Origin of the sequence: Candidatus Pelagibacter sp., assembly GCF_052049935.1 — a bacterium.
In the GTDB taxonomy this organism is placed as follows: Bacteria; Pseudomonadota; Alphaproteobacteria; order Pelagibacterales; family Pelagibacteraceae; genus Pelagibacter.
Window position 1 is genome coordinate 1 of the sequence record NZ_JBNGZA010000005.1, and the last position, 57,671, is coordinate 57,671.

General features: G+C 28.7%; 57 protein-coding genes (1 of these 57 running past the window's edge). 37 read left to right on the forward strand and 20 right to left on the reverse strand.

From position 1 onward, the window contains the following. The first annotated feature begins 53 nt into the window (after positions 1 to 53). From hemE to ACTT90_RS03295, 10 genes are all read left to right on the forward strand, one after another. Positions 54 to 1,055, forward strand: coding sequence for a uroporphyrinogen decarboxylase (gene hemE, locus ACTT90_RS03250; RefSeq protein ID WP_440937414.1), 1,002 nt, complete (start codon positions 54 to 56; stop codon positions 1,053 to 1,055). After that, the gene (hemH, locus tag ACTT90_RS03255; RefSeq protein ID WP_440937415.1) at positions 1,056 to 2,090 is read left to right on the forward strand and encodes a ferrochelatase; all 1,035 of its coding nucleotides are present in this window, start codon (positions 1,056 to 1,058) and stop codon (positions 2,088 to 2,090) included. It abuts the gene before it with no gap. Further along, the gene (gene hemJ / locus ACTT90_RS03260; protein ID WP_440937416.1) at positions 2,083 to 2,514 is read left to right on the forward strand and encodes a protoporphyrinogen oxidase HemJ; all 432 of its coding nucleotides are present in this window, start codon (positions 2,083 to 2,085) and stop codon (positions 2,512 to 2,514) included. Before hemH ends, hemJ begins: the two co-directional genes overlap by 8 nt. A 63-nt stretch (positions 2,515 to 2,577) precedes the next feature. After that, positions 2,578 to 3,846 (forward strand): transcription termination factor Rho, encoded by a 1,269-nt coding sequence (gene rho / locus ACTT90_RS03265; RefSeq protein ID WP_440937417.1) that lies wholly within the window; start codon positions 2,578 to 2,580, stop codon positions 3,844 to 3,846. Between the two features lie 18 nt (positions 3,847 to 3,864). After that, on the forward strand, positions 3,865 to 5,520 hold the full coding sequence (locus ACTT90_RS03270) for an O-linked N-acetylglucosamine transferase, SPINDLY family protein (protein ID WP_440937418.1): 1,656 nt from the start codon (positions 3,865 to 3,867) through the stop codon (positions 5,518 to 5,520). Between the two features lie 6 nt (positions 5,521 to 5,526). Next, a complete protein-coding gene (gene mnmE / locus ACTT90_RS03275; RefSeq protein WP_440937419.1) occupies positions 5,527 to 6,858 on the forward strand; it encodes a tRNA uridine-5-carboxymethylaminomethyl(34) synthesis GTPase MnmE in 1,332 nt (443 codons plus the stop codon). Positions 6,859 to 6,921: 63 nt separating this feature from the next. Then, a complete protein-coding gene (gene mnmG / locus ACTT90_RS03280) occupies positions 6,922 to 8,793 on the forward strand; it encodes a tRNA uridine-5-carboxymethylaminomethyl(34) synthesis enzyme MnmG (protein WP_440937420.1) in 1,872 nt (623 codons plus the stop codon). Then, positions 8,793 to 9,434 carry a 16S rRNA (guanine(527)-N(7))-methyltransferase RsmG gene (locus ACTT90_RS03285; protein WP_440937421.1) on the forward strand — a complete coding sequence of 214 codons (642 nt, stop codon included), beginning with the start codon at positions 8,793 to 8,795 and terminating at the stop codon, positions 9,432 to 9,434. Before mnmG ends, ACTT90_RS03285 begins: the two co-directional genes overlap by 1 nt. Beyond that, entirely contained in the window at positions 9,431 to 10,225 is a 795-nt protein-coding gene (locus ACTT90_RS03290) for a ParA family protein (RefSeq protein WP_440937422.1), read from the forward strand. The genes ACTT90_RS03285 and ACTT90_RS03290 overlap by 4 nt, the downstream gene beginning before the upstream one ends. Further along, entirely contained in the window at positions 10,225 to 11,061 is an 837-nt protein-coding gene (locus ACTT90_RS03295) for a ParB/RepB/Spo0J family partition protein (protein ID WP_440937423.1), read from the forward strand. Before ACTT90_RS03290 ends, ACTT90_RS03295 begins: the two co-directional genes overlap by 1 nt. On the opposite strand, the gene holA is transcribed toward ACTT90_RS03295, so the two are convergent. From holA to ACTT90_RS03315, 4 genes are read right to left on the reverse strand one after another with little or no spacing between them, the layout of a single operon-like run. Beyond that, positions 11,058 to 12,038, reverse strand: a complete 981-nt coding sequence (holA, locus tag ACTT90_RS03300) for a DNA polymerase III subunit delta (RefSeq protein WP_440937424.1) — start codon at positions 12,036 to 12,038, stop codon at positions 11,058 to 11,060. The genes ACTT90_RS03295 and holA overlap by 4 nt on opposite strands. Next, positions 12,031 to 12,492, reverse strand: a complete 462-nt coding sequence (locus ACTT90_RS03305) for a hypothetical protein (RefSeq protein WP_440937425.1) — start codon at positions 12,490 to 12,492, stop codon at positions 12,031 to 12,033. The genes holA and ACTT90_RS03305 overlap by 8 nt, the downstream gene beginning before the upstream one ends. Position 12,493: 1 nt before the next feature. Further along, positions 12,494 to 15,043 (reverse strand): leucine--tRNA ligase, encoded by a 2,550-nt coding sequence (gene leuS, locus ACTT90_RS03310; RefSeq protein WP_440937426.1) that lies wholly within the window; start codon positions 15,041 to 15,043, stop codon positions 12,494 to 12,496. Between the two features lie 22 nt (positions 15,044 to 15,065). Beyond that, the gene (locus ACTT90_RS03315) at positions 15,066 to 15,644 is read right to left on the reverse strand and encodes a DUF3576 domain-containing protein (RefSeq protein ID WP_440937427.1); all 579 of its coding nucleotides are present in this window, start codon (positions 15,642 to 15,644) and stop codon (positions 15,066 to 15,068) included. A gap of 211 nt (positions 15,645 to 15,855) precedes the next feature. On the opposite strand from ACTT90_RS03315, the gene ACTT90_RS03320 reads away from it, so the two are divergent. Further along, a complete protein-coding gene (locus tag ACTT90_RS03320; RefSeq protein WP_440937428.1) occupies positions 15,856 to 16,863 on the forward strand; it encodes a porin in 1,008 nt (335 codons plus the stop codon). A 53-nt stretch (positions 16,864 to 16,916) separates the two neighbouring features. On the opposite strand, the gene ACTT90_RS03325 is transcribed toward ACTT90_RS03320, so the two are convergent. Further along, entirely contained in the window at positions 16,917 to 18,452 is a 1,536-nt protein-coding gene (locus ACTT90_RS03325; RefSeq protein ID WP_440937429.1) for a tetratricopeptide repeat-containing sulfotransferase family protein, read from the reverse strand. Next, positions 18,436 to 18,984, reverse strand: a complete 549-nt coding sequence (locus ACTT90_RS03330; RefSeq protein ID WP_440937430.1) for a thiamine phosphate synthase — start codon at positions 18,982 to 18,984, stop codon at positions 18,436 to 18,438. Before ACTT90_RS03330 ends, ACTT90_RS03325 begins: the two co-directional genes overlap by 17 nt. On the opposite strand from ACTT90_RS03330, the gene ACTT90_RS03335 reads away from it, so the two are divergent. Beyond that, positions 18,979 to 19,623: a YggS family pyridoxal phosphate-dependent enzyme gene (locus tag ACTT90_RS03335; protein WP_440937431.1), complete on the forward strand. Its 645-nt coding sequence runs from the start codon at positions 18,979 to 18,981 to the stop codon at positions 19,621 to 19,623. The two genes, ACTT90_RS03330 and ACTT90_RS03335, sit on opposite strands and share 6 nt — an antisense overlap. Positions 19,624 to 19,626: 3 nt before the next feature. On the opposite strand, the gene ACTT90_RS03340 is transcribed toward ACTT90_RS03335, so the two are convergent. Continuing rightward, the gene (locus tag ACTT90_RS03340; RefSeq protein WP_440937432.1) at positions 19,627 to 20,118 is read right to left on the reverse strand and encodes a L,D-transpeptidase family protein; all 492 of its coding nucleotides are present in this window, start codon (positions 20,116 to 20,118) and stop codon (positions 19,627 to 19,629) included. Positions 20,119 to 20,121: 3 nt separating this feature from the next. Here ACTT90_RS03340 and ACTT90_RS03345 point away from each other — a divergent pair, with 3 nt between their 5' ends. Next, a complete protein-coding gene (locus ACTT90_RS03345; RefSeq protein WP_440937433.1) occupies positions 20,122 to 20,667 on the forward strand; it encodes a response regulator transcription factor in 546 nt (181 codons plus the stop codon). A 96-nt stretch (positions 20,668 to 20,763) separates the two neighbouring features. On the opposite strand, the gene ACTT90_RS03350 is transcribed toward ACTT90_RS03345, so the two are convergent. The 6 genes from ACTT90_RS03350 to ACTT90_RS03375 form a co-directional block, all read right to left on the reverse strand. Further along, positions 20,764 to 21,690: an adenosine kinase gene (locus ACTT90_RS03350; protein WP_440937434.1), complete on the reverse strand. Its 927-nt coding sequence runs from the start codon at positions 21,688 to 21,690 to the stop codon at positions 20,764 to 20,766. Continuing rightward, a complete protein-coding gene (gene nth, locus ACTT90_RS03355; RefSeq protein ID WP_440937435.1) occupies positions 21,690 to 22,343 on the reverse strand; it encodes an endonuclease III in 654 nt (217 codons plus the stop codon). The genes ACTT90_RS03350 and nth overlap by 1 nt, the downstream gene beginning before the upstream one ends. Continuing rightward, positions 22,343 to 23,119 carry a 4-hydroxy-tetrahydrodipicolinate reductase gene (gene dapB, locus ACTT90_RS03360; protein WP_440937436.1) on the reverse strand — a complete coding sequence of 259 codons (777 nt, stop codon included), beginning with the start codon at positions 23,117 to 23,119 and terminating at the stop codon, positions 22,343 to 22,345. Before dapB ends, nth begins: the two co-directional genes overlap by 1 nt. Before the next feature lie 42 nt (positions 23,120 to 23,161). Beyond that, positions 23,162 to 24,298, reverse strand: coding sequence for a molecular chaperone DnaJ (dnaJ, locus tag ACTT90_RS03365; protein WP_440937437.1), 1,137 nt, complete (start codon positions 24,296 to 24,298; stop codon positions 23,162 to 23,164). Between the two features lie 28 nt (positions 24,299 to 24,326). Further along, the gene (gene dnaK, locus ACTT90_RS03370) at positions 24,327 to 26,252 is read right to left on the reverse strand and encodes a molecular chaperone DnaK (protein WP_440937438.1); all 1,926 of its coding nucleotides are present in this window, start codon (positions 26,250 to 26,252) and stop codon (positions 24,327 to 24,329) included. 61 nt (positions 26,253 to 26,313) lie between these two features. Beyond that, positions 26,314 to 26,940, reverse strand: a complete 627-nt coding sequence (locus tag ACTT90_RS03375; RefSeq protein WP_440937439.1) for a nucleotide exchange factor GrpE — start codon at positions 26,938 to 26,940, stop codon at positions 26,314 to 26,316. 36 nt (positions 26,941 to 26,976) lie between these two features. Between ACTT90_RS03375 and rdgB the strand changes: the two genes are divergently transcribed. After that, positions 26,977 to 27,579, forward strand: a complete 603-nt coding sequence (gene rdgB, locus ACTT90_RS03380; RefSeq protein ID WP_440937440.1) for an RdgB/HAM1 family non-canonical purine NTP pyrophosphatase — start codon at positions 26,977 to 26,979, stop codon at positions 27,577 to 27,579. On the opposite strand, the gene ACTT90_RS03385 is transcribed toward rdgB, so the two are convergent. Continuing rightward, positions 27,563 to 28,723, reverse strand: a complete 1,161-nt coding sequence (locus ACTT90_RS03385) for an ABC transporter substrate-binding protein (RefSeq protein ID WP_440937441.1) — start codon at positions 28,721 to 28,723, stop codon at positions 27,563 to 27,565. The genes rdgB and ACTT90_RS03385 overlap by 17 nt on opposite strands. Before the next feature lie 31 nt (positions 28,724 to 28,754). On the opposite strand from ACTT90_RS03385, the gene rsmI reads away from it, so the two are divergent. Beyond that, positions 28,755 to 29,618 (forward strand): 16S rRNA (cytidine(1402)-2'-O)-methyltransferase, encoded by an 864-nt coding sequence (gene rsmI, locus ACTT90_RS03390; protein ID WP_440937442.1) that lies wholly within the window; start codon positions 28,755 to 28,757, stop codon positions 29,616 to 29,618. Further along, complete coding sequence (locus tag ACTT90_RS03395) at positions 29,608 to 30,198, forward strand: BON domain-containing protein (RefSeq protein ID WP_440937443.1); 591 nt, start codon at positions 29,608 to 29,610, stop codon at positions 30,196 to 30,198. The genes rsmI and ACTT90_RS03395 overlap by 11 nt, the downstream gene beginning before the upstream one ends. On the opposite strand, the gene ACTT90_RS03400 is transcribed toward ACTT90_RS03395, so the two are convergent. Beyond that, positions 30,195 to 32,486, reverse strand: a complete 2,292-nt coding sequence (locus ACTT90_RS03400; protein ID WP_440937444.1) for an NADP-dependent malic enzyme — start codon at positions 32,484 to 32,486, stop codon at positions 30,195 to 30,197. The genes ACTT90_RS03395 and ACTT90_RS03400 overlap by 4 nt on opposite strands. Positions 32,487 to 32,536: 50 nt before the next feature. Here ACTT90_RS03400 and murJ point away from each other — a divergent pair, with 50 nt between their 5' ends. Genes murJ through ACTT90_RS03420 form a run of 4 tightly spaced genes read left to right on the forward strand, consistent with a single transcriptional unit; the run spans position 32,537 to position 36,779 of the window. Continuing rightward, positions 32,537 to 34,066: a murein biosynthesis integral membrane protein MurJ gene (gene murJ / locus ACTT90_RS03405; RefSeq protein ID WP_440937445.1), complete on the forward strand. Its 1,530-nt coding sequence runs from the start codon at positions 32,537 to 32,539 to the stop codon at positions 34,064 to 34,066. Positions 34,067 to 34,072: 6 nt separating this feature from the next. Further along, complete coding sequence (trpS, locus tag ACTT90_RS03410; protein WP_440937446.1) at positions 34,073 to 35,077, forward strand: tryptophan--tRNA ligase; 1,005 nt, start codon at positions 34,073 to 34,075, stop codon at positions 35,075 to 35,077. A gap of 50 nt (positions 35,078 to 35,127) precedes the next feature. After that, the gene (locus ACTT90_RS03415; protein WP_440937447.1) at positions 35,128 to 35,670 is read left to right on the forward strand and encodes a NifU family protein; all 543 of its coding nucleotides are present in this window, start codon (positions 35,128 to 35,130) and stop codon (positions 35,668 to 35,670) included. After that, positions 35,667 to 36,779 (forward strand): glucosaminidase domain-containing protein, encoded by a 1,113-nt coding sequence (locus tag ACTT90_RS03420; protein WP_440937448.1) that lies wholly within the window; start codon positions 35,667 to 35,669, stop codon positions 36,777 to 36,779. Before ACTT90_RS03415 ends, ACTT90_RS03420 begins: the two co-directional genes overlap by 4 nt. On the opposite strand, the gene ACTT90_RS03425 is transcribed toward ACTT90_RS03420, so the two are convergent. After that, positions 36,776 to 37,834, reverse strand: coding sequence for a polysaccharide deacetylase family protein (locus ACTT90_RS03425; RefSeq protein ID WP_440937449.1), 1,059 nt, complete (start codon positions 37,832 to 37,834; stop codon positions 36,776 to 36,778). The genes ACTT90_RS03420 and ACTT90_RS03425 overlap by 4 nt on opposite strands. On the opposite strand from ACTT90_RS03425, the gene ACTT90_RS03430 reads away from it, so the two are divergent. From ACTT90_RS03430 to ACTT90_RS03490, 13 genes are all read left to right on the forward strand, one after another. Next, a complete protein-coding gene (locus ACTT90_RS03430) occupies positions 37,827 to 38,168 on the forward strand; it encodes a peptidase M22 (RefSeq protein ID WP_440937450.1) in 342 nt (113 codons plus the stop codon). The genes ACTT90_RS03425 and ACTT90_RS03430 overlap by 8 nt on opposite strands. Positions 38,169 to 38,176: 8 nt before the next feature. After that, positions 38,177 to 38,593 (forward strand): Fur family transcriptional regulator, encoded by a 417-nt coding sequence (locus ACTT90_RS03435; RefSeq protein WP_440937451.1) that lies wholly within the window; start codon positions 38,177 to 38,179, stop codon positions 38,591 to 38,593. Beyond that, positions 38,590 to 39,918, forward strand: coding sequence for a tRNA (N6-isopentenyl adenosine(37)-C2)-methylthiotransferase MiaB (miaB, locus tag ACTT90_RS03440; RefSeq protein WP_440937452.1), 1,329 nt, complete (start codon positions 38,590 to 38,592; stop codon positions 39,916 to 39,918). Before ACTT90_RS03435 ends, miaB begins: the two co-directional genes overlap by 4 nt. Position 39,919: 1 nt before the next feature. Then, on the forward strand, positions 39,920 to 40,921 hold the full coding sequence (locus ACTT90_RS03445) for a PhoH family protein (protein ID WP_440937453.1): 1,002 nt from the start codon (positions 39,920 to 39,922) through the stop codon (positions 40,919 to 40,921). Then, positions 40,908 to 41,369 carry an rRNA maturation RNase YbeY gene (ybeY, locus tag ACTT90_RS03450; RefSeq protein ID WP_440937454.1) on the forward strand — a complete coding sequence of 154 codons (462 nt, stop codon included), beginning with the start codon at positions 40,908 to 40,910 and terminating at the stop codon, positions 41,367 to 41,369. Before ACTT90_RS03445 ends, ybeY begins: the two co-directional genes overlap by 14 nt. A gap of 1 nt (position 41,370) precedes the next feature. Then, positions 41,371 to 42,918 carry an apolipoprotein N-acyltransferase gene (lnt, locus tag ACTT90_RS03455; RefSeq protein ID WP_440937455.1) on the forward strand — a complete coding sequence of 516 codons (1,548 nt, stop codon included), beginning with the start codon at positions 41,371 to 41,373 and terminating at the stop codon, positions 42,916 to 42,918. Then, positions 42,911 to 44,080: a methionine adenosyltransferase gene (gene metK, locus ACTT90_RS03460; protein WP_440937456.1), complete on the forward strand. Its 1,170-nt coding sequence runs from the start codon at positions 42,911 to 42,913 to the stop codon at positions 44,078 to 44,080. The genes lnt and metK overlap by 8 nt, the downstream gene beginning before the upstream one ends. A 98-nt stretch (positions 44,081 to 44,178) precedes the next feature. Then, the gene (gene nusA / locus ACTT90_RS03465) at positions 44,179 to 45,732 is read left to right on the forward strand and encodes a transcription termination factor NusA (protein WP_440937457.1); all 1,554 of its coding nucleotides are present in this window, start codon (positions 44,179 to 44,181) and stop codon (positions 45,730 to 45,732) included. 9 nt (positions 45,733 to 45,741) lie between these two features. After that, positions 45,742 to 47,958, forward strand: a complete 2,217-nt coding sequence (infB, locus tag ACTT90_RS03470) for a translation initiation factor IF-2 (RefSeq protein WP_440937458.1) — start codon at positions 45,742 to 45,744, stop codon at positions 47,956 to 47,958. Then, positions 47,958 to 48,326: a 30S ribosome-binding factor RbfA gene (gene rbfA / locus ACTT90_RS03475; RefSeq protein ID WP_440937459.1), complete on the forward strand. Its 369-nt coding sequence runs from the start codon at positions 47,958 to 47,960 to the stop codon at positions 48,324 to 48,326. Before infB ends, rbfA begins: the two co-directional genes overlap by 1 nt. A gap of 7 nt (positions 48,327 to 48,333) precedes the next feature. After that, positions 48,334 to 48,582, forward strand: a complete 249-nt coding sequence (gene rpsO, locus ACTT90_RS03480; RefSeq protein WP_440937460.1) for a 30S ribosomal protein S15 — start codon at positions 48,334 to 48,336, stop codon at positions 48,580 to 48,582. A gap of 51 nt (positions 48,583 to 48,633) precedes the next feature. Further along, entirely contained in the window at positions 48,634 to 50,706 is a 2,073-nt protein-coding gene (pnp, locus tag ACTT90_RS03485; protein ID WP_440937461.1) for a polyribonucleotide nucleotidyltransferase, read from the forward strand. 74 nt (positions 50,707 to 50,780) lie between these two features. Beyond that, positions 50,781 to 51,602 carry a phytanoyl-CoA dioxygenase family protein gene (locus ACTT90_RS03490; RefSeq protein ID WP_440937462.1) on the forward strand — a complete coding sequence of 274 codons (822 nt, stop codon included), beginning with the start codon at positions 50,781 to 50,783 and terminating at the stop codon, positions 51,600 to 51,602. A 1-nt stretch (position 51,603) separates the two neighbouring features. Here ACTT90_RS03490 and ACTT90_RS03495 read toward each other — a convergent pair whose 3' ends face one another. From ACTT90_RS03495 to fabA, 4 genes are read right to left on the reverse strand one after another with little or no spacing between them, the layout of a single operon-like run. After that, positions 51,604 to 52,239 carry a hypothetical protein gene (locus ACTT90_RS03495; RefSeq protein WP_440937463.1) on the reverse strand — a complete coding sequence of 212 codons (636 nt, stop codon included), beginning with the start codon at positions 52,237 to 52,239 and terminating at the stop codon, positions 51,604 to 51,606. 30 nt (positions 52,240 to 52,269) lie between these two features. Continuing rightward, positions 52,270 to 53,055, reverse strand: a complete 786-nt coding sequence (locus tag ACTT90_RS03500; RefSeq protein WP_440937508.1) for an enoyl-ACP reductase FabI — start codon at positions 53,053 to 53,055, stop codon at positions 52,270 to 52,272. After that, positions 53,055 to 54,269, reverse strand: coding sequence for a beta-ketoacyl-ACP synthase I (gene fabB, locus ACTT90_RS03505; RefSeq protein WP_440937464.1), 1,215 nt, complete (start codon positions 54,267 to 54,269; stop codon positions 53,055 to 53,057). Before fabB ends, ACTT90_RS03500 begins: the two co-directional genes overlap by 1 nt. Then, positions 54,266 to 54,769: a bifunctional 3-hydroxydecanoyl-ACP dehydratase/trans-2-decenoyl-ACP isomerase gene (gene fabA, locus ACTT90_RS03510; protein ID WP_440937465.1), complete on the reverse strand. Its 504-nt coding sequence runs from the start codon at positions 54,767 to 54,769 to the stop codon at positions 54,266 to 54,268. The genes fabB and fabA overlap by 4 nt, the downstream gene beginning before the upstream one ends. Before the next feature lie 74 nt (positions 54,770 to 54,843). Between fabA and ACTT90_RS03515 the strand changes: the two genes are divergently transcribed. The 4 genes from ACTT90_RS03515 to ACTT90_RS03530 all read left to right on the forward strand — a co-directional run. After that, complete coding sequence (locus ACTT90_RS03515) at positions 54,844 to 55,272, forward strand: Fur family transcriptional regulator (RefSeq protein ID WP_440937466.1); 429 nt, start codon at positions 54,844 to 54,846, stop codon at positions 55,270 to 55,272. A 106-nt stretch (positions 55,273 to 55,378) separates the two neighbouring features. Continuing rightward, the gene (locus ACTT90_RS03520; RefSeq protein WP_014953887.1) at positions 55,379 to 55,795 is read left to right on the forward strand and encodes a rubrerythrin family protein; all 417 of its coding nucleotides are present in this window, start codon (positions 55,379 to 55,381) and stop codon (positions 55,793 to 55,795) included. A gap of 156 nt (positions 55,796 to 55,951) precedes the next feature. Further along, entirely contained in the window at positions 55,952 to 57,283 is a 1,332-nt protein-coding gene (locus ACTT90_RS03525; RefSeq protein WP_440937467.1) for a (Fe-S)-binding protein, read from the forward strand. A gap of 2 nt (positions 57,284 to 57,285) precedes the next feature. Then, positions 57,286 to 57,671 carry the 5' portion of a DUF3501 family protein gene (locus tag ACTT90_RS03530; RefSeq protein ID WP_440937468.1) on the forward strand. It continues 208 nt past the right edge of the window, so only the first 386 of its 594 coding nucleotides appear in the window; its start codon is at positions 57,286 to 57,288; the stop codon falls past the right edge of the window.

Sequence of the window (57,671 nt, forward strand, 5' to 3'; positions counted from 1 at the left end):
CCATTATTCACAATACTTACTAATAATACTATCTAAATATATATAATTATTAAATGACACCTATTCATAAAGTAATTAAAGAAAATAAGACTAATATTAATCCTATATGGATCATGAGGCAAGCTGGTAGGTATTTACCAGAATTTAGAGAAATTAGAAAATTAAATCCAGATTTTATCAAATTATGTCTTAATGCCGATTTATCTTCAGAAATAACTTTACAACCTTTAAAAAGATTTGACCTAGACGCAGCTATAATTTTTTCTGACATATTAATGTTACCTTATGGATTAAATCAAAAGGTAGAATTTAAAAAAGATTTTGGCCCATTATTAGGAGAATTAGATTTAAAAGCTGCTTCAAAATTAGATGAAGTTGATTTTGTAGAAAGGGTCTATCCAGTTTATAAAGCAATAAATCAAGTAAGTAAAAATAGTTTAACAGACAAAAAAAGCACTATAGGGTTTATTGGTGCTCCTTGGACTTTATTAGTCTATATGTTAAATAAACAATCACCAAAATTAAAATTAAAAAATAATTTTTTTAATGATGATTTTTTAATAAACAGAATTTTATTTCTAATTGAAAGATTTTTAAAACTACATATTAAAAATCAAATAGATAATGGCGCAGAAACAATTCAAATTTTTGATAGCTGGGCAGGCTTATTGGAAGAAAAAGATTTACCTAACTATGTATATATACCTACCCTAAGTTTGGTGGATTATGTAAAAAGTTTAAATGTTCCGGTAATTTGCTTTCCTAGAGGTATTAAAAATTATAAAAATTATTGTGATATAGTTAAACCAGATGCGGTTTGTATAGATTATGAAGTTGACCCTGTAGAAATTGTGAAAAATATAAAAATACCGGTTCAAGGCGGCATGGATCCTAAAGTACTATTAACAGACAAGGATAACTTAAAAAAGGAAGCCAAAAGATATTTGGATATTTTTAAAGATCATCCATATATTTTTAATTTGGGCCATGGTATTTTGCCGGAAACAAAACCTGAAATGATGGATTATTTAGTAAAATTTGTAAAAGATTATTAAATGAAAAAAGCTGTAATTTTATTTAATTTAGGTGGACCAGATAAGCTAGAAAACGTGGAGCCATTTCTTTTTAATCTGTTCTATGATCCTGCAATATTAAATTTACCAAAATTTTTAAGATATCCTTTAGCAAAATTAATATCTAATAGAAGAGCACCAACAGCAAAAAAAATATACGAAGAACTTGGCGGTGCATCACCTATTTTAAAATTAACTATAGACCAATCCAATTCATTAGAAAACAAATTAAATAATGAAGATCAAAATAATGAATACAAATGTTTTATTGTTATGAGGTGTTGGCATCCTAGAGCTGAAAATGTTATTCATGAAGTTAAAAATTTTAATCCTGGCGAAGTAATATTATTACCTTTATATCCTCAATACTCAGCAGCAACATCAGGATCGTCAATAAAAGAATGGCATGATGTGTGTAAGAAAAATGATTATACAGTTAAAACATCAACAATTTGTTGTTATCCAACCGAAACCAATTTTATTGATGCACATATATACGAAATTCATAAGAAAATTAAAGATCTAACAAATTATAAGTTAATTTTTTCTGCTCATGGCCTACCAGAAAAAAATATTAAAAATGGTGATCCATACCAATGGCAGGTTGAACAATCAGTTAATGAAATTGTAAACAAAATGAATATAGAAAATTTAGATTGGATCTTAAGTTATCAAAGTAGAGTTGGACCATTAAAATGGATTGGACCATCAACAGAGGATGTAATTATAGAGACTTCAAAAGATGGAAAAAAAATTGTTTTGGTGCCAATTGCTTTTGTCTCTGAACATTCAGAAACTCTAGTAGAACTAGATATAGAATATAAAGAACTAGCAGACAAAAATGGATGTGTTGAATATGTGAGGGTTCCTGCTTTAGGTATTAATGCTAATTTTATATCTTCTTTATCCAACTTAGTAATCAACAAAGAAGATAATAGATTAACAGAAAACCTGTTTCCCCCAAAAACACAATGTCCTAATAATTTTAAAAAATGTCCTTGTTTAAATCATGAATAGTTATTTGTTATTTAAAAGCATACATCTCATAGCAGTAATTTCTTGGATGGCCGGTTTATTATATCTTCCTAGAATTTTTGTTTATCATTCTGAAAATAATAATGAAATTGTTACTTCGGTATTTAAAACTATGGAGCGTAAACTGTTTTATTATATTATGACGCCAGCCATGGTTTTAAGCTGGTTGTTTGGGTTGTTGTTAATATCTAAAGTTGGATTTGATCAATTAGGAGCTTTGTGGTTACAATTAAAGCTCATATTTGTTGTAATTCTTACATTTTATCATTTTTACTTAGGGGCTTTATTAAATAAATTTAAATTTGACGAGAACAATAAGTCATCTAAATTTTATAGATATATAAACGAAATTCCCACTTTGCTTTTAATTTTAATCATATTTGTTGTTATTTTTAAGCCAATCTAAGGTTGAAATTTAATTTGGAAGCATTATATTAACTGTACCCTATCTTATTAAAATCATTAAACCATGAATATTCAAGAATTAAAATTAAAGACATCTGAACAATTAATCACACAGGCTGAGGAACTTGGTATTGAGAATGCAAGTACACTTAGAAGGCAAGAAATATTATTCGCAATACTTAAAAAGGTTGCTGAAAAAGAGGAAATTACCGGCGCTGGTGTTTTACAATTGTTACAAGACGGTTTTGGCTTTTTGAGAGCAATGGAGTCAAATTATTTGCCTGGTCCAGATGATATATATGTGAGTCCAAGTCAAATAAAAAAGTTTGGCTTACGAACTGGTGATACAGTCGAGGGCCCTGTCAGAGCACCCAAAGAAGGTGAAAGATACTTTGCCCTTCTACAAGTAAGCAAAATAAATTTTGAAGAACCAGAAAAATCTAGACACAAAATAGCTTTTGATAATTTAACACCACTATATCCTAATAAACAATTAGTTATGGAGATTGAGACAACCAAACCTGATAAGAAACAAGACTTAACACCCAGATTGATAGACCTTGTAAGTCCAATTGGTAAGGGACAAAGATCAATAATAATTTCTCCCCCCAAAGCAGGAAAAACAATAATGCTTCAAAGTATAGCAAATTCAATCGCAAAAAATTATCCAGAGTGTTATTTGATTGTTTTGTTAATTGATGAAAGACCTGAAGAAGTAACAGATATGCAAAGAACAGTAAAAGGAGAAGTTATAAGCTCAACTTTTGATGAACCTGCACAAAGGCACGTTGCAGTAGCAGAAATGGTAATTGAAAAAGCTAAAAGATTAACCGAGCACAAAAAAGATGTTGTTATCTTATTAGATTCAATCACAAGATTAGGCAGAGCCTACAACGCTGTTATACCAAGTTCAGGTAAGGTTTTAACAGGTGGTGTTGATGCTAATGCACTTCAAAGACCAAAAAGGTTCTTTGGTGCAGCTAGAAATATTGAAGAAGGTGGTTCATTAACAATTATATCTACTGCTTTAATTGATACTGGTAGTAGAATGGATGAGGTAATATTTGAAGAATTTAAAGGAACTGGTAATAGCGAAACTGTTCTAGATCGAAAAATTGCAGATAAAAGAATTTATCCAGCAATTGATATCACCAAATCTGGAACAAGAAGAGAGGAGCTTCTATTTGATAAAAGTGATCTTCAAAAAATGAATGTTTTAAGAAGGATAATAGCCCCAATGGGTACAATGGATGCAATTGAATTTATTAATTCAAAATTAAAAGACACCAAGAATAATGCTGAATTTTTTAATTCTATGAATAAACCAGCATAAAATTATCATCAATAAAAGATGATTGATGAAAAAATCAAAGTTGATTTAGTTAAAAGTTTTACTGAAAAAAAATATAAAAGAGTAATAAATATAATCGAAGATGAAATCCATGCTGATGATTTGTCTTCACAAATATTAAATATATTAGGGGCCGCTAAATTACTCGATAGCGATAAGACTGGTATAAATATAATTTTAGATTGTTTTAAAAAAGCATACGATAAAGAAAAAACCACCAAACAAGCTCTTGAAGCTTTGATAAATTTTATTCAGCTTACTATAACCCACAATAAAGCAAAATTATCTCTACCTCTAATTGAGGAAGCACTCAATCATTTTAAATATGAAAAAAAACTCATGTTTCAAATATTTAGAATTTATTTAAAACTTAATAACGTTGAAAAAGCTATATTTTTTTTAAAATCATTAATAAAAAATAATGATGCAGATAAAGAAATTATTTGTACTTACATGTACCTAAATTTAATGGAGAATAGTTGGACTCAAGAAGATTATTTTAAATTTTCAAAAAATTTATCCAACATTTTAATAGATCATAAAAAAGATAATTTTGTTGAATTAACTAAATCAAAACAAAAACCAATAAAAATTGGTTTTATTAGTGCTGATATTATTAAAAAACACTCAGTAACTTATTTCTTGAAATCTATACTTATTAATAAAGATGATGAACAATTTGAGACAATCTTTATATCAAATGTAGATCCAAAAAAAGAAGATGATACCACTCGAGAATTTGAAATTCTATTTGATGATAGAATTGATATTTTTTCTAAAAATGATCTTGATGCAACAAATATTATAAGGGCTAAAAAAATTGATATTGTAATCGATTTAATGTCAATAACATCAGATAATAGAATTGAGTTATTAAAAAATAGAGTAGCACCAATTCAAATATCCTGGATGGGATTTTGTAATACAAGTGGAATAAAAGAAATTGATTATATCTTGTCGGATAAAAATTTAATCTTAGAAAACGAGGTAAATTTATACTCTGAGAAAGTGATTTATCTAAATAAAATCTGGAATTGTCATTCTGGAATAAATTCTAAAAGATTTAAGGTTGATCCACCTTCTTTAAAAAATGGATTTATAACCTTTGGATCATTTAATAATTTTTTAAAATTAAGTAATAAGAACATCGAAATTTGGGCAGAAATTTTGAAAAAAGTTAAAAATTCAAAATTAATCTTAAAATCTACTAGACACAAAGAAGTAGAAATAATTCAGAATAAATTTGAATCATATGGCATAAAAAATGAAATAATTTTTGAAAGTATTAGAAATTTTGACGATCATTTAAAATTATATGATGAGATTGATATAGCTTTAGACACATTTCCTTATACTGGTGTGACAACAACCTTTGAAGCAATATGGAAAGGTGTACCAGTTTTAACTTTAAATGGTAATAATTTCACTTCACGATGTGGCAAATCAATTAATAAGAACTTAGGAGCAGATTGGTTAGTAGCAACAAATTATAAAGATTATATCGAAAAAGCCTGTTTTCTTTCTACAGACAAAAACAAACTTTTAGAATTAAGAAATTTTATATTTGAAAATTCGTTAAAAAGCCCATTGTTTGACGTAAAAAGTTTTAGAGAGAATTTTTACCAGACTCTATTAAATATTTATAATAAGATTTAATAAATAATGACTATCTATGCTCTATCAACGCCCTCGGGCACATCGGGAATAAGTGTAATACGAATATCTGGACCTCAAACAAAAAAAGTTTTGACTTCATTAATAGAAGGTAGGTTCCCAAGCCCACGCAAAGCAACATTAAAAAAAATCTATGGAATAGATAAAGAAATTATTGATGAAGGAATGATACTTTGGTTTCCAAAACCAAATAGTTATACTGGTGAAGATATAGCAGAAATACATTTGCATGGGAGTAAAGCTGTCATAAACTCTATGTTATTTAATCTCTCAAAGAATAAAGATTGTAGATTGGCAGAACCTGGTGAGTTTACTAAATTAGCTTTTGAAAATGGAAAGATTAACCTAATCAAAGTTGAAGCGATATCTGATTTGATATCTTCTGAAACAGAACTACAAAGAAAACAAGCAATAAAATTTTTAGCTGGGGATGTTGAAAAAATCTATTTAGAACTTAGAAGTAGACTTTTAAAAGTTTTATCAAACATTGAAGCCCAAATAGATTTTCCAGATGAAGATCTTCCAGAAGATATTCTGAAAAACATAAAAAAAGAAACAGAAGAAATAATCGTCAAAATATCAAAAATTTTAAATGATAATCAAGTTGGAGAAAAAATACGTGATGGGTTTAAAATTGTAATAATTGGTCCTCCAAATTCCGGAAAATCAAGTTTACTAAATTATTTCTCAAAACGTGAAGCAGCTATTGTTTCTGAAATTGAAGGCACCACAAGGGATATTATAGAAGTAAATCTCAATTTAGACGGTTATCCAGTTAAAATATTTGATTCAGCTGGAATTAGAGAAACAACTAACCCAATTGAGAAGAAAGGTATAAATTTGGCCTTAGAACACGCAAAAAACTCCGATCTTAAGATTATTTTGTTAGATGCTAAAAACCCCAATTTTAAAGGTTTTTTTGATGATATTTACGATGACAAGAGTTTGGTAATTCTAAATAAGTCAGACTTGATCTCTGCCGATCTTTCAAAAATTAATTTAAAAATTGATGATTATTCACTCATTTCTATAAAGCACAATGATGGGCTAGATCAAATTTTAAAAAAAATTAAAGTTTTTTTAAAAAATAATTATTTTAATGAGAACAATATTTTAATTTCTCGTGAACGTCATAGATATAATCTTGAGAAGTGTTTAGAACAATTGAAATTATTTTTAGAGAAAAAATCTGCAAATGATTTTGATAAAGCTGCTGAAGATTTGAGGTTAGCAACAAGATATCTTGGTAAAATAGTTGGTGATGTAGACGTAGAAGAAATTCTTGGAAAAATATTTAACGATTTTTGTATAGGCAAGTAAACTCAATTATTTCATTAGTTTTATAGACTTGTAAATATTAATTTGGCCTATAAGTTTATCTCAATGAAAAAAGAATTATTCTATGATGTTGTTGTAATTGGAGGTGGACATGCTGGATGTGAAGCCGCCGCCGCTTCTTCAAGATTGGGCATAAACACAGCTTTGGTTACAAATGATTTTAATTCAATTGGTGAGATGTCATGTAACCCAGCAATAGGTGGTTTGGGAAAAGGTCATTTGGTTAGAGAGATTGATGCTCTCGATGGATTAATGGGGGTTGTAGCAGACAAGTCTGGAATTCAGTTTCGATTGTTAAATAGTAGTAGAGGTCCAGCCGTTAGAGGACCCAGAACTCAAAGCGATAGGTATCTTTATAAAAAAAATATGCAAGAAATACTTGCAAACTACTGTAATTTAAAGATTTTTTCTGATCCTGTAAATGAATTTATTTTTACTAAAAACTCTATAAGTGGTATAATTACTAAATCTGGTTTAATTATTAAAAGTTCTAAAACTATTCTTACAACAGGAACTTTTTTGAACGGATTGATACACATTGGTGACAAAAAAATTCCAGCGGGTAGATTTAATGAAAAACCTACTACGGGGCTAAGCGAACAATTAAAAAATTATGAATTTAAATTAGGAAGATTAAAAACTGGAACACCTCCTAGACTCGACTCTAGAACAATCAATTATAAAAATCTGGAAGAACAGTTTGCAGATAAAGATCCTTATTTTTTTTCTTTCTTAACAAAAAAAAATTTGAATAAACAAGTTAGTTGCAGGATGACTTATACAAACGAAATTGTTCATAAAATAATAAAACAAAATTTAAAAAAGAGCGCTATGTATTCTGGTTCCATTCAGGGAGTTGGTCCTAGATATTGTCCTTCTGTAGAAGATAAAATTGTAAAATTTGAAGACAAAACAAGACATCAAATATATCTTGAGCCAGAAGGATTAAATGATTATACGATTTACCCTAATGGTATTTCTACTTCACTACCTGAAAATGTTCAACAAGAAATATGTAATAATATCATAGGTTTAGAAAATGTTAAAATAATTCGACCTGGATATGCTATAGAATATGACTATGTCGACCCTAGAGAACTTCTATTAACTTTAGAAACAAAAAAAATTAAAAATTTATACCTGGCTGGTCAAATTAATGGAACCACTGGTTATGAAGAAGCAGCTGGACAAGGTCTTATTGCAGGTATTAATGCTGCATTATCTGTTAAAAAGGAAGAGCCTTTCGTCCTAGATAGGTCAGAAGCTTACATTGGAGTAATGATTGATGATTTAGTTACCAAGGGCGTATCCGAACCTTACAGAATGTTTACCTCCAGGGCCGAGTATCGTTTAACTTTAAGAGCTGATAATGCAGATATCAGACTTACAAGAAAAGGGACAGCAATCGGATTAATTTCACTTAATCGAAAAAATATTTTTGAAGATAAACTTTTCAAAATTAATGACACAAAAGTATCCATGAAAAATTTTAAAATTTCTCCATCAAAAGCTGAAAAATTTGGAGTTAAAATCGCTAAAGATGGTGTTCTAAGAACTGCTGAAGAGGTTTTGTCTAGAAATTCTATTAAAATGTCTAAAATTAGGGAAATTTGGCCAAAAATTCCATTTTTTAGCAAAGAAGTAGATGAACAAATTGAAATAAATTGCCATTATAAAGGTTATTTAAAAAAACAAGATTCTGATATATTGGCATTTAAAAGAGATGAAAATCTAATTATTCCAGAAAGTTTAAATTACGAGAAACTTTCAGGTTTATCTAATGAAATAAGGTCAAAATTCAAAAAAATTAAACCAAAAACTTTAGGTCAAGCATTACGTATCGATGGTGTCACCCCGGCCGCTGCTTATATTCTATTGTCACATGTTAAAAGAAAGTCTATTAAGCGAATTGCTTAATGGATAATATTAATTCTCAGGATTATTTAAAAAAATACAACATTAATGTTTCACGTGAAACTTGTAATGATCTTGAATTATTTGTTGAACTTATTATTCAGGAGAATAGTTTAATAAACTTAATAAGTAGAAAAAATATAAATAAGCATTATATCATGGAACGACATATAATAGATTCGTTGCAAATACTTGATTTTATTGACTTTAATAATGAAAAAATAGTAGATTTAGGTTCAGGATCAGGATTTCCTGGCATAGTTACTGCTATTGTTGCTAAGCATAAAAACACATCTCTAAATGTAGAATTGCTCGAAAAAAGTTTTCATAAAAGTAAATTTTTAAAAAAAGTCTCTGAAAAATTAAACTTGAAAACTAAAATAATCCAAAGTGATATTTTTCATGAAGAAAGAAAAGAAAAACTCATAATAACCTCAAGAGCATTTAAACCTTTGCCAATAGTTTTGGACTTAGTAAATAACAAATTTAATAATTGTAAAAACTTAATTATTTTTATGGGAAAATCTGGTGAGAAAATTTTAAGAGATGTTTTAAAAAAATGGAAACTTAATTATCAAATAAAAAAAAGCGTCACAAATAGTGAGTCGTTTATATTAAATATAAGAGAAATAAAAAAATTATGAAAATAATTTCTATAATTAATCAAAAGGGTGGGGTGGGCAAGACCACTACAGTGATTAATTTGGCAGCAGGATTATCACAATTAAATAAAAAAATTTTAGTTATAGATTTAGATCCACAAGGAAATGCAACAACAGGGCTAGGTTTATCTAATACAGATGACTCAGAGACTACTATCTATGGTGTTTTGAATGGATCCAAAAAAATCTCTGAAACAATTAAAAAAACAAATTTTGAAAATTTAGATCTAATTTCATCAAATGTGGATTTATCTGGTTTAGAGGTTGAGACTGCAGGTGATGAAAAGAGAGCCTTTATTCTAAAAGATAAATTACTTAAATATATTGATGAAAATTCAACAAAATATGATTATGTTTTAATTGATTGTCCGCCTTCGTTAAGCCTTTTAACCGTGATGGCATTAGTTTCATCTCAATCCTTATTAGTGCCGCTACAAACAGAATTTTTCGCCTTGGAGGGACTAACACAGCTAATGAAAACAATAGAAAGGGTGAGAGTAAACCTTAATACAAAGTTAAACATACAAGGGATATTATTAACTATGTACGATAAAAGGAACAAGCTATCATCAGAGGTGGAAAAGGAAGCAAGAGAATTTTTCAAAGAAAAGGTTTATAAAACGGTAATACCTAGAAATGTTCGTTTATCAGAAGCACCTTCACATGGCGTACCAGTCCTAGTTTATGATAAAAATTGTCCTGGAAGTAAATCATATTTTAGTTTTACAGACGAATTTATAAATCAAGAATTTAATATGGAGAGTGTTGCTTAATGAATAAATTGAGAAAAGGTTTAGGTAGAGGCTTGTCATCACTTATAGGAGAGACTAAAAAAAATAATTCTATAAATAAAGTTTCAATAAATGATTTATTCAAAAATCGTTATCAACCGAGAAAAATTTTTGATGAAACTAAACTTCAAGAATTAGTTAACTCAATTCAAGAAAGGGGCATCCTCCAACCTATTGTAGTAAGAAATCACAACAATATTGAGGGGAAATACGAAATTATTGCGGGAGAAAGGAGATGGTTAGCTGCTAAGAAGGCAGGGTTAGCAGAAGTACCAGTTGTTATAACTGAGGCTGACGACTTAAAATCCTTAGAATTCTCAATTATTGAGAATGTTCAAAGAGATGATCTTAATCCACTTGAAGAAGCTCAAAGTTATCAAAGATTAATCGATGAGTTTTCGTACGATCATGAAAAGGTGTCTAAATTTATTGGTAAAAGCAGAAGTTATATTACGAATAGTCTAAGAATATTAACTTTACCTCAAAAAGTTTTAAATTTAATTGAAGAGAGAAAAATTACATCAGGCCATGCAAAAATTTTAGTTGGGCTAGATAATGCAGAATTTATTGCTGAAAAAATATTTAATAAAAAATTATCAGTAAGACAGGCAGAAAATTTTGTAAAAATTTTTAAAAAAAAAAATTCACTCAAATCGAGGGACACAAATGTTCAATCTTTGGAAAACTCTTTGATCGAAAAAATTGGCTTAAAAGTGATTATCAATAATAATAAAAGAAATAGTGGTTCAATAAAAATCGAATATAAAAATTTAGAACAGTTAGACAGAATTATTGAAACTTTGAAAAAAAATTATTAATTGCGTATTGAAGAAAATATAAAATCGTTAATCAATACTAATGAATTTTGAGAATTTTTTTTGATGCTTAACTCAAGATTATTAATCTTATTTATTAGTTTCAATAAATTTCCCTTTGTCCAAATTTTTAATTGAAGTTTAACACCTTCTTTTTCTTTCCAAAAAATTGGAGGTTTAAATGAATTAATTGCCATATCTGTTGATTTGATATCTTCAGCATGTTTTTGCAGATCCAGTAATCTTAGGCATCTTTTTAAAAATATTCTGGTGATCATGATTGAATCATCATTTGTATAATTATTTTCATTTAAAATTTTTATGACTTTTTTTTTATTTCCAGCCAAGCAAAAATCTACTAATTCAAATATTCCTACATTTTCATTTTGTGTTATTAATTTTGTTAGCTCTTCAAAATTAATTTTTTTATTTTTAGATGTGTAACTTTCAATTTTAGCAAGTTCGTTAGTAAGGTTTAGCCTATCACCTGAACTTTTATCAACAAGCACATTAATCATTTCTTGTGATATTGAGATTCCTTTTTTAGCAAAAAATTTTCTAGATAATAAACTTAATGTCTTATCGTCATCTTTATAAAAAGGCGTTGATACCAAATCTTTGTGTTTTTCAAAAAATTTTCTAATTTTAGATTTAGTGTCCAATTTATCTGATATGCAGATAATAACTAAATCAGTTAACTTAAAATTTTTAAATTCATCAAAAATATTAAGAATCCTATCTGTTGCCTTATTTATAGTAATAAGTTTTTGCTCATTAAAAAAAGATTTATTTAGAAGATGATCAAATAAAATTTCTTTTTTCTTTATGATTTCATTTTCTTCGTAATTATAAATATTTTCACTGTTAATGTTTATTTTAAAATAGTTTTTGATTATCTCTTTTTTTAAACCTAAATTTTCACCATGAAATAAAAAAATTTTTTCTTTTGAATTTTTTAATTCAAAATTTTTTTTAATCATTTGTAGTGGCTATATCGTTTAGAATATCAATAGAAATTTCTCTAACTAAATCTTTTTTTAAAATATTTTCGTATTGTTTTAATTCAAATTTACTTGATTGATCGTTGTATTGAATTTCTTTTAGATAATTTTTTTTCAATATTTCTTTTTCATTTGATTTCAAGATAACATTTATCGATATTGTAGTTTTATAAATTGTAGCGATACCGGATGAATTTTTTGCTGAAATAGATCTATCAGATGATCCATTTATTAATATTTCATAAATACTTCCAGATTTATTTGAAACATTTTGTTGTTTAGAAAAAAATTTTTTTAATTCTTTTTTTATGATTGGTTCTGCTGATATTTCAACCTCTTTAAATATAAAATTATAATTTAGTGCATTGTTAATTGGTTGAAATCCACAAGATGTTAATATTAGAAAAGTAATAATATAAATTAATTTTTTCATATTATTTAATAATAAAGTTTAAAATTTTGTTTGGAACAAAAATTTTTTTTATAATTTTTTTATTTTCTAAACCTTTTTGAATTTTTGAATTTTTTTCAACAATTTTTATGATTTCTTCTTCATTACAATTATAATCTATTTCTATTAAATCTTTCTTTTTTCCATTAATTTGGATAACAATCTTAGCTTTATCTTCCAATAGATATTTTTTATTTATTATTGGCCATGTGATTTCTTTTACATTTTCGGTTATTTCTTCTAAGCACTGGGATGTTATATGAGGCATGAATGGAGACATAAGTTTCAAAATTGTAGAATAACAATCTTTCAGAACTTCTTTTGATAAAGGTTGATTTATGATTTTTATCATAAAATTGTAAATTTCATAAAAGTTTGCAACAATAACATTGTACCTAAAACTTTCTAAATTATTTGTGATTTTATTGTTCATGACATTTGTAAATTTCAACAGATCCTCATTCTTATTATTTTTATCTGTTAAATCTGATGATAATTTATTTATAATTTTTTGATGAAGTGACCAAATTTTTTGTATAAATTTATATGAAGCCTCAATACCCTGATCAGACCATTGCACATCCTTTTCAGGTGGACTGTCTGACATAATAAATAACCTTACAGCATCCGCTCCAAAATCATTTATTGTATTCTCAGGGTCAATTGTATTTTTTTTTGACTTAGACATGGACTCCGAAGGACCAACTGTTACTTTTACAGTATTGTCATTTTTAAGGAAAAACTGACCATCTTTAAAAGTTACTTCTTCTGGACTTAACCATTTTTTATTTTCATCTTTGTAAGTTTCGTGACAAACCATACCTTGCGTAAATAAACCATTAAATGGTTCTTTAATATTAAAATTATCATTGTTATGATTAATAGCTTGCATGAAAAAACGTGAGTATAATAAATGAAGTATTGCATGTTCTACTCCACCAATATATTGGTCAACAGGCATCCAATAATCTATATCCTCCTTGTTAAAAGGATCTTTATCATTGTGCGGTGAACAAAATCGAAGGAAATACCATGAAGAGTCTACAAAGGTATCTAATGTGTCAGTTTCTAAATTACATTCTTCACCGTTAATTGAAATTTTTTTCCATTCAATCTGTGAATCTAAAGGGTTCCCTTTTGTATTTAAATTAATATTTTCAGGCAGCATAATTGGTAATTTTTCAATAGGGACTTTAACAATTTCGTTATTTTTATTATATGCAATTGGTATCGGACAGCCCCAGTAACGTTGTCTCGAAATACCCCAATCTTTAAGTCTAAAATTAGTTTTTTTCTCTCCTAATTTTCTTTCTTCTAATATTTTAATAGCTTCTTGTATTGCTTGATTAGGTGCAGGAAGATTATTTAAAATTTTAGAATTAACTATTGTTCCAGATCCAGTATAAGCAACATTAGAAACATTAAAGTTCTCATCTTGATCATGTGGTTTGACTACAGTAATCACATTTAAATTATATTTAATAGCGAAATCGAGGTCTCTTTGGTCATGAGCCGGACACCCGAATACAGCGCCAAATCCATAATCCATCAATACAAAATTGGCAAAATAAACTGGAACTTTAATAGTTTCATCCAATGGATTTGTTGCAATAAATTCAGTTTTAAATCCTAATTTTTCGGCTTGAGCAATGGCTTCTTCTGTTGTTCCTGTTTTAGAACACTCATCTTTAAATTTTTTAAAATTATCGTCATTTTCATAATATTTAGCAAGAGGATGATCAACAGATAAAGCTAAAAAAGTACAACCAAATAATGTATCAGGTCTAGTTGTAAAAATTTTTATACTATCATGATTTTTTGCACCTGTGATTTTAAAATTAATTTCACATCCAAAAGATTTACCGATCCAATTTTGTTGCATTGTTTTTACTTTTTTGGGCCATTGATCAAGTTCATTTAGGCCATCTAAAAGCTGATGAGAAAACTTAGTTATATTGAAAAACCATTGATTAAGTTTTTTCCTTTCTACTAATGCTCCTGATCTCCAACCTCGGCCATCAATAACTTGTTCATTTGCTAGAACTGTTTCATCAACAGGATCCCAATTTACATAGTTTTCTTTTCTATAAACTAACCCTTTGTCATAAAGATCCAAAAAGAATTTTTGTTGGTGTTTATAATATTCGGGTGAACAAGTAGAAACTTCCCTATCCCAATCTATTGATAAACCAAGTTTTTTTAATTGTTTTTTCATTGTTTCAATGTTTTTTTCTGTCCAATCTTTTGGATCAAGATTGTTTTGTTTTGCCGCGTTTTCTGCTGGCATACCAAAAGAATCCCATCCCATTGGATGCAATACATTAAAACCTAACATTTTCTTATATCTTGCGAGAACATCACCAATAGTATAATTTCTCACATGACCCATATGAATTTTACCCGATGGATAAGGAAACATTTCTAAACAATAAAATTTTTGTTTTTTATTATCTCGAGTGGTTTTAAAGGATTTATTTTCATTCCAGAAATTTTGCCACTTAGATTCGATATCTTTAAAATTATATCTTTCCATTTGTTAGGCTATATTTATTAAATTATCTCAGTTCTTTTGGAACTGTACCGCCACGTTTTTTTTTGAACTCTTCTTTGTCTTTCTCATCTGAAATAAGTTTGTATTCAGCAGCTTTTTTTAAAATTGCAAGTTTAATATCGTTTGAAAGATTATCGTCATTTGAAGTTAAACAATCATCAAATGGTTTACAATCTTTACTAAAAACTGTTACCTTAACTCCATCTGCTCTTATTTCATTAGATAAAAATCTAACCATAATTTTAACTGAATTATTTTCGTCAGTATCATTAAACCAATCGGTAATAATAACACCGCCACCATAATCAGCGTTTGATAGAGGAATGAAATCTAAAATATCCATTGAAGCTCTCCACATTTCATTAGATGATGCGAATTCAAATTGGCCAGAACCACCACCGGTTAAACTAGAAAATCTAATTCTTTTACCTTCTTCTAAATTTTTTTTAACTCTTTCTTTTGCATTACCAGAAACTTTCCGAGCATCAGATGGCTTGTAAAGACCGCATCCAACAACTAAAAAATTGAATAGAATTAAAATTAAAAGATTTTTAAATATTTTATGATAAAATAAAAATTTCATTATAATTTTGTGTATAATTAAATAACTTTAAAATTTGTTTAAAATGTTACAATTATCTCAAAAGTTAAATAATTAAACAAAAATTATGTGATAAAAATACAACAAAGCCAAAAAAAAACAATAAATTCAACGAATTTTAAAAAAATTACCCCATTATTTGTTAAAAGATCCGCTCATAATTAATTAATTAATTATTAAAGGAGTAATTATTATGAAAAAACTAACTAAAATCGGTGTATCAGCATTAGCTGGTTCACTAGCTGCAGTTGCTGCTAACGCTGGAGAACTTTCAGTAAGCGGTTCAGCTGTAATGTCATACACATCACAAAGTGGTACAAATACTACTCAAGGTGGTGGAATTGGTATGAAAAACAACATGACATTTTCTGGTTCAGGTGATGTTAACGGAATGACTGTTACATACACTAACGTATTATCTGACTCAGCAGGTGTATCATCTTCAAACATCGCAATCGACATGGGCGACAACGGTGTATTAGAACTTGACCAAGGTGTAGGTGGAAATGGTATCGGTGCAATCGATGACATGACTCCAACTGCTTGGGAAGAGTCTTGGGATGGTCACGCTGGTACAGGTCCAGACTTTGTTGGTGCTGGTTCACAAAACGTAATTCAGTACACTAATACAATTGCTGGATTAGGTGTAAACGCAATGTACGACCAAAGTGTTAACGATACTGCTAACGCTGACGGTAATCAAAACGGTGTAGGTTCAACTTCAACTGCATCAGGTTCTGCTGCTTCAGTAGCAATTACTTTACCTGCTTTAGTTGATGGTTTAGCTGCTGGACTTGGTTATGGTGAATCTTCAGTGAAGAATGGAACTACAACTTCAACTGACAGAACTTCAGTAACTGGTTACGCTAACTACTCAATGGGACCAGTAACTGTTGGTTTAAACCAATCAGAAACTTCTGGTGGAGCTGGTGGAGCTGTTACTCAGTCTACAGAAGGTCTTGGTATCGTATTCAATGTGAACGATGATCTTTCAGTATCATACTCACAAATGACAAACGATCACAGAAATACTTCTGGAACTGCTGACGTTGAAGAAGAGTCTACAGCTATTTCAGTAGCTTACACTATGGGTGGTGCTACTTTAGCTATCCAATCTTCAGAACAAGATAATGCTAACGGTTCAACAGCTGCATCTGCAGACACTGACAGAACTGAAATCAATTTATCTTTAGCGTTCTAATTAAGTAGAAGATTAAATTATATTAACGGCCCTCCTTTGAGGGCCGTTTTTTTTTATCCAAAATATTTTTTGAAAAGAGAAAATTTGTCTAAGGAGGATTTATAGATAGGTTTATCTGCTTGATTATTGCTAGCAGTTTTTATAGGTGATTTATTTAGCTGATGATAATTCAAACAATCCTTATTCCATTCTAAATCACAAAAATTAAAAATTTTTTTTGTTATATCTTCAGTGTTTTTTATTAAATATTCATATTCGATTAACATCATCTCTTCAGATTGTTCATTCCAAAATTCAATATAATTATCAAACAGTTTAAAAAATCTGAAAATCTCTTCTTTATCAAACGTCCAAGTTAAAGCTGGTAAATAATTTTTAAATATTGAAAAAAAATTATTATTTTGTTCTCTTTTTAAAACTAATATTTTTGAGTTGGGAAAGAAAATTCTAATAAGACCAATATATTTAAAATTTAATAAACTTTTGTCAGTAATAATTTTTTGATCAATTTTATATCTTTGAATAAGGTTGATGTAATTATCATATATTTGATTAAATGGTTCATCAGCATATTCAATTATTTTCTTTGCAAAATTTTGATCTTTGAAATTAACCATTTTTTCAATAGATTTATTTAATGAATTAGTTTCACCCAAACTTTTAATCTGATCATTTGTTGAAATTATTTGCTCTAATAAAGTCGTGCCTGATCTTGGCATACCACAAATAAAGATGATTTTTTTATCGTTTACTTTTTTTGATTTTAAATTATTTTTTTCTTTTTTAAAAAAGTTTTTTACTAATTCAAATTCTTTAATTTCATTATCAATACTTGTTGAATTAAATTTTTTGAATAAGTTATTCGCTCTATTATAAAATTCATAAGCTTTTGCATATTCTTCTTTGTCCTCATATGATTTTCCTATTGAAAAAAATAAAGGGATAAATGTTTGCTGATTTGATTTTATTTGATTAGCTCTTTCTAACATTGACTTAAAATGAACAGAAGTTTCTGCATGATTATAATTTGTTAATGAGCTTATGATTTGATCTGCCTGTGTCAAATTTGGATTAATTTTTAAAGCCTGTTCTGCATGTTCTATAGCTTTTTGTTTTTTTCGAATTTGTTGATAACACAAACTCAAATTATAATGAACAACAGCTATATTTTCATCTAGTTCTAAAATTTTTAGGTACAAATTAATCGCAATTTCAAATTCACCATTGTCTTTCTTTATGTTAGCTAAGTTGTTTATTGCAGCTATGTATTTTGGATTTCTTTCTAATATTTGTTCTAAATATGAAATTGCATCTGAAATATTATCCCTTGATTTTAAAACCATAGCGTAATTCATTTTAACAACTTGATTATTGGGATTATTTTTTAAGACTGTTTTAAATATTTTTTCAGCTTCATCTAACTTGTTAGTTCGATGATAGCTCATTCCTATTAAATTCATTAAATATTCATGGTTTGGAATTTTCTTTAATAATTTTAGAGAAAGAGAAATTACAACATCGTAATTGTTGGTATTAAAATGCTGTAGAATAATATTAACTTTTTCTTGAAACTCATTTTTTGAAATCATATTTATCTCTTATATAGTTAATTGCTGCAAAACCAGCAATATTTAGCAACTGTAATTTTTTGAAATTTTTTTGACTTATACCCCCAAGTGCTAAAATTTTTTTATTTGTTACTAATGATAAATTTCTAAATTTATTTAATCCAAGAGCTGATTTAGATTTTGTTTCAAATAATGGAGAAATAAATATCATTTGAACATCTTGATCTTCTTTAACTTTGATCTGTTCAACATTATGTGCAGATCCAATGATTAAAAAATTATGTCTCACTTTAACAAATTTAAATTTTATCTTGTTAAATGATGGAATGTAAACACCATCAAACTTAAGTTGTTTTGCTAATTTAAAGTTATTAGATAAAACTATTTTTCTTCCTCTAGATTTACAGTAATCTCTTAATTCTTTTAAGTAACCAACATTTGTTTTTTGCTCATAATTTCTATAAATAAGAATTATTTTATTATCAATTTTATCAATGTAATTTTTATCAAAGGTATCTATATAATGAAAAATTTTATATAAAGAATTATGCATGATATAATCAACAATTTCGAAGCTGTTAAAAGTGAAATATATCAAAAAAATAAAGATATTAAAATAATTGCGGTAAGCAAAACCTTTAAATTTAATAAAATAAAATCATTAGTTGAGTATGGACATGAACATTTTGGTGAAAATAAAGTTCAAGAAGCAGTAGAAAAATGGACAGATAAGAAAAATCAATACCCTAATTTAAAGTTACACATGATCGGAAAATTGCAGACAAATAAAGTTAAACACGTTGTACCAATATTTGATTATATCCATTCTCTTGATAATTTAAAATTAGCTGAAAAAATATCTGCTGAGCAACAAAAATTAAAAAAATCTTTAAAATTATTTATTCAAGTAAATATAGGAAATGAACCTCAAAAGAGTGGAGTAGAAACTTTAAAACTAAAAAGTTTTTATGATGAATGTGTAAATAATCTTGCTTTAAATATTGTTGGATTAATGTGTATCCCACCAAATGTAGATAATGTGAACTTATATTTTGCTGAAATGGAAAAACTAAATAATCAATTAGGTTTAAAAGAATTAAGTATGGGCATGTCATCTGATTATATCAAAGCGATAGATTTTGGATCTACTTATGTAAGAATAGGATCAAAAATTTTTGGAGAAAGAACTTAAAGTCTAAATTATTTTTATTTTTGTTTTTTTGTTAATAAGTTTTAACAAAATTAACATGTCATTACTTTTGAGAGCAATACATCCTTGAGTTTTTTTATAATTTTTTGTTAAATGAATAAAAATAGCACTGCCTTTATTTTTAATAACTTTTTTTGTATTATAGTTTATTGGAATTAAAAGATCATAATTTATATCTTTTCTTAATAATTTTTCATGTCTGACTTTCTGATTTACAGTAATAAGTTTATTATAGTATTTGTGATTAATGTCATCACACCAACCCATTTTTTTTGTAATTTTTATTTTTTTTAATTTTGTTTTAGGCTCAGGATATTTATCTTTCCTATAAAATAGAGATCCTATTGAGTAAATTCCCTTAGGTGTTTTAAGGTCTCCTTCCTTTTTATTTGATGTCAGGCCTTTTTTTCCAATGGAACATTTGAATTTAAAATCATCAAATAAAAGAGTATTCTTATTTCTTAATATTATTTGCATTTTATGAACATAAAAAAATTAATAGTATATAAATCACCTATATTAATAGAAATTTTAGAAGAAATTAAGGAATATTTAAATTTTGAAATAATTTCATTTGATAAAGTCAAAAATGATTTAGAAAAATTAGACGATTACATAATAGTGTCATTGCAAAATAGAGATATTAAGAACTGTAATTTAATAAATGTTCCATCAAAAATAGAAAAAATTTTAGAACAAATAAATATACTTTTTCTTGGCAATAATTTTAACAATCAATCATGTATTTTGATTGGTAAATATAATTTAGATCTTAACTCAAGAAAGATTTCCTTTAAAGAAACAGTTTTAGATTTAACGGAAAAAGAAACAAAACTATTAATGTATATTAAGAATAATAATAATGTTAGCTTACAAGACTTGCAAAAAGAGGTGTGGCAACATTCTTTTGAATTAGAGACCCATACAGTTGAGACGCATATTTATAGATTGAGAAAAAAGTTTTTAGAAAAGTTTAATGATAATAATTTAATAAAATATGACAAAAATGGATACCATTTAAATTGAAAAAAAACTTAGCTGCTAAAAACTTGTTTAATAGAAGATATAAGCCAAAGATAGTTAGACCAAAAAAAGGTAAAGGAAGTTTTAAGAGAAAAAAAATTAGATTCTAGCACCTATTTTTTGAATAATTTTAGATGATAACTCAGTTCCTTTAACTAAGCTTTCTCTGGACGACATTTTATTAATATATCCATGTAAATATCCTGCTGCAAATAAATCTCCTGCTCCTGTTAAATCTTTAATTATTAAATTTTTAGCAGCTTCACATTCTTCAACCTCATTATAGTTAATTGAAACTGCACCCTTTTCACCTCTTGTAATGATTATATTCTTTTTAATTTGTTTTGAAAAATCTACCACTTCATTAAAAGTATTAGCGTTTATTAAAGACATAATTTCTTGTTCGTTAGCAAAAATAATATCTAATTTATTTTTTACTAAATCTAAAAAATGAACTTTATGTCTTTCAACACAAAATAAATCAGATAATGACATTGCAACTTTATTTGAAAAATTAATTGCCTTATCAAATGCTTTTTTTGGTTCACCTTCATCCCATAAATAACCTTCGAGAAAAGTAATATCTGCTTTTTTTATCTTTTCTTCATCAACATCTTTATCGTTGATTTTTCCAGCAGTACCTAAAAATGTACACATCGTTCTTTCAGAATCGGGAGTAATTAAAATTAAACAAGATCCTGTAGGAATTGGTTCAGACTTTTTTGAATATATATACTCAACCTTTTCTTTTTTTAGACCTTCTTCGTATTTTTTTCCTAAATCATCATCGCTTATTTTACCTAAAAAACCGACTTTGTTTCCTAATTGTGATAAGCCAACTATGGAATTTGCGACTGACCCACCTGAAATAGTTTCCTCTATCTTTAAAGAAGACAAAAGTTTTTTGAATTCTTTTTCATCAACTAATTTCATAGTGCTTTTAGTTAACGAATTTTGTTTCAAAAAATCATCAGTTACTTTGCACAGAACATCAACAATAGCATTTCCAATTCCAAGTATTTTCATTATGGTTTTTTTGCAATAAAAGGTTTTTTTCTATTAGGATAACAAGAAGTGCAAATTTTACAACTTATTCCATAGCAATCTCTAGCTTTACAATATTCTCGCCCATAATAAATTATTTGGAGATGAAGTTTATTCCAATTTTTTTTTGGAAATAATCTTTTTAAATCTTCTTCTGTTTGGATCACATTTTTACCATTTGTTAATCCCCATCTTTGAGCAAGTCTATGAATATGTGTATCCACAGGAAATGCAGGATGTCCAAAACCTTGAGACATTACAACACTAGCTGTTTTGTGACCAACACCAGGTAATTTTTCGAGTTCTTCAAATGTTTTAGGAACTCGACCTTTATAATTATTAACTAATATTTTCGATAAATTATAAATACTCTTTGCTTTAATTCTAAAAATACCAATTTTTTTTATTAATGTTTCAATTTTTTTTCTACCAAGTTTAACATAATGTTCAGGTCTATAATACCTAGGGTATATATTTTTGGTAACATTATTGACATTAACATCCGTGCATTGAGCAGATAAAAGCACCGAAACAAGTAATGTAAAAACATTTCTACTTTTTAATGGAACTTCAATTTTTGGATATGTTTTGTTAAGTATTTTTAATACTATTTTTGCTCTTTGAATTTCATTCATTATTTGAAATTCATCAAGTCTCTCATTGAATATAAGCCAGGTTTCTTTTTCATTAGCCAACTTGCAGCTGACAATGCTCCTTCAGAATATAATGCTCTATCAAAAGCTTCATGATTTAGTTTTATTATTTCTTTTCCACTTGAAAATAATACCTCATGTTCTCCAATTATTTCTCCTTTTCTTATTGAATTGAAATTAATTTTATTTCCATATGGAAAGTTCTTTTTATTTAAAAATTTTTTTCCGATTAAATTGTAAAAGTTTTTATTTTTACCAACAGCTATACCATTACCCAACATTAATGCGGTTCCAGAAGGGTAATCTTTTTTATGTTTGTGATGTACCTCATAAATTTTACTAAGATATTTTTTTCCAAGAGATTTTGCGGCAATTTCAGTTAAATACATTAATAAATTTATGCCAAGACTCATATTTCCAGCTTTTAGAATTGGGATTTTTTTTGAATAAGATTTAATTAATTTTTCCTCTTTTTTAGTAAAACCTGTTGTCCCTATAACAATTCTCTTTTTTAATTTTGTAGCTATTTTTAATACTTCAAAAGTACATTTAGGAATTGTAAAATCAATTATTACATCTGTTTTTTTAAAAGCATCTTTTGTGTTAAGTTGAGGTTTAATACCACCAAACTTTTTATTAATAATTTTGTGTTCAGTTAAACTAAAAATTTTAAAACCTTTTTCTTTTCTGGCAGTTTTAATTAATTGTTGACCCATACGACCCATACAACCAGTTATGGTAAGGTTTATATTTTTCATGCTAATTTAATTTTATATATATCTTTTAAATTATTACAAAGATTAGTTTTTCCAGAAACTTTTTGCTTTTTGGAAAAATTGTTTAATACTAGGATTAGATTTTTCGTTTTCAATTTTTCTGAATTGTTCTAATAACTCCTTTTGTTTCTTGTTTAAAGAAACGGGAATCTCAGTTTCAATTTGCACATATAAATCTCCATTACCACTCCCACGCATATATGGCATACCTTTGCCTCTTAGTCTAAATTGTTTGCCTGATTGTGTTCCTTCAGGAATTTTAATTTTTGCTTTTCCACCATCTATGGTTGGAATTTCAATTGTAGTTCCTAAAGCTGCATCAGCTATTGAAATAGGACATTCAAAAAATAAGTTTTCATCAGATCTTTTAAATAATTCATGAGATTTAACATTAATGAACAAATACAAATCACCATTAGCACCGCCTCTTGTGCCTGCTTCACCTTTACCTGACAGTCTAATTCTAGTTCCATCATCAACACCTTGAGGAATAGTAACTGCCAACTTTTTAGATGTTTGTTTATTTCCTTGGCCATTACAATCATTACATGGATTTGTAATTTCCTCACCACTACCCGCACATTGTGGGCATGTTTGTTGAACTGTAAAAAAGCCTTGGTTAGTTCTTACTCTACCATTTCCACCACAATAAGTACATCTATCAGGAGAATGGCCTGGTTTTGAGCCGTTGCCCTTGCAAGTGCCACATTTTTCAGATGTTGAGAATTGGATATTTTGCTTCTTACCTGTGTATGCCTCTTCAAGTGTTATTGATAAATCGTATCTTAAATCTGATCCTCTATTACTTGAACTTCTTCTGTTGCTTCTTCTGTTGTCGCCCCCAAAACCACCAAAAAAATCCTCAAAGATATCGGAGAAGTCTGAACCATTAAATCCACCAAAGCCTCCAAAACCACCTTGACCACCACCACCATTTTCAAATGCAGCATGGCCGAAATTATCATAATTTTCTTTTTTAGTCTTATCTGAAAGAATTCCATAAGCTTCACTAGCTTCTTTGAATTTATCTTCAGCAGTTTTATCACCAGGATTTTTGTCTGGATGGTATTTTACTGCTAATTTTCGGTAAGCTGATTTTATGTCTTCAGGACTTGCGCTTTTATTTACGCCTAGGACATCATAATAGTCTCTTTTAGCCATCAATTTAACCTAGACAATTAGTTGTCTGTTAAGCGCTTTTTTCTTTATTTTCGTCTTTTACTTCTTCGAAGTCAGCATCAACAACATTATCGTCTTTTTTATCCTTGTTGTCTTTTCCATCATCTTTTCCAGAATCTGGTTTTATATTTTGTTGTGATTTATAGATTGCTTCACCAAGTTTCATAGATGCTTGAACTAAAGCTTCTGTTTTTTTCTTGATATCTTCAATATTATCACCTTTAAGAGCCTCTTTTACAGCTGCTGATGAATCTTCAATTGCTTTTTTCTCTGCATCAGAAATTTTAGATCCATGTTCTTTAAGATTTTTTTCAGTTGAGTGAATAAGAGTATCTGCCTGGTTTCTTACATCAACAGACTCCCTTTTCTTTTTGTCAGCTTCCTTATTGGCCTCTGCATCTTTAACCATTTTTTCAATTTCTTCATCACTTAAACCACCTGATGCTTGAATTTGAATCTTTTGTTCTTTACCAGTTCCTTTGTCTTTAGCAGAAACATTAACTATCCCGTTTGCATCAATATCAAAAGTAACTTCAATTTGAGGAACTCCTCTTGGAGCTGGAGCTATTCCAACTAGTTCAAAGTTACCTAACAATTTATTGTCAGTTGCCATTTCCCTTTCACCTTGAAGAACTCTTATAGAAACTGCTGGTTGATTATCTTCTGCAGTTGAAAAAACTTGGCTCTTTTTTGTCGGAATTGTTGTATTTTTATCAATTAATTTTGTTGATATTCCACCAAGTGTTTCAATACCAAGAGATAAAGGAGTAACATCGAGCAATAACACATCTTTTACATCTCCTTGTAATACACCAGCTTGAATAGCTGCACCCATAGCAACAACTTCATCTGGATTAACGCTTTTATTTGGATCTTTTCCAAAAAAGTTTTTTACTTCATTAATTACTTTTGGCATTCTTGTCATTCCACCTACCATAACAACTTCATCAATCTCATTCGCAGAAATCCCAGCATCCTTAAGTGCTGTTTGACAAGGTGGTATAGTTCTAGCAATTAAATCTTCTACCAAAGCTTCTAACTTGGCTCTAGTCATTTTTAAATTTATATGCTTGGGTCCAGTTTTATCAGCAGTGATAAATGGAAGATTAATATCAGTTTGTTCAGCTGATGATAATTCGATTTTGGCTTTTTCCGCAGCTTCTTTTAATCTTTGAAGTGCTAGTTTGTCAGATTTTAAATCAATGCCATTATCTTTTTTAAATTCAGAAATCAAATATTCAACAACAGCATTATCAAAGTCTTCTCCACCTAAAAAAGTATCTCCATTTGTTGACTTAACTTCAAATACACCGTCACCTAATTCTAAAATAGAAACATCAAATGTACCTCCGCCCAGATCATAAACCGCAATTTTTTTGTTTTGCTTTTTATCTAAACCATACGCTAACGAAGCTGCAGTCGGTTCATTTATAATTCTTAAAACTTCAAGGCCAGCAATTTTACCAGCATCTTTTGTAGCTTGTCTTTGTGCATCATTAAAATAAGCTGGAACAGTAATTACCGCTTTTGTTACAGCTTGACCTAAATATTTTTCTGCAGTTTCTTTCATTTTTTGTAAAATGAAAGCGGAAATTTGTGATGGAGAATATTTTTCTCCTTTTGCTTCAATCCATGCATCTCCTTTTTCTGAATTTACAATTTTAAAAGGGGCTGCCTCTACATCTTTTTTTACAGTTGGATCATCAAAATTTCTACCAATCAATCTTTTAACTGCAAAAATTGTATTTTCGGGATTAGTTACAGCCTGTCTTTTTGCTGGTTGACCAATTAGTTTTTCATTTTCATCAGTAAAAGCAACAACAGATGGCGTTGTTCTCGCACCTTCAGCATTTTCTAAAACTTTTGCCTGACTACCTTCCATGATTGCAACACATGAATTAGTAGTCCCTAAATCTATTCCAATAATTTTACTCATAATTAATATCTCTCTTTCGTCATATAAGTGTTTATTTTTAATCTACAAGTTGTCACATACATTATTTCTTCTCCAAATTTTCTTTGTTTTCCTGAACTTTTTCATTTTTTTCTGAAGGTTTTTTTGCTACCCCAACAAGCGATGGTCTTAATAAACGATCTTTGATTGTAAAACCTTTTTGAATTTCTTGAATTATGGTTCCAGGCTCTTTAGATCCATCTTCTATTTCCATCATTGCTTGATGGTAATTTGGATCAAGTTTTTTATTTAAACTCTCGATTGGTTTGATGTTGTTTTTGCTAAATATAGAAATTAAATCTTTACTAATAATATTAAAGTGCTCTAAGGTTTTCTTTAACGCTTCCGTGTTTTTAAGAGAATCGTCACTTTCAAGTACTATTTTAGATCTCTCAAGATTATCAATTAAACTTAAAGCTTCTTTTGCAAAAGAAGATCCGCCATATTCAAAAGCGTCTTCTTTTTCTTTTTCAAATCTTCTTCTTTGATTTTCCATCTCAGCAAAAGTTCTAGCCAATTTATCTTCAAGTTCAGCAATTTTATCTTCTGGAGAAAGTTCTTTTGCTGCTTCAGTAGTCTCTGAAAGAGAACTTTCTTTTTGTTGTGTATCCTCTTCAGTGTTTGAAATTTCTTGATTTTGTTCTTGATTATTGGTTTGCTCTTTTTCCATGAAGACATATATGGTAAGAAATCGATAAATTTCCAGATGTCTCAAAAAAAAATTAAAAATCTTATTGTAGGAACAAATAATAGAGGAAAATTAAAGGAAATTAAGAGTTTATTGCCAAAATCTATAAATATTTATTCAACATCAGACTTTAAACTGAACAGTCCAAAAGAGGACGGAAAAACATTCAAAGAAAATTCATTGATTAAATCTAGATACTTTTCATTAAAAAGTAATCTTATTTGTTTGGCGGATGACTCTGGCTTAGAGGTCGATCTTCTAAATAAAAGACCTGGTATTTTTTCTGCTAGATGGGGGGGAAGAAAAGGCGATTTTAATAAAGCAATTAAAAGGGTTTATAAAGAATTAAATAAAGTAGATAAAAATTGGAAAAGTAAAAAAATAAAAGCAAGATTTATTTGTGCGCTTTCAATAAGCAATTTAAATAAAATAATTGCTTGCGTTCAAGGTAAAGTAGAAGGCCACATATCGTCTGTTCCAAAAGGAGAAAATGGATTTGGTTATGATCCTATTTTTATACCATTCGGAAAGAGCAAAACATTTGGAGAAATGAAACCATCTCAAAAATATAAAATGGATCATAGGTTCAATGCTTTTAAGAAAATTAAAAAATTTTTATGATTTTTTTATTTTCAATTTTATAAAAATTCAAACGATGATTTATTTCGTTATTTTTGATGTCAAAAATTCCTATTTTTCCTTTAAATGAATTTTTTCTCTTAAATATTTTATTGGTATCAGACAAATCAAAATTATTTTTAAAAGATAAATAATAAACCAATCCCACTAAATCATAACTTAGAAGTGATAAATGATTTGGTTCTTCTTCAAAATCTAATTGATATCTTAACTTATATTTTTCAAAATTATCTTTATTTATAGAAGGATAATAAATTGGCTGAATATCTTTTTCATTAATTAAGCTTTCATCAAACCATTGATTGAGAGTTATAAAATATTTATTTTTTGGAGAAATATCAGAATATAACAAAGAAGTAGTTACACTTTTTAAACTTTCTTCAAAGTCAGCAATTATTACAGAATTAAATTTAACGTCACCTAAAGTGTATTTCATTTTTAATTGTTCAATTTTTTTCTCTTTATTAAATTCATTAGAATTTTCTAATCTATAAAGTTCATCCTCAAGATTTTGTTTTCTGATTTTATAATTGGTTATATTTTCAATTTGACTTGTAAGTTTGGTTGGTTCTTTTTCATAGAAATGAGTTTTTGAAATTTTAATTTTAGATTTTTTTATGCTTTTTTTTAATTCTTCCTCATAACTCAATTTGGGTATTAGAAATATAGTATTATTAATTTCATTATCTTCTAAAAATTTTTTTATTGTATTTAATTGGGATGTTGAATTAACACCAGAGCTAATAACGTTTTTTGGTAAATCTATTGTTTGATTTGTAAATGATAAAAAAATCATATCCTTTATTTCATCAAGATATTTTAAGCTCTCGTAAAAAACAGGACCAATTGTTAAATTAATTCCTTCAAGCTTTAGCTCATTAGCGGACTTTAAAGTAGTTGCTGGATCAGATTTAGTATCTTTAATTATAATCTCTAATTTATCTGTATTAATGTCGTTCATAGCCATTCTGATAGCTTTGATTATTGATTGTCCTAGTTCATAGTTTTCCCCTGAGATTGGTATAAGTAAACCTATTTTAAGTTTAGTATCTTCGTTGGCGTAAGAGTTAGTTAAATAAAAAATTACAATTATTGTTGAAATAATTAACTTTGAAATTTTATTCATTTGAATAGTATTATAACAATTTATTTTCCAAATGAGCTTAAATTTTAAATCTGACAATAATAAGTTTAAAAAAGGTCTTTATTTAATATCAACTCCTATTGGTAATTTAAAGGATATAACTCTTAGAGCAATTGAGATTTTAAAAAATTCAGATTACATTTTGTGTGAAGATACCAGAGTTTCCAAAAACTTATTGAAAAAGTACAATATAAATTCAAATTTAATTTCTTATCATAAATTTAATGAAGCAAAAAGTTTAGATAAAGTTATCAAACTATTAAAATCAGGTAGTATAATTTCATTGATATCTGATGCTGGAACACCGATCGTTTCTGATCCCGGAAAACTTTTAGTAAAAGAGTGTGTAAAAAATGATATTAAGATTGTTCCAATCCCAGGTCCTTCAGCAGTTACAAGTGCAATTTCTGTAAGTGGATTTTCTGAAAAATTCTATTTTTATGGTTTTTTGCCTGAAAAGAAAAAGATATTAAATGATGATTTATTAAAGCTTTCAAGTTTAAACTGTTCAATAGTATTTTTTATTTCAGCAAGAAAATTAGAAAAAACTTTAACAGAATTTAAAAAATATTTTTTAGAAAGAAATATCTTAATTTGTAGAGAAATGACAAAAATTTATGAAGAATTTGTCAGGGGCACTGTTAGAGAAGTTGATATATCTAATTTGACTCTAAAAGGGGAGGTTACAGTGGTAGTCTCAGAAAAGATTGATGAAAAAAAATCTTCGCAAACTTTAAGTGAATCAGATAAGAATAAAATAAACAAAATGATTAAGAAATTAAGTATTAAAGAAATTATTTCATTAATTTGTTTGGATAAAAAAATTAAAAAAAAAGAAGTTTATAATTACTGTTTAAAAATAAAAAATGAAAAATAAATTTTTATTACTTTTATTATCTTTAATGTTAAATGGTTGTATAGCCGTAACATCCACAGGTTTATTTGGAACAGGTGTTACAGTTGCGCTAGATCCACGAACTGTTGGAACACAAATAGATGATTCAATAATGGAAAAAAATTTACAAACTAAAATTTTACTCAGAAATAAAGATCATTTGTTGAAAGTAAAAATAGAAGTGTTAGACGGAAGAATATTTTTAACTGGCAAAGTTGATGATCCAGAGGAAAAACTACAATTAACTAAATTAGCTTGGGAAATTAGTGGCGTAAGGTCAGTAAGAAATGATATTAAAATTAAAGAAAATTTTGATTTTAAACAATCAGCTAAAGATATTTTAATTACTTCTCAATTAAGGTCTGCAATAATTTTAAATAAAAACATTAAAGCAATTAACTATCAGATAGATACGTATAAGAAAAAAATATTTATTTATGGCATAGCATCAAGCGAAGATGAAAAAAATGAGGTTATTGATGAAGCAAAAAAAATTCTTGATGTAGAAGATGTAATTGCAAGTATCTTATTAGTTGAAGAATTAAGAGTGCAAAAAAATTAATTTTTTAGATTGTAATTAATTATATCTGAAGAATATGCAGCAATAGATGCTAGATTTAAAATTTCTGAGGTTGAACACCTCAATGGAGCAATTTCTATTGGCAATCCAAGACCAATCAGTAATGGTCCAATAACCTTACTATCACCAAACGCTTTTATCATTTTATATGATATAGATGCTGCGTGTTGACCAGGCATGATTAGTATATTTGCGTTACCAACAATTTTAGAAAAAGGATACAATTTTTTGTACTCTTCACTTAACGCAACATCAGGCTGCATATCTCCATCAAACTCAAAATCTACTTTTTTATTTTTTAGAATTTCAACAGCTTCCCTGATTTGTTCTGTTCTGCTTGTCACTGGTTGTCCAAAAGTTGAGTGTGAAACAAAAGCAACTTTAGGATCAAATCCAAATAATCTAACTACTCTTGCTGCTGAGATTGCGATTTCAGATAGTTGTTGGGATGTTGGCCATTCATGAACGCTTGTGTCTGCAACGAAAATTGTTTTCCCTTTATGAACGACAAGATTTAATCCAAACATTATTTCCCCATCTCTTGCACCTATTACTTGTTGTATTTTTTCCAACGAAGCACCAAAACGTCTTGTATTTCCAGTTACCGCACCATCAGCATCACCACAAGCGACCATACAAGAAGCCCAAATTACACGATCATTTCTTATAAGTCTGTCACAATCCCACTCCAAAAGACCTTGTTCCCTTTGAAGTTTTTTAAATAAGTATTTTGTATATTTTTCTCTTTTTGAATTGTCTGTTGAATTAGTTATTTCAAAATCAAAATGATCATCGTAACCAATCTTTTGGATTTGTTTTTTAATCTTTGCTTCTTTTCCTACCAATATAGGAATACCTAATTTAGAATTTTTAAAGGCAATTGCAGCTTTTAAAGTATTTTCATCTTCCCCATCAGCAAATACTATTCTCTTCTGTTTGTTTTTAATTAAGTTGTTTATCCCGTTCATTATTGTAACAGTAGGATCCAATCTTTGTTTTAATTTTTCTTTGTACGTATCAAAATTTTTTATTTCTTTTCTCGCAACACCTGTATCCATTGCAGCTTTCGCAACAGCAGCAGGTATAACGCTTATCAATCTTGGGTCAAAAGTTGAGGGAATGATATATTCTTTACCATAATGAGGCCTGTTACCCCCCATTGCAGCAACTACTTCGTCTGGCACATCTTCTCTTGCTAGGTCAGCAATAGCATGAGCTGCAGCAACTTTCATTTCTTCATTGATTGTTTTAGATCTTACGTCTAAAGCACCCCTAAATATGTATGGAAAACCGATTAAATTATTTACTTGATTTGGATAATCAGATCTTCCAGTTGCTATAATTGCGTCATCTCTTACTTCTTCAATTTCCTCAGGAGTAATTTCTGGATCTGGATTTGCACAAGCAAATATAATTGGATTTTTTGCCATCTTTTTTACGAATGCTTTTGGTAAAGCTCCTTTAGCTGATAATCCTAAAAAAACATCTGCACCATCAATAGCATCTTCCAAAGTTCTTTTTTTTGTTTCTATTGCATGTCTAGATTTCCATTGATCTATTTTTTCTGGTCTACCTTTATAAATTACACCTTTTCTATCAAGCATAATTACATTCTCTTGAGATACTCCAGTTCTTTTAAATAATTCAGTGCAAGCTATTGCAGACGCACCAGCTCCATTGACTACTATTTTGATATCTTTGATTGATTTACCACTTATATCTAAAGCATTTATTAAGGCAGCAGTTGTAATGATTGCAGTTCCATGTTGATCATCATGGAAGACAGGAATATCTAAAATTTCTTTTAATTTTTGTTCAATTATAAAACAATCTGGTGCTGCTATGTCTTCTAAGTTTATACCTCCAAAACTAGGTGCAAAATTTTTTATACTTTGAATTATTTCATTAGCGTCTGAACAATCAATCTCTAAGTCTATCGAATCTATATCTGCAAATCTTTTAAACAATACTGCTTTTCCTTCCATTACTGGTTTAGAGGCAAGAGCTCCTAAATTACCCAACCCTAAAATTGCAGATCCATTACTAATTACAGCCACTAAATTACCTTTACTTGTATAATCATAAGCAGTCTCAGGATTTTCACTTATTTTTTTTACAGGAACTGCTACCCCAGGAGAATATGCAAGAGCAAGATCTCTTTTTGTTGTCATATTTTTTGATGAAACAATCTCAATCTTGCCAGGTTTTTTTTTAGTATGAAACTCTAATGCTTCTTTATCAGTGTAATGATCAGTTTTTGTTTTTTTCATTTATGGTATTTATATGTACAAATAGGACTAAATTAAGACTAATATGATTTATGAACTTGATTAAGTCAACAGGCACATTTAGTTTCTTTACAGTGTTAAGCAGGATATCTGGATATATCAGAGATATCTTAATAGCGTTCTTTTTAGGAACAGGTTTTATAGCGGATGCATTTTTTGTGGCATTTAGAATTCCAAATACATTTAGAAGATTATTTTCAGAAGGAACATTTAATGCTGCGTTTATACCAAGTTATACATCTGAACAAAGATCAGGAAAAATAAAATCTGATAAGTTTGCAAATCAAGTTTTTAATATTTTATTAATAGTATTGTTTCTTTTAGTAATTATTGTTGAATTATTTGCCCCTTTTTTTGTTTCATTGTTAGCGCCAGGTTTCATCGAAGATGATCAAAAAATAGATTTAGCAGTTAAATTAACAAGAATTACTTTCCCTTTCTTATTGTTTGTATCATTAGCATCGTTTTTTGCTGCAATATTAAACTCACATAATAGATTTGCTGCAGCCGCCGCTTCTCCTATTATTTTAAATTTGATATTAATAATTACATTATTAATTTCAGCCAACATCGGAGATCAACTTGCTTATCAATTGTCTTATGCAGTAACAATTAGTGGGATTATACAATTATTATTTTTATATATTTTTGTTAAAAAATATTTTTCACTATATTTACTTATTAAAATTAATTTTAATCAAAAAATAAAGTTCTTTTTCAAGAAATTATTTCCAAGTATTTTTGCTGCTGGTGTAACACAAATAAATGTTTTAATTGGTACTATAATTGCCTCCTTTCAAGCTGGAGCCGTTTCATATTTATATTATGCTGATAGAATCTATCAAATAAATTTAGCGATAGCCGGAATTGCTATAGGAGTAGTTATACTTCCTCAACTATCAAAATATATTCAATCAAAAAATAGAGAAAAAATTAATCTTATCCAAAATAAATCAATCGAACTTTGTTTATTTTTATCTTTACCAGCCTCTATAGCTTTACTTTTAGGCTCAGAGGAAATAGTATCTGCTTTGTTTGGATATGGATCTTTTAATGAGCAATCTATAATTAATTCTTCAAAAGCTCTTTTTTATTTTGCATTTGGCTTACCAGCATTTGCTCTAATAAAAATATTTTCAAGTTTCTTTTTTGCAAACAATGATACCAAAAACCCTTTTTATATATCTTTAGTTTCAGTAGCATTAAATGTTTTCATAAGCGTGTATTATTTTAAAGAAATAGGATTTATAATTATACCAATTGCAACTTCAATTTCGTCATGGTTTAACACGATTATTTTATTTTTATATTTATTAAATAAAGACTTATTTAAATTTAACAAAAGCTTTTTAATTCAATTTATTAAAATTACATTTGCTTCCCTAGTTATGGGAATATTTTTTTATTTTATGATTACCGAATTTAGTTATTATTTAGATGATGATTATTCATTAAAAGCAATTTTTATTTTAATTTTTGTGCTTTTAAGCATTCTTTTTTATCTTTTGGTTTCTTTTTTAATTAAAGCATTTAAATTAAGTGATATTAGGGCTAAATATTAATTAGTTATGAGTAAGAAAATTTTTTCAGGTGTTCAACCTACTGGTAATTTGCATTTAGGAAATTATTTGGGTGCTATAAAAAATTTTGTAGAATTAGGAAATGATCAAAATAATCACTGTATCTATTGTGTTGTAGATCTTCATGCAATAACTGTAAAACAAGATCCAAAATTATTGACTGAAAATATTCGAGAAACTGTTGCGACTTTTGTGGCAAGCGGGATTGATCCTGAAAAAAATATAATATTTAATCAATCAAGAGTTTCAGCTCATGCAGAAGCGGCATGGATTTTTAGTTGTGTGGCAAGAATGGGTTGGTTGAATAGAATGACCCAATTTAAAGAGAAAGCAGGAAAAGACAAAGAAAAAGCGAGTGTTGGGTTATATTCATATCCAGTTTTAATGGCAGCTGATATTTTGCTTTATGATGCAACACATGTACCTGTTGGAGAAGACCAAAAACAACATCTAGAATTAAGTCGTGATATAGCTCAAAAGTTTAATAATGATTTTGAACAAGAAAATTTTTTAAAAATTCCAGAACCATTAATTCAAAAAGAGTTTTCTAGAATTATGAGCTTGAGAGATGGTAAAAAAAAAATGAGTAAATCTGAAGTATCAGATCTAAGTAGAATTAATTTAACTGATAATAAAGATGTGATTATTTCAAAAATTAAAAAAGCTAAAACAGATCCTATGCCTTTACCAGCAGAAATTAAAGATTTGGAAAAAAGACCCGAAGCAAAAAATTTATTGAGTATATATTCAAGTTTAAATGATACGACACTAGAAAAAACAATTAGTCAATTTTCTGGTAAAAACTTTTCTGAATTTAAAGATTCTTTAATTCAAGTTTTAGTTGATAAACTTGACCCAATATCAAGAGAAATTAATAAATTAATGTCTAATCAAAATTATTTAGACAAGATTCTTGATTTAGGTTTTGAAAAAGCAAATAATATTGCTTCAGAGAAAGTTAAAAAAATAAAGCAAATAATCGGATTTAATTAATTTTTTAATTATCAAGTTTAAATTTTAAAATTAATTACTATATTGCAAATATGTTTGTACAAACTGAAATTACACCAAATCCTAATTCATTAAAATTTTTACCAGGGAAAAAAGTTTCTAATAATGGTTCTTTTGAGATAACAAAAAAAGATAATATTAATAATGAATTAGTAAGAAATTTATTATCAGTAAATGGAGTTGAGGGAATTTTTTTAGGTGAAGATTTTATATCAGTAAATAAAAGTGGCAGTATTAGTTGGGAGGAAATAAAACATATAGTTATTTCTCTTATTAATGATTTTTATTCAGATGGTAAGGATTTTGTAATTGATAAAAATTTGGATGAAAAAATTTCAAATCGTTCTGAAATTGAACAAAATATAATTAAAATTTTAGACCAGAAAATTAGACCTGCTGTTGCTAAAGATGGTGGTGATATAAAATTTAAGGAATTTAAAGATGGAATTGTAAGAGTGCAATTACAAGGAAGTTGCTCAGGGTGTCCGAGCTCTACAATGACATTAAAACAGGGCGTTCAGAATTTATTAAAACACTATATCAAAGAAGTCAAAGAAGTAGAGGCAATACAATGAAAAATATAAGATTTATAAATTTTAATTCTAAAAAAAAAACAATCGAAACAATTTATTTGTTCGGAGATAGGGTTACCGGAACAATTGGCAGAACATTTCTTTCATGTATATTTGTAATGCTTTTTTTTTATGTTGCTCCAATTTTTATAAATTTTTTACATGAGGATATTCTTACTGGCGAGTTTAAAAATGATTCTAGAAAAATTATGGTTTATAAACTTGATGGAAAAAACGTAGATGGAAAAGAAAAAAAAATTGAAGATATTGAAATTTTTAATGAAAAAGATTTGTTGTCAGATATTTTGACATTAAACGATATTGAAAATGATTCAATTCGTTTAAATGCCTCAACTATTAAACAATTATTTAAAGATACAAATTATAATTTAAATGATGTCAGAACAAACAAATTAGTAAAACCAGTCGCACTTACCTGGTTACCTTATGAGATAAAAAAAATTGAAAACACAAAAAAAAGAAAAGAATTATTTTTACAAATTGTATTACCATTAGTATTAGAAGAAAATAATAAGATCAAATTAGATAGAATAAAGTTATTTAGTATAATTAAAAAATCTAACAATACAGAAGTTGAGAAAAAATGGTTAAATAAAAAATACAAACAATATGGAGTAAATTCAAAAGATCTTTCAGTTTTAAAAATTAGAATGGACGAAATACCAACCTCATTAGCTTTGGCACAAGCAGCAAAAGAAACAGGCTGGGGAACATCCAGATTTGCATTAGAAGGAAATGCTTTATTTGGACAATGGACATGGTCTGGAGAAGGATTAAAACCAAAAGACTCAGACTTATCTGAGGGTCACAAAGTAATGAAATTTAATATTTTGCAAGCTTCTGTTAGAGCATATCAAAGAAATTTAAATACACATAAATCATACAAAAAGTTTAGACAAGCAAGAGCCGAATTAAGATCACAAGGCAAAAAATTAGATAGTATAATTTTATCTCAATATTTAGATAAGTATGCAGAAACAGGCATAAAATATGTTGAAATTTTACAAAAAATTATTGATCAAAATAATTTAAAAGATTTTGATGATGCAAAATTATTACCATCAAGCAAAAAATTAGAAAGTTTAATTTAATTTCTTACAGTAAATTGAGTCCCAAACCATCTCCATTTACCTTTATCATTTAAGGAACAATTAATTCTTCCTCTTCTTGGTAAAAACTTATCTTCAAATTTTATTTTCATTACATTGTTTTCAAAAGTAGAATTTGTTTTTTTCCAATTACCACCATCATTAGAATAACAAGTAATTTTATTTATATTTGTTTGAACATCAAAAAACTCAACTATTAACTCAGGAGGATTAGAGTTATTATTTATTTTTTTTTCTTCAGGTTTAATAGATTTATATTCAAGAGGATTATAGTTGATAACAGATTTAAATCTTTTTAAGTCACCATATTTTTCATTTATGGGAAATCTTGGCAGCTCATACTTATCTTTATTTAAATCAATAACACCAGAGTGTTGTCCAAAAGCAACACTAAAGTTTTTTGAGATGTAATTTTTCATAAATTCTGAATATTCTCCAAAGGGATAAGAAAATATAGAGGGAATATAGCCAAGTTTTTCTTTAAAGATTTTACTAGCGGTCTCAATATCATCTATAAAATCATCATTATTAAAATCAATTAAGTATTCATGTGTATGAGAATGATGTCCAATTGTGCCTAAGGGTGATTCCTCAATTTCTATAATTTGTTCCCATGTCATATAACCATTTTTTCCAACTGGCTCGGTTGAAACAAATAAAATAAATGGAATATTATTTTTTTTTAAATATGGCCATGCCTCTTCATAAAATGAGCTAAAACCATCATCTATTGAGATTAATATTTTTTTTTCTTTTTTTCTTATATTAAATTCCTCATCAAAAAACTTAGGATCATAAAATTTATATCCCAAACTTTTAATCATTTGCATTTGTTTATCAAACACATTCATTCTGATGTTTGTTGAGGGATATTTATTTTCATTAAATCGATGATACATCAAAGACAAAACACCCTTATCATTTGAAAAAAATTTGCTATCATTTTCAGATGCAATAGAGTTAAATGATAGAAGAAAATAGCAAATGGAAAAAATAATAATAGATGTTGCAAATGAAAAAATTTTTTTAATGTTCATAAATAAAGATAATATTCATAAAGTTGAACATGAAAATAGTAAAATTAACTATGAGAAGTTGTCTATATTGATTGACGAATTTTTAAAGAAACATAAAAAAAATTTAAATAATATTTCTGAAATATATGTAAATAGAGGCCCAGGTAGTTTTGCAGGTATTAGGAATTCTTTATCAACTGTAAAAGCAATAAATTTAGCTAACAATACAGATTATTTTTGTTTTAGTTTTAATGATTTTAAAAAAGAAAATAATGTTAAATATGAAAATATTCCAGATTTATGCAAAAAATATAAGATTAAAAAAAATTTGATTAATCCTGATTATTCAGGTTAAAACTAGCTATGTCAGAAACCATCGAAGAAAAATGTTTATTAAAAGGGGTAAAACTTACTGACCAAAGACGTGTAATTGCTCAAGTTATGTCAAAATCAACAGATCATCCAGATGTTGACGAATTATATAAAAGAGTTTCAAAAATAGACTCAAAAATTAGTATTGCTACAGTTTATAGGACTGTAAAACTTTTTGAGGAAAGTGGAATTTTGACAAAACATGAATTTAAAGGAGATAAAGCTAGATACGAGGAATTAAACGAAGGCCATCATGACCATCTAATCGATGTAAAAACTGGAGAGATTATTGAATTTGTAGATGATGAAATAGAAAAGTTGCAACAAAAAGTTGCCAAAAAGTACGGTTATAAATTAGTAGATCATAAATTAGAGTTATATGGAGTAAAAATTAACTCAAAAAAATGATGAAAAAAATTTTTATTAAGACATTTGGTTGTCAAATGAATGAATACGACTCAAATCGTATATTTGACACCGTTAAAAAAATTGGTTTTGAAAAAACAGATGTGCTTGATGAAACTGATTGTTACCTTTTAAATACTTGTCACATCAGAGATAAGGCTAAAGAAAAAGTTTATCATGATATTGGAAGAATAAAAAAAAATTTCAGATCAAAAAAAAAACCTTTCGTAATTATAGCAGGATGTGTTGCACAAGCTGAAAATGAAGAAATGCTAAAAAGAGAACCATATATTGATTTGGTCATTGGTCCACAGGCCTATCATAAAATCAACCCAAAAATTGAGGAATATTTTGAAAAACAAAAAAAATTAGAGGAAACAGATTTTGATGCTGAAGCAAAATTTAATTATTTAAATCAAATTAAAAATAGCTCAAGCAAAGTATCATCATTTTTAACAATTCAAGAGGGATGTGATAAGTTCTGTCATTTTTGCGTAGTTCCTTATACACGTGGTCCAGAATATTCTAGATCCTTTAATGAAATTATCGATGAAGCTAAAAATTTATCTTTTAATGGAGTTAAGGAAATTACTCTGCTTGGACAAAATGTTAATGCGTATAACTATGACAATTATAAATTATCAGATTTGATTCTTGAGATTGAAAAAATTCCAACAATAAAAAGAATTAGGTATACAACATCTCATCCAAGAGACATGACTGATGATTTAATTGAAGTTTACGGGATTTCTAAAAAATTGATGCCTTTAGTTCACTTACCTGTTCAAAGTGGATCTGATAAAGTTCTAAAATTAATGAATAGAAAACATTTGATAAGCGATTACATCAAGACTTATGAAAGATTAAAAAAAATAAATTCTAAAATAGAATTTTCTAGTGACTTTATAATTGCATATCCTGGTGAAGAAGAAAAAGATTTTAATGAAACTTTTCAATTAATTAAAAATATTAAATTTATTAATTCGTTTTCTTTTATTTTCAGTCCAAGACCAGGAACAGCAGCGTCTAATTTAAAATTAATTGATAAAGAAATTTCAAAAGAAAGACTAGAAAAAGTCCAAAAACAATTATTTGAACATCAAATTTTAATGAATAAATCTTTAGAAAATCAGGAAATTAATGTTTTGGTCGAAAATAAAACTGAAGAAAATAATAAGTTTTTTGGTAGATCTGAGTACATGACTTCAGTTATATTTGATGGTAATGATGAAGATGTAGGACAAGTGATAAAAGTAAAAATTAACAATAGTAACCAAAACACATTGTTTGGTGAAAAAGTAAGAAAATCAGAACAAAAAGTAGCTTAAATTGAGTAATACAATTAAAAAAGGTATCCAATCTTCTTTGAAATTTGTTTATTCAGAAAATAATTCTCTGAGTGTAATTTTTCATGAAAATGACTTATTGATGGGTGTAGTTGGTGAGTTTAATAAAAATTTGAAAGAGTTGGAAAAGCTAACAGGAGCAAGCATTTATTCTAGAGGAAATTCAATATTAATAAAATCAACTCCAGATAAAAATGAAATTGTTAAAAATGCAATTCAATTTTTAGCAAATCAATTTATTAACAATGAAAGTATTGAACAAAAGGATATTATATCCTCTATAGATCAATTTATGATTAATGAAAAAGTTAAAAATACCAATGTTACTGATATTATAAAAACACCAAAAAAATCAATTATTCCAAGATCTGAGAAACAGAAAGAATACGTTAGGGCTTTAAGACAGAGTGAAATAATTATTTCTGCAGGTCCAGCTGGTACAGGAAAAACTTTCTTAGCTGTGGCGGTAGGATTAACAATGCTATTAGAAAAGAAAATAGAAAGAATTATATTATCTAGACCAGCTGTTGAAGCTGGAGAGAGATTGGGTTTTTTGCCTGGAGACATGAAAGAAAAGGTCGATCCATATCTAAGACCTTTATATGATTCACTTTACGATCTTTTTCATTTTGAAAAAATTCAAAGAATGATTGAAATTGGAGATATTGAGATTGCTCCTCTAGCATTTATGAGAGGTAGAACTTTAAAGAACTCATTTGCTATTTTAGATGAGGCACAAAATGCTACAGAAACTCAAATAAAAATGTTTCTTACAAGAATTGGTGAAAATTCAAAAATTGTAGTTAACGGAGATCCATCTCAAATTGATCTGCCCAATAAAAATATGTCAGGCCTGGATAAATCCAAAAAGATACTATCTCATTTAAGTGAAATTTCAGTTGTAGATTTTGATCACTCAGATGTTGTAAGACATCCTTTGGTTTCTAAAATTGTTAAAGCATATAACAATAATGATCAAAGTTAATGTCATTACAGAAGAAATATCTTGGTCAAAAAAGATAAAAAATAAAGAGTTATTTTTTAATAAAATTATCAATTTTTTTCCTAATAAATTTAAATTTCAAAATAAAAAAGTTTATTTTACACTTCTACTTTCAAACAATAAAAAAATTAAAGTTTTAAATCATAAATTTAGAAAAAAGAATAAACACACAGATGTATTGTCTTTTCCTTTTGAGCAAAAAATTATGAGTAAGAAGGAATTTTATTTGGGAGATATTATAATTAGTTTCAATTATATGAATGATCCAAAAAATATAACAAATAAAAAATTCACTGAAAAAACAGTAAAAATTTTTATACATGGTTTCTTACATTTGTTAGGTTATGATCATATTAATGATAATGATTATAAAAAAATGCAAACAGCAGAAAAAAATATCTTTAATACAGTAAAAAAATTATTGAATTAAATTGAAAAAAAAATCTTTAATAAAATTATCTTTCATATTTATTTTAGGTGTCATTTCCTCTTTTAGTTTGCCACCATATAATTTTTTTATAATAAATTTTTTTTCTTTGAGTATTTTTTTTGGTTTTTTATTTAAAGAGTTAAAGAAAAGAACTAATTATAAAAAATTCTTTTTTTATGGTTGGTTGTTTGGTTTTGGATTTTTTTCAACTAATTTATATTGGATTACGATATCGTTAACATTTGAAGATCAATTTATATTACTCATACCATTTGCATTAATTTTAATTCCATCTTTTTTGGCAATATTTTATGGGCTGATCACGATTATTTTTAAACTGTTAAGGCCTAAAAATTTAATCAGTGCTTTTTTTCTCTTTTCATTACTTTTTGGATTGGTTGAATTTATAAGAGGAACTATTTTTACAGGTTTTCCATGGAATTTAATTGTTTATAGTTTCTCTGATAAGATAACTTTTTTAAGCGTTTTATCATTAATTGGAACTTATTCATTAAACTTAATTGTTTTAAGTTTTTTTACAGCTCCAGCGTTGTTTGTATTGAGAAATTCAAAGAAAGAGATTGCTATTTGTATATTTTTGTTTCTTTTACCTATTTTTTTTCTGATCTATGGAAATTATCAAAAAAAATTATTTTTTGATAAAGATCTAACTGAGATGCCTCATACTGTTAGGGTGTTAGGATCAAATATAAGTCTAGATAGATTTTATTATGATGTAGATCCTGAAAAAGTAATCACAGAACTAATAAATCTTAGTACACCAGACTTCAGTAAAAAAATAATTTTTTTATGGCCAGAGGGTATTATTCCAAACACATATGCCAACACAATGTCTTTATATAAAGATATATTTATAAATAAGTTTAATGAAAATCATATTATAGCTCTTGGAATTACAAATAGAGAGTTAGATAATAATAATTATGAGTTTTTTAATTCATTATCTGTATTCGATAATAATTTAAATTTGTTAAGTACTTACAATAAAGTCAATCTAGTTCCATTTGGAGAATTTTTACCTTTTGAGAGAACTTTAAACAAACTAGGTTTAGAGACAATAACAAATAATTTTGGATCGTTCTCAAAAGGACAAAATAGAGAAATAATTGATTTAGAGCAAAACTCAAATTTTAATATGAGTTTCTTGCCACTTATATGTTATGAGATGATCTATACTGGCAATCTTTCGAAAAAAAAAAATTTTAATATTATTTTTAATATTTCGGAAGATGGATGGTTTGGCAATTCTATTGGACCCAAACAACATTTTAGCCATAGTGTTTTTAGAGCAATAGAAAGTGGAAAATATATTTTAAGATCAAGTAACAATGGAATGGCAGCAATAATAAATCCACTAGGACAAGTTGAAAAGAAACTAGATTATGGAGTTTCTGGTTATATTGACTTTAATAAAAAAAGAGATTTTCAAACAACTATGTTTTCCACATATGGTAACAAAATTTTTTTCATTATGATTTTATTGTATATTTTTTTAATATTTTCATTTAATAGGATGAAAAATGAGTAAATTAAAAAATTATCTTTTTACTAGTGAGTCAGTATCAGAAGGACATCCTGATAAAGTATCTGATCGAATTTCAGATATGGTAGTTGATACATTTCTGTCTGGTGACCCTTATTCAAGAGTAGCTTGTGAAACTCTAACTACTACCAATAAAGTTGTTTTAGCTGGTGAAGTGCGTGGACCAGAAATTAATAAAGAAGAGTTAATTTCAAAAGTAAGAGATTGCATAAAAGATATTGGGTATGATCAAGATGGTTTTACTTGGAAAGACGCTACTAAAATAGAAAGTCATTTACACTCACAATCTACTGATATTGCGATGGGTGTAGATTCATCAGGTAATAAAGACGAGGGAGCTGGCGATCAAGGAATAATGTTTGGTTATGCATGTAATGAAACAGATGTGTTAATGCCAGCACCTATTCATTATTCTCATAAAATTTTAAGATTGATGGCAGAAGACCGAAAATTAGGAAAATTAAAAAATATCGAACCAGATTCTAAAAGCCAGGTAACTTTTGAATATGTTGATGGTAAGCCTGTCAAAGTAAAATCAGTTGTAATATCTTCCCAACATTCTCCTGATGTAAATCAAAACGATGTAAGAGACCTTCTTAGACCTTATATGTTAAAATCAATACCAAAAGAATTTTTAGAAGGTTTTAATGAGAAAGAATTTTATGTTAATCCAACAGGAAATTTTGTAATTGGTGGGCCTGATGGTGATTGTGGTTTAACTGGTAGGAAGATTATTGTAGATACCTATGGAGGTGCTGCACCACATGGAGGTGGGGCTTTCTCTGGAAAAGATCCAACAAAAGTTGATAGATCAGCAGCATATGCAGCAAGATATATTGCAAAAAATGTTGTTGGCTCTAAAATTGCTGACAAATGCTTAATTCAATTAGCTTATGCAATAGGAGTTTCTAAACCTTTATCAATTTATGTTGATCTATTTGATAATGATATTGAAAAAAATAAATTTGTTGTAAATAAAATTAATGAAAATTTCGATCTAACCCCCAGAGGTATTAGAGAAATGCTAGGATTGAATAAACCAATTTATGAAAAAACTGCTGCTTATGGCCATTTTGGAAGAACACCAGAGTCAAATGGAGCTTTTTCATGGGAAAAAACAGATAAAATAGATATTTTTTCTAAATAGTTTTTATTGATTAATTAAAATTCTCTAATATATTTCATACACATTATTGAATTATCAAAATGGGCGTCAGCCCATTTTTTTTTGGAGTAAACAAAAATATGTTAAATAAAAGAGCAGATAAATTAGAATTATTGAGAATAGCTGAAGCTGTAGCGTTAGAAAAATCTATAGACAAAGAACTTATTATTAGTTCAATGGAAACAGGTATTGCAAAAGCAGCAAAATCTAAATTTGGTCAGGACAATGAGATTAAAGTTGTGATTAACCGAGATAGTGGAGATATCGAGCTTTTTAGAAAATTAACAATTGTTGATAATCCAGAAAACACAAATACAGAAATAAAGTTATCAGATGCAATTAGTATTAATGATGAGAATAAATTAAAGACTATCGGGGATGAGGTACTACAACCATTACCATCTTTTGACTTTGGAAGAATAGCAGCTCAAACAGCAAAACAAGTAATAAGTTTTAATGTTAGAGAGGCAGAAAGAGAAAGACAATATAACGATTTTATAGATAAAAAAGATACCATTCTAAGTGGAATTGTAAAACGTTTAGAATTTGGAAATGTAATAGTTGATCTTGGAAGAACGGAAGCAATAATTCAAAAAAATGAAATGATCCCAAGAGAAAATGTTAAAGCGGGAGATAGAGTAAAAGCATATTGCTATGATGTTAGAAAAGAACCAAGAGGACAACAGATTTTCTTATCTAGAGCACACCCAAAGTTTATGGAAAAACTTTTTGTTCAAGAGGTTCCAGAGATATACGATGGATTGATTGAAATTAAGTCTTCTTCAAGGGACCCAGGAAGTAGAGCAAAAATTTGTGTTAGAGCGGTTGACACATCATTAGATCCTGTAGGTGCTTGTGTTGGTATGAGAGGATCAAGAGTTCAAGCTGTAGTAAATGAACTGCAAGGAGAAAAAATTGATATCGTTAATTTCTCTGAGGATCCAGCAGTATTAGTTTCAAATGCATTATCACCAGCAGAAGTTCAAAGAGTTAATGTTGATATAGAGAGAAAAAAACTTGATGTAATACTTACAGAAGAAAATTTAAGTAAAGCTATTGGTCGAAGAGGTCAAAATGTTAGACTTGCAACAAAATTGCTTAACTATGAAATTAATATTATGACTGACCAAGAAGACTCTGAAAAAAGACAACAAGAGTTTAAAGAAAAAACAGATAATTTTGTTAAAAATTTAGAATTAGATGAAACACTTGGTCAACTTTTAGTGGCCGAAGGATTTTCAACGATTGATGATATCAAAGATAGCCCGCTAGAAAATCTGACAAAGATAGAAGGCATTGAAGAAGATACTGCAAAAGCACTTATAGAAAGAGCACAAGAATTTCATAAAAAAGATAAAGAAGAAATTTCTGAGAAAATTAAAGAACTTGGTCTTTCTGAGGATCTTAGAAGTTTAAAAGGATTAACACCTGGTATGCTTATGACCCTGGGTGAACAAAAAATTCTAACTTTAGAAGATTTTGCAGATCTTGCATCAGACGAACTTACTGGTGGTTTTGATGTTGTAAAAGGAGAAAGAGTAAAAATTCAAGGATATTTAGAGGATTTTGCTTTATCAAAAACTGAAGCTGATGATCTTATAATGTCAGCAAGAAATATAGTTTACAAAGATTAGGGATGAGAAATGGAAAACAAAAAAACGAAACTTACTATTTCCGGAAATCCAAAAAAATCCTTTAAAGATTTTAATTCTCCTAAACCACAGGGAAAAAATTTATCTTCATCGAACAGAGGTTTCGGTAAATCTCCGGGAAAAGGAAATTTCAAAAAACCAACAGGAGCTGGTTTTAAATCATCAAGTAATTTTGGAAAAAGTTCTGGCTTTAAGCCTAATTTTCCACCAAAAACCCCTTCAACATTAAGTGATTTTGAAAGAAGAAAACTTGCAGAACAAAGGGCTACAAAAAGATTAAAAGGAGATACTGATAAAGATAAAAAATCCAAAACAGATATAAAAAAAAGAGACACAAAACTTACAGTTTCAAGAGCATTGAGTGATGAAATAGAAACTAGAGAAAGAAGTTTGGCATCTGTCAAAAGAGCAAGACAAAAAGAACTGAAAAATTCAAGTAAAGAAGAGGACAAAGAAAAACTAAAACCTGTTAAAAGAGACATCAATATTCCAGAAGCAATTACTGTAAGAGAGTTAGCTAATAGGATGGCAGAACAATCTAGTAATGTAATTAAATATTTGTTTGGTATGGGTGTTACAGTCACAATTAATCAAACTTTAGCAGCTGATACAGCAGAATTTTTGGTTAAAGAATTTGGACATAATCCAATAAGAGAAGAAAAAGCAGAAGAGATAATACAAAAAATTAAAGAATCTCGTGCAGAAAATTTAAAAAATAGAGCGCCCATAATAACAGTCATGGGACATGTGGATCATGGAAAAACTTCAGTTCTAGATGTTTTAAGAAGTGCTAACGTTGTTTCAGGAGAATTTGGAGGCATTACTCAACACATTGGTGCTTATCAGGTTGAAAATGGAAAAGATAAATTGACATTTATAGATACTCCTGGCCACGCAGCATTTACAGAAATGAGAGCTAGAGGATCTAAGTTAACTGATATTGTAGTTTTAGTAATTGCAGCAGATGATGGAGTAAAACCTCAAACTGTGGAGTCGATAAATCATGCAAAAGCTGCAAATGTTCCAATTGTAGTTGCTATTAATAAATGTGATCTTCCAGAAGCAGATCCTCAAAAAATCAAAAATCAACTTTTAGAACATGAGTTAATTGCTGAAGATTTATCTGGAGATATATTAATGGTAGAAATATCAGCTAAGACAAAATTAAATTTAGATAAATTAATTGAAGCTATTTCTCTTCAAGCAGAAATTTTAGATTTAAAAACAGACTTTGAATCAAAAGCTACTGGTGTGGTTTTAGAGTCCAAGATAGACGTTGGGAGAGGACCAGTTGCTACCGTTATTGTTACATCGGGAACTTTAAAAAAAGGTGACTTTTTTGTTAGTGGTTTAAAATGGGGAAAAGTTAGAGCAATTATAAATGACAAAGGTAAGAGCATTGATGAAGCTCCTCCCTCGACGCCTGTAGAAATTTTAGGAATTAATGGTGCTGCAAAATCTGGTGATGATTTTATTGTTTTAGACTCTGAAAAAGAAGCTAAAACATTAAGTGAAAATAGAGACGTAGAAAGTAAAGATAAAAAAAATCCATTATCATTTGCTTCTCAAGAATCTGCTTTCGCAAATAAATCTGCTGAAGAATTAAATTTGATAATCAAATCAGACGTTCATGGTTCATCAGAAGCAATTAAAAACGCAATAACACAAATTAAACATGAAGAAGTTAAACCAAAAATAATTTTAGCTGATATTGGTATGGTAACTGAAACAGATGTGACTTTAGCAAAAGCATCGAATGCAGTTTTAATCGCGTTTAATGTCAAACCAAGTAAAGAGGCAAAAAAATTAGCAGAGAATGAAGGGATCAAAATATCTTCATACAATATTATTTATGAAGTACTTGACTATATAAAACAAAAAATGTCAGGCTTGCTATCACCAGATGTTCAAGAGACAATAACTGGCACAGCACAAGTATTGGAAATATTTAAAGTTTCTGGTGCTGGAAAAGTAGCCGGTTCTAAAATTACTGAAGGTGAAATTACAAGTGTGTCAGATGTGAGAGTTATTAGAGATGGTTCAATAATTTATACTGGGAAAATAAGCTCAATTTTTAGAGAAAAAAACCAAGTTAAACAGGTAAGTAATGGCCAAGAATGTGGAATTACTTTAAAAGATTACATGGATTTTCAAAAAAACGATACAATAGAGGCGTTTAGTGTTACATCTACAGAAAGGTCAATATAATGACTGATAGAATAGGCAAACCGATATCACAAAGGCAGCTAAGAGTTGGGGAAATGATTAAACAATCATTGAGCATGATATTTTTAAGAAATGAAGCAAAAGTTCCAAATTTAGAAACAAACACAATAACAGTTACTGAAGTTAGAATGAGCCAAGATCTTAAAATTGCAAAAGCATATGTACTTCCATTGGGAGGCAAAGATGCTGATGAAGTTATAAATAAACTTAAAGAGTATTCTTTTTTGATAAGAAAAATTCTTTCAAAGAAAGTTATCGTAAAATTTTTACCAAAATTACTTTTTAGAAAAGATGAGTCTTTTGAGTATGCGGAAAAAATTGAAAATTTAATTAAACAAACAAATAAATAGGAAAAATATGAGTAAAAAAGCAAGTGAATTAGCAATGCATGAAAAGGACACTGGTTCATCAGAGGTGCAAATTGCATTGTTAACTGAAAAAATTGAAACTCTTTCAAAACACATAAAACAATTTAAGAAAGATAAACACTCTTCAGTTGGTTTATTAAGAGCGGTAAATAGAAGAAAAAAATTGTTAGAGTATCTAAAGAAAAATAAATTAGAATCTTACAAAAATGTATTGTCTAAATTGAATTTAAGAAAATAAGATCAAAATAGATAGCACGGAACGAAACGAAAAGAACGAAACGGAAAAGAAATGTTTAAAATACATAAGAAAGAAATAGAAGTAGCAGGAAAGAAAATAAGTTTAGAAACAGGAAAAATAGCAAGACAAGCAGATGGAGCAATTATTGCTCGATGTGGTGAAACAGTTGTATTAGCAACTGTTGTAGGTGCTAAAAAAGTAAATCCAGATGTAGATTACTTTCCATTATCAGTTAATTACCAAGAGAAATATTATGCAGCGGGAAAAATACCTGGTGGATATTTTAAGAGAGAAGCAAGACCAACTGAAAGCGAAACGTTAATTTCAAGATTAATCGATAGACCAATCAGACCTTTGTTTCCAGATGAATTTAAAAATGAAGTACAATTATTACCAACTGTAATCTCGTATGATAAAGAAAATGAAGCAGATATTTTATCTATTACTGCCTCTTCGGCAGCATTAGCAATTTCTGGTATGCCATTTCTTGGACCAGTGGGAGCATCAAGAGTTGGATATATAGATGGTAATTATGTTTTAAACCCATCAAAAGAAGAACTTAAAAAATCTAAATTAGATTTAGTAGTAGCAGGAACAAAAGATGCTGTTCTAATGGTCGAGTCAGAGGCAAATGGTTTAACTGAAGAAGAGATGTTAAATGCAGTAAAATTTGGTCATGAAGGTTTTGTACCAGTTATAGAGATGATCGAAGATCTTGCTAAAGATTGTAGAAAACCAGAATGGGTTGTTGAAAAAAAAGATCTTTCAGAAGTAAAAAAAGTATTAGAGGATAATTTTACAGATGGCCTTAAAAAAGCTTTTGGAACAAGAGATAAGCAAGATAGATCAAATCAGATTTCTGAAATAACAGATAAAGCTAAAAAGTTATTTGAAGAAAACGAAAATTATACTGATCTAGATGTTAATTCTGAACTTAAAAATCTTGAGAAAAGAATAGTAAGAACAGATATTCTAAAAAATAAAAATAGAATAGATGGTAGAGGTTTATCAGATGTGAGACCAATATCATGTGAGGTTGGAATTCTACCAAGAACGCATGGTTCAGCACTATTTACAAGAGGAGAAACTCAAGCAATAGTAACAACGACTCTTGGAACATCAGATGATGAGCAAAAAATTGAAAGTTTAGATGGCTTACAAAAAGAACGATTTATGCTCCACTATAATTTTCCTCCATTTTCAGTGGGAGAAACTGGCAGAATAGGAACTGGTAGAAGAGAAATTGGACATGGAAAATTAGCATGGAGAGCAATTAATTCATCATTGCCACCAAAAGAATCTTTTCCATATATTTTTAGAATAGTATCTGAGATTACAGAATCTAATGGTTCTTCATCAATGGCTACTGTCTGTGGTACGTCACTAGCATTAATGGATGCAGGAGTACCAATTAAAGAACCTGTTGCTGGTATAGCTATGGGATTGATTAAAGAAGGTGATGATTTTTCAGTTTTATCTGACATCTTAGGAGATGAAGATCACTTAGGTGACATGGATTTTAAAGTAGCTGGAACTAAGGATGGTATTACTTCTTTACAAATGGATATTAAAATTACAGGTATTACATTTGAAATAATGGACCAGGCTTTAAAACAAGCTAAAGATGGAAGAATTCATATTCTCGGTGAAATGAATAAAGCTCTATCAGCATCTAGAACTGATGTTGGAAAACATACTCCTAAAATGGAAAAAATTACAGTTGATAAAAAAGATATTGCAGCAGTGATTGGAAAAGGAGGGGCAACAATCAGAGAAATTGTTGAAGTTTCAGGGGCTAAAGTTGATATTAATGACGAAGGTGAAGTAACAGTTGCTGCGCCTGATGAAGAGTCTAGAAATAAAGCAATGCAGATGATCAAAGATATTACTGCAAAAGCTGAACTTAATAAAATTTATAGTGGAAAAGTAATGAAGATTATGGAGTTTGGTGCATTTGTTAATTTTTTAGGAAAACAAGATGGGCTTGTTCATATTTCAGAGCTTGCAGACAAGAGAGTGGCAAAAGTAACTGATGTTGTTAAAGAAGGTGACGAGGTTAAAGTTAAAGTTATCGGTTTTGACAGAGGAAAAGTTAAACTTTCAATCAAACAAGCTAATTCTTAAAAATTTCAGGGGTTTGGGGCACCTGGCAACAGAACGCCCCTTTCACAAACCTATAAATATAATAATATATCCAAATGATCAATTTGGAATTAGACCATACATTAATTAATAACTTTGACCGTGACGGTTTTATTATTTTAGAAAAATTTATAGAAAAAGATTTTATTAAAAATTTAAAAGAAAGATTTGAACCATTATTTAGGGGTAAATTTGAAACAGGAATTGAACCTGATGAGTGGAATTGGAAATTTGATAAAGACCCAATTGATGTAACTAGACAAATTTGCAATGGATGGAAATCTGATACATTAATTAAAAGTTTCGTATGTAATGAAATTATAGGAAAAGCTTGTGCTGAATTAATGAACTGGAATGGTTCAAAATTAATTCAAGATAATGTTTTATGGAAACCTCCGGGTGGAAAAACATTAGGTTATCATCAAGATGCTGCTTATGATGATTGGATTATTCCCCAAACTATGATGACTTGTTGGATGTCATTAGATGACACTAAAAAAGAAACAGGTACTCTCGAATACGTCAAAGGTTCTCATAAATGGGGATTACAACCACCTAGAGGGGAATTTCATTCACCAGAAGATTATCGAGAACAATTAAAAATTTTTGCTAAAAAAAATAATAAAGAATTAGACATTGTTTATGTAGAAGTGCCAGCTGGTGGAGTTGCATTTCATCATGGGTATATGTGGCATGGCTCAGGCATAAATACTTCAAATAAACATAGAAGAGCAATTGTCTCTCATTGTGTACCCTCTGATGCTAAATTTCATCCAACAAATAATGGTGGTACCGCTAAAACTTATAAAAAATACAAAATAGAGAATTCTGATCAACTACCAGATGAGTTTTTCCCTTTACTTTGGAAGAGAGATTAAATTACGATTTTAAAGTACAGTGACTGTCTTTAACAATACAGCCAGCCTTTTCCATTTCATCATCAAATATTCTTGGATGATTTTTCGCATACTTATTAAATAAATAGTTGTGAAAATATGGTCTAAACTTTCCATCATCTGTAAAAGCACCAGATTTGTGACCATCTGAAACTATTGTTTTTATTAACCTACCTTCGTTGTCATATAGAACAGTTTCACCATAACAATTACAAAAATAACTTCTATTTTTTGATGGTTCTAAGTCTACAAAAATTGTAGTTCCTCTTATACCTATAGTTCCTTGAGGAATTTTAACTTTCAACTCATCTTTTTGTTTACTGAATACTGCATGAACAGACCCTTTAATAACTTCTGTAAGTTTATTTGAAATAAATTTTAGTTTTGTTTCTGGTCTTACCAGATAAAAATCATCTTTAACTTTAATTATTGATTTCTCACTTTTTGTCTCGATTATATTGTCATTTAAATCAGTAAATCCATTGTTTGCAGATTTTGAGTCTATAAAAAATTCTCCATTAAGAATTTTATTTCCATTATCAGCCAATACTAATACAGGGTTTAGTCCCCAAGCGATAAGTGCAGTTGTTACTGTCTTGCAAAAATCTCTTCTATTCATAAGTGTTTTATATACAATTTTTATTAAATTTTAAAAAATATTTTTTGGATCTGGCATTCCTACTTTGTTATATCCTGCATCAACATAATGAATTTCACCTGTGACACCATTAGCAAGATCACTTAAAAGATAAAGAGCAGAATTTCCAACATCATGAATATCTACGTTTCTTTTTAAGAAAGAATGATCTTCATTCCATTTATATAAAAATTTAGCATCACCAATTGCAGAAGCAGCTAAAGTCTTTATAGGTCCAGCACTTATTGCATTTACTCTTATTCCTTTAGCCCCCAAGTCTCTAGCAAGATATTTAACACTTGCTTCTAATGCTGACTTACACACGCCCATCACATTATAATTTGGGATCGCCTTAGTTGACTCGTATGTTAGGGTAATCATACTTCCATTTGGTTTCATAATTTTTTGAGCCTCTCTTGCTACTTCAGTAAAAGAGAAACATGAAATCAACATACTTCTTAAAAAATTATCTCTTGTGGTATTTAGATACTCTCCAGATAATTCTGACTTATCAGAAAATGCAACAGCATGAACCACAAAGTCTATTTCGCCCCAAGATGATTTTATATCCTCAAAAAGTTTGATAACTTCTTCTTGTTTTTCCACATCACAGCTAAATGTGACATTTGAATTTAATTTTTCAGCTAATGGAACAACTCTTTTTTTTAAAGCGTCTCCAAGATAAGTAAATGCTAGTTCAGCACCAGCCTCAGCTAATTTTTGGGATATACCCCAAGCGATTGATCGTTCATTCGCTACTCCCATGATTAATCCTTTTTTACCTTTCATTAAGCTCATCATTTTACCTTTTCAAAAATTAAAGCTGCATTAGTTCCACCAAATCCAAAACTATTAGACATCACAGTGTTAAGAGTCGCTCCCGTTTCAGTTTTTGTTACTATAGGAAACTTTTTAGCCTCATCATCCATATCATTAATATTTGCTGAGCCCGTGATAAAATTATTTTTCATCATAATCAGACAATATATTGCTTCATGAACAGATGCAGCACCAAGAGGATGGCCTGATAAAGATTTTGTTGAACTTATTTTAGGTATCTCATTCCCAAATGTTTCTTTAACTGCATTAAGCTCAGTAATGTCACCTACTGGAGTAGAAGTGCCGTGGGTATTTATATAATCAATTTTATTTTTTGTTGTAGCTAAAGCCATTTTCATACATCTCACAGCTCCTTCTCCTGAAGGAGCAACCATGTCATAACCATCTGATGTTGCGCCATATCCAGTTAACTCAGCATAAATTTTTGCACCACGAGCTTTAGCATGTTCGTATTCTTCCAAAACTAATACACCTGCACCACCAGCAATTACAAAACCATCTCGAGTTTTGTCATAAGCTCTTGATGCTTTTTCAGGGGTATCATTGTACTTTGAAGAAAGTGCAGTCATTGCATCGAACATTGCTGTCATAGCCCAGTGCAATTCTTCACTTCCTCCAGCAAAAACAACGTCTTGTTTTCCCATTTGAATCAATTCACTAGCATGTCCTATACAATGCCCACTAGTAGCACAAGCTGAACTCATTGTATAATTTACACCTTTGATTTTAAATGGAACTGCTAAGGTAGCAGAAGCAGTACTTGCCATAGTTCTTGGAACAATAAACGGCCCCATCAATTTCGGAGTTTTTGCTCTAGTTTTATCAACTGATAAAACTACATTTTCTATTGAAGGTCCTCCTGAACCCATTACGATTCCAGTTTTAAAATTACTAATTTGATTATCTTCTAATCCTGAGTCTTTTATAGCTTCATTCATGGCAACGTAGTTATAAGCAGAACCAGAACCCATAAATCTAATCGTTTTTCTATCTACATGATCTTCTAATTTAATATTTGGTTTTCCATGAATGTTACTTTTTAAATTATGTTCTTTATATTCCTCACTAAATGAAATCCCTGATTTTGAGTTTAATAATGATTGATGAACCTCTTCTTGATTATTTCCCAAACAAGAGACTATCCCTAAACCTGTAATAACTACCCTTCTCATGATTTAAATAACCCCACTTTTAAACTTTCTGCCGTATAAATTTTTTTGTCATCTGCATAAACAACGCCGTTAGCTAAGCCTACAGTTGTACCACCCGGAGACATAATTTTTTTCATATCTATTTCATATTTTACAAGTTTAATATTTTGTAAAACTTCTCCCGTGAATTTAACAGTTCCAACTCCAAGTGCACGTCCTTTCCCTGGATTTCCTAACCAACCTAGAAAAAAACCTACTAATTGCCACATTGCATCTAAGCCAAGACAGCCTGGCATCACAGGATCGTCTTTAAAATGACAGTCAAAGAACCACAAATCTTTTTTGACATCTAATTCAGCAGATAATGAGCCTTTTTTGAACTCACCATCGTTTTCATTGATCTTACTTATTCTATCAAACATAAGCATTGGAGGGAGAGGTAATTTGGCATTTCCAGGCCCAAAAAGATCCCCATTTCCACATTGAATTAGATCATCATAGCTAAAAGAGTTTTTTTTCATAAAATTTGAACTCTCTTAATACTTGATTTATATTAAATATAATATAGAAATAGTTTAGAATAATTATAATTTGCATGACAAAAAGCGTTGATTTTATTGATAAATTAAGAAAATCTGGATTAAGACCAACAAGACAAAGACTTAAAATTTGTGAAGTTTTGTTTGATAGAGATACTACTTTCCACTTTACAATAAATGATCTTACTAAAATAATTAGTGAAAAATTAAATGAAAAAATTTCATTAGCTACTGTTTATAACACTGTTCATGCATTCAAGAACAAAGGATACTTAAAAGAAATCTCAATCAATAGTGATAAAAGCTATTTTGATACAAACACATCAGTTCATCACCATTTTTTTGATGAAGATACTAATAGATTAATTGATTGTGGTGAAAACGATCTTGATGAAATAAAAATTAAAAATAATACCACTGGAAAAAAAATAAATTCTGTTGAAGTGTTGATAAAAGTTGCAACTGATTATCAAACTCAAAAATAATCCAATAAAATCAATTATTTAAAAAATACATTAAAATGATTCTAAACTGTTGACATATAGTTTAGAATGATTATATATTTGTCATATTTAAATTAAGGAGAAAATAATGTCTTTAAAAGGAAGTAAAACAGAAGAAAACTTGAAAGCAGCATTTGCTGGTGAAAGTCAAGCTAACAGAAGATACCTCTATTTTGCTCAAAAAGCAGATATCGAAGGTTATAACGATGTAGCTACAGTTTTTAGATCTACAGCAGAAGGTGAAACTGGTCATGCTCATGGACACTTAGAATACCTAGAGCAAGTTGGTGATCCTGCAACTGGTAAACCAATTGGAGAAACTAAAGCAAATTTAGCTTCAGCTATCGAAGGTGAGACGCATGAGTACACTGATATGTACCCAGGTATGGCTAAAACTGCAAGAGAAGAAGGTTTCGAAGAAATTGCAGACTGGTTTGAAACTTTAGCAAAAGCTGAAAAATCACACGCTGGTAAATTCCAAAAAACTTTAGAATCTATTAGCTAATAAAATATTTCTAGTGGGCGTGTATAACGCCCGCTATCTCAATCTTAAAATTTTTACAAATATGATAGAGCAATTATTACAAACACTAAAAGATTGGTTTAACGAGCCTGTTTTAATTTTATCTCTATCATTAATAATAATAACTAACATAATTATATGAGCAAAGAAGGTAGTACAGAGGCACCAATAAGACACCCAATTGATTTTGAGCATCCGGATTTTACAAATCCAGAAAAACTGGATGCTGAAATGAGAAGAGTTTTTGATATCTGTCATGGCTGCAGAAGATGTTTTAATTTATGCGATTCATTTCCAAAACTTTTTGACATGATAGATGAGTCAAAAGATGAAGATGTTGAAAGTTTATCAAGTGATCAATTTGCACCGGTTGTCGATGCTTGTACCTTATGTGACATGTGTTTTATGACGAAATGTCCTTACGTACCACCACATGATTTTGACTTAGATTTTCCACATCTAATGCTGAGATATAGAACAGCGCAAAAAAAACTAGGCAAATTACCAAGTATTCCAAGACAACTAGCTGAGATAGATAGAAATTCAAAAATTGGAGTAATGTTTTCTGGATTAATAAATTGGGCTTCAAATATTAAAAATAAATTATTTAGAAAAATCTTAGAATTAATAGCTGGTATTGATATTAGAGTGCAATTACCTAAATATAACTCTGAAACTTTTTCTAACTTTTTCAAAAAAAATAATAAAAAATTAATATTTGAAGATAAGAAGTCTGAGAGAAAAGTTGTAATTTATTCAACTTGTTTTGTTAATTTTAATAAAAAAAATACAGGGGTTGCAGCTTTAAAAGTATTAAAAAAAAATGGTGTAGAAGTTCAAGAAGCATATCCTGGCTGTTGTGGAATGCCATTTTTAGAACAAGCGGATTTACCTAAAGTAGTGGAGCAAGCTAAAAAAGTTTCAAAAGATTTATTTGATTGGATTAATAAAGGTTACAAGGTTGTTACTTTGACCGCTAGTTGTGGATTGATGCTAAAATTTGAATGGCCACTGTTATTGCCTAATGATGAAACTGTTAAAAAATTATCAGAAAATGTAATGGATATTGATGAATATGTTGTTGATATAGCAAATAATGAAGGTTTAGCCGATGGCCTTCAAGAGATTGATGGAGGAGTTACAGTTCATCATGCTTGTCATGCTAGAGCTCAAAACATGGGTATTAAGGCTAGGGATATGCTTAAATTAATCCCTAACGTAAAAATTGATGTTGTTGAAAGATGCGCGGGTCACGGTGGAACATTTGGTGTAATGAAAGAAACACACGATTTAGCAATTAAAGTAGGAAGACCTACAGCGAGACAAATTAAAACTAAAAACAATAAATATATGGCATCTGATTGTCCTTTAGCAGGTAAACATTTAAAACAATTAGAAGCCGATACAAATATAGCCAACGATGAGGCACTACACCCTATCGAATTAATGGCTAAAAGCTATAGGATATAAATATGCCAAAAAATAAAAGAGAAATAACTAAAGAAGATATCATGCCACTTGATGTCTATACAAAGAATAGAAAAGAATTAAGAAAAAATATTGTTGAATTTAAAAAAGATAGAAGAGTTCCACTTGGACCATATGCAACTTTTTATTTTGAAAGTTACGAAACGATGTTGGCGCAAGTTCAGGAAATGCTTTACATTGAAAAAGGTGGAGACGAACAATTAAATGATGAGTTAACAGCTTACAACCCTCTTGTACCAAATGGAAAAGAATTAACAGCAACACTTATGTTTGAAATTGATAACCCAGTTTCAAGAGCTGCATTTTTAGGTAAAGTTGGTGGGATTGAAGAAAAAGTATTTATGAAAGTAGATGGAGAAATAGTAAAGGC

Coding starts and splice junctions, on each gene's coding strand:
- hemE (WP_440937414.1), top strand. CDS start 54: ATGACACCTATTCATAAAGTAATTAAAGAAAATAAGACTAATATTAAT.
- hemH (WP_440937415.1), top strand. CDS start 1,056: ATGAAAAAAGCTGTAATTTTATTTAATTTAGGTGGACCAGATAAGCTA.
- hemJ (WP_440937416.1), top strand. CDS start 2,083: ATGAATAGTTATTTGTTATTTAAAAGCATACATCTCATAGCAGTAATT.
- rho (WP_440937417.1), top strand. CDS start 2,578: ATGAATATTCAAGAATTAAAATTAAAGACATCTGAACAATTAATCACA.
- ACTT90_RS03270 (WP_440937418.1), top strand. CDS start 3,865: ATGATTGATGAAAAAATCAAAGTTGATTTAGTTAAAAGTTTTACTGAA.
- mnmE (WP_440937419.1), top strand. CDS start 5,527: ATGACTATCTATGCTCTATCAACGCCCTCGGGCACATCGGGAATAAGT.
- mnmG (WP_440937420.1), top strand. CDS start 6,922: ATGAAAAAAGAATTATTCTATGATGTTGTTGTAATTGGAGGTGGACAT.
- ACTT90_RS03285 (WP_440937421.1), top strand. CDS start 8,793: ATGGATAATATTAATTCTCAGGATTATTTAAAAAAATACAACATTAAT.
- ACTT90_RS03290 (WP_440937422.1), top strand. CDS start 9,431: ATGAAAATAATTTCTATAATTAATCAAAAGGGTGGGGTGGGCAAGACC.
- ACTT90_RS03295 (WP_440937423.1), top strand. CDS start 10,225: ATGAATAAATTGAGAAAAGGTTTAGGTAGAGGCTTGTCATCACTTATA.
- holA (WP_440937424.1), bottom strand. CDS start 12,038: ATGATTAAAAAAAATTTTGAATTAAAAAATTCAAAAGAAAAAATTTTT.
- ACTT90_RS03305 (WP_440937425.1), bottom strand. CDS start 12,492: ATGAAAAAATTAATTTATATTATTACTTTTCTAATATTAACATCTTGT.
- leuS (WP_440937426.1), bottom strand. CDS start 15,043: ATGGAAAGATATAATTTTAAAGATATCGAATCTAAGTGGCAAAATTTC.
- ACTT90_RS03315 (WP_440937427.1), bottom strand. CDS start 15,644: ATGAAATTTTTATTTTATCATAAAATATTTAAAAATCTTTTAATTTTA.
- ACTT90_RS03320 (WP_440937428.1), top strand. CDS start 15,856: ATGAAAAAACTAACTAAAATCGGTGTATCAGCATTAGCTGGTTCACTA.
- ACTT90_RS03325 (WP_440937429.1), bottom strand. CDS start 18,452: ATGATTTCAAAAAATGAGTTTCAAGAAAAAGTTAATATTATTCTACAG.
- ACTT90_RS03335 (WP_440937431.1), top strand. CDS start 18,979: ATGCATGATATAATCAACAATTTCGAAGCTGTTAAAAGTGAAATATAT.
- ACTT90_RS03330 (WP_440937430.1), bottom strand. CDS start 18,984: ATGCATAATTCTTTATATAAAATTTTTCATTATATAGATACCTTTGAT.
- ACTT90_RS03340 (WP_440937432.1), bottom strand. CDS start 20,118: ATGCAAATAATATTAAGAAATAAGAATACTCTTTTATTTGATGATTTT.
- ACTT90_RS03345 (WP_440937433.1), top strand. CDS start 20,122: ATGAACATAAAAAAATTAATAGTATATAAATCACCTATATTAATAGAA.
- ACTT90_RS03350 (WP_440937434.1), bottom strand. CDS start 21,690: ATGAAAATACTTGGAATTGGAAATGCTATTGTTGATGTTCTGTGCAAA.
- nth (WP_440937435.1), bottom strand. CDS start 22,343: ATGAATGAAATTCAAAGAGCAAAAATAGTATTAAAAATACTTAACAAA.
- dapB (WP_440937436.1), bottom strand. CDS start 23,119: ATGAAAAATATAAACCTTACCATAACTGGTTGTATGGGTCGTATGGGT.
- dnaJ (WP_440937437.1), bottom strand. CDS start 24,298: ATGGCTAAAAGAGACTATTATGATGTCCTAGGCGTAAATAAAAGCGCA.
- dnaK (WP_440937438.1), bottom strand. CDS start 26,252: ATGAGTAAAATTATTGGAATAGATTTAGGGACTACTAATTCATGTGTT.
- ACTT90_RS03375 (WP_440937439.1), bottom strand. CDS start 26,940: ATGGAAAAAGAGCAAACCAATAATCAAGAACAAAATCAAGAAATTTCA.
- rdgB (WP_440937440.1), top strand. CDS start 26,977: ATGTCTCAAAAAAAAATTAAAAATCTTATTGTAGGAACAAATAATAGA.
- ACTT90_RS03385 (WP_440937441.1), bottom strand. CDS start 28,723: ATGAATAAAATTTCAAAGTTAATTATTTCAACAATAATTGTAATTTTT.
- rsmI (WP_440937442.1), top strand. CDS start 28,755: ATGAGCTTAAATTTTAAATCTGACAATAATAAGTTTAAAAAAGGTCTT.
- ACTT90_RS03395 (WP_440937443.1), top strand. CDS start 29,608: ATGAAAAATAAATTTTTATTACTTTTATTATCTTTAATGTTAAATGGT.
- ACTT90_RS03400 (WP_440937444.1), bottom strand. CDS start 32,486: ATGAAAAAAACAAAAACTGATCATTACACTGATAAAGAAGCATTAGAG.
- murJ (WP_440937445.1), top strand. CDS start 32,537: ATGAACTTGATTAAGTCAACAGGCACATTTAGTTTCTTTACAGTGTTA.
- trpS (WP_440937446.1), top strand. CDS start 34,073: ATGAGTAAGAAAATTTTTTCAGGTGTTCAACCTACTGGTAATTTGCAT.
- ACTT90_RS03415 (WP_440937447.1), top strand. CDS start 35,128: ATGTTTGTACAAACTGAAATTACACCAAATCCTAATTCATTAAAATTT.
- ACTT90_RS03420 (WP_440937448.1), top strand. CDS start 35,667: ATGAAAAATATAAGATTTATAAATTTTAATTCTAAAAAAAAAACAATC.
- ACTT90_RS03430 (WP_440937450.1), top strand. CDS start 37,827: ATGTTCATAAATAAAGATAATATTCATAAAGTTGAACATGAAAATAGT.
- ACTT90_RS03425 (WP_440937449.1), bottom strand. CDS start 37,834: ATGAACATTAAAAAAATTTTTTCATTTGCAACATCTATTATTATTTTT.
- ACTT90_RS03435 (WP_440937451.1), top strand. CDS start 38,177: ATGTCAGAAACCATCGAAGAAAAATGTTTATTAAAAGGGGTAAAACTT.
- miaB (WP_440937452.1), top strand. CDS start 38,590: ATGATGAAAAAAATTTTTATTAAGACATTTGGTTGTCAAATGAATGAA.
- ybeY (WP_440937454.1), top strand. CDS start 40,908: ATGATCAAAGTTAATGTCATTACAGAAGAAATATCTTGGTCAAAAAAG.
- metK (WP_440937456.1), top strand. CDS start 42,911: ATGAGTAAATTAAAAAATTATCTTTTTACTAGTGAGTCAGTATCAGAA.
- nusA (WP_440937457.1), top strand. CDS start 44,179: ATGTTAAATAAAAGAGCAGATAAATTAGAATTATTGAGAATAGCTGAA.
- infB (WP_440937458.1), top strand. CDS start 45,742: ATGGAAAACAAAAAAACGAAACTTACTATTTCCGGAAATCCAAAAAAA.
- rbfA (WP_440937459.1), top strand. CDS start 47,958: ATGACTGATAGAATAGGCAAACCGATATCACAAAGGCAGCTAAGAGTT.
- rpsO (WP_440937460.1), top strand. CDS start 48,334: ATGAGTAAAAAAGCAAGTGAATTAGCAATGCATGAAAAGGACACTGGT.
- pnp (WP_440937461.1), top strand. CDS start 48,634: ATGTTTAAAATACATAAGAAAGAAATAGAAGTAGCAGGAAAGAAAATA.
- ACTT90_RS03490 (WP_440937462.1), top strand. CDS start 50,781: ATGATCAATTTGGAATTAGACCATACATTAATTAATAACTTTGACCGT.
- ACTT90_RS03495 (WP_440937463.1), bottom strand. CDS start 52,239: ATGAATAGAAGAGATTTTTGCAAGACAGTAACAACTGCACTTATCGCT.
- ACTT90_RS03500 (WP_440937508.1), bottom strand. CDS start 53,055: ATGAGCTTAATGAAAGGTAAAAAAGGATTAATCATGGGAGTAGCGAAT.
- fabB (WP_440937464.1), bottom strand. CDS start 54,269: ATGAGAAGGGTAGTTATTACAGGTTTAGGGATAGTCTCTTGTTTGGGA.
- fabA (WP_440937465.1), bottom strand. CDS start 54,769: ATGAAAAAAAACTCTTTTAGCTATGATGATCTAATTCAATGTGGAAAT.
- ACTT90_RS03515 (WP_440937466.1), top strand. CDS start 54,844: ATGACAAAAAGCGTTGATTTTATTGATAAATTAAGAAAATCTGGATTA.
- ACTT90_RS03520 (WP_014953887.1), top strand. CDS start 55,379: ATGTCTTTAAAAGGAAGTAAAACAGAAGAAAACTTGAAAGCAGCATTT.
- ACTT90_RS03525 (WP_440937467.1), top strand. CDS start 55,952: ATGAGCAAAGAAGGTAGTACAGAGGCACCAATAAGACACCCAATTGAT.